This is a genomic window from bacterium (assembly GCA_017744355.1).
GTDB lineage: Bacteria > Cyanobacteriota > Sericytochromatia > S15B-MN24 > UBA4093 > JAGIBK01.
On record JAGIBK010000004.1, the window covers coordinates 1 to 57,671 of the forward strand.

A 57,671-nucleotide genomic window follows, 5' to 3' on the forward strand; every position below is an offset into this window, starting at 1 on the left:
AAGACCGAGCTCGCACAGGACATGTGGCTCCTCGACCTCGACAGCCAGGCCGCGAACAACACCCCCAACACCGTCCGTCCCACCGACCACGTCACCGAGACGCCCACCGTCACCGCCCACGACCAGAACCCGACGGTGACCATCGAGAACAAGCCGCTGCCGATCGATCCCGAGCTCTTGGAGCAGATCTATCGCAAGCGCGATGCGGCGCTCAAGGGCGAGATCGACGTCTCACCCATCAAGGTCAAGTCCGTCAAGGAGCTGCTCAAGGCGGCGGGCATCCCGAATCCGACCGATCACAACGTGGAGGTCTTCAAGAACGCCATCGCGAAGGGCGAGAGCCCCGACCAGGCCGTCGCCAAGGTCAAGAGCGATCCGTTGGTCTTCGACCTCAACGGCGACGGCGACACCAACGCCACGGTCGATCAGCACGGCATCGAGGTCGACGGCGCCACCTCAACCAAGTGGGCCGAGAAGGGCGACGGTGTGCTCGCCATGGGCAACAGCCCGATCGACACCGTCGACTCCAAGGGCGTCAAGCACAAGGACGCTTTCGAGACCCTCAAGGCCGAGGCCCAGTACGCCGGCATCGACACCAGCAAGGGCTACCTCGACGCCAGCGACATCAAGACCCTCGAAGCCAAGGGCATGACCATGATGGTTTCCAACGGCGACGGTTCCAACCAGATGGTCAAACCTTCCGATCTGGGGATCACCAAGATGCCCCTCGGCGGCAAGGCCGTCGACAAGACCGACACGGCGGGCAACAGCATCACCAGCGAGGCTTCCTTCGTCCGTAACGGTCAGGAGCAACTCGTCAACGACATGTGGTTCAACCAGATCTAGGCACGACGACAAGCACAAAGAGGGCGCACCGCCGTTGGCGGTGCGCCCTCTTCGTTGCAGGGCTAGCGGATTTCGCTAGGCGACCAGAAGCATTCGGGACACTGGATGTCCTTGAGCTTCAGGGTGAAGTCCTGCGACTGGTGCTGAAACTCATGGCCGCATGACCGGCACGTGAATGTTACGAGAAGCGCCTCGGCCATCGTTGTATTCTCCTTCGGATCTAGGCGGTGCGAGCAGGTGCCCGCCGTATTATACCCAGCCATCCAAGCCTCCAAGCCGAAACTCCGACAGATTGAGTTATTGACCTTAAAACGATTAATAGAATATAATTCAATAAACACTGTCAGGAGGTGCTTGCCATGTCGAACGCCATCCGCAAAGGCGAACAAGGGATTGCACTTCCTGCACGCCGCAAGGCGCCCGCTGCGGCGGCTGAAGGCCCCCAGGCACAACCCCCGCGCCTCGCCCGCGATCTCCTGCGGCTCAGCAGCCAGGCTTCTAGCCAGCCGCAGCATCGCTTCATCCAGGAGATGCACGCGGCGGCCCTGAAGATCGAGCGTCAAACCGGGTTGCCCGCCCCGGTGATCTTGGCGCAGGCCGCCCTCGAATCCAACTGGGGCCGCGCCGCCATCGGCAGGTACAACGTCTTCGGGATCAAGGGCGAGGGATCCAAGGGCAGCATCAAGGTCGCCACCCGGGAATACGTCAACGGCAAGGCCATCAGGACCTTCGCCGAGTTCGCCCACTTCGCGAGCTTCGAAGAGGCCTTCGCGGCGTACGCCAAGCTCATCCACAACGGCAAGCATCCTCGCGCCGTCGCCGCGAAATCCGACCCTCAGCGCTACGCAAAGGCCCTGCAAGGCACCTACGCCACCGATCCCGGCTACGGTCGCAAGCTCATCCAGATCATGCGCAGCCAGGGCCTGCTCTGAGGCCTTGGCCGATCATCCAAACTTAACCTCTTTCCCGCGAAGCTTAAGCTTCCCTTCAGAATCTTTGGGGCGGATCTTGGCGATGACATGAGTGCTAGTTAACAGTCCAATGACACGCAGCAGAGGCCAAGACTATGTCGTACACCATCCGCACCGGCGATAACCTCGATACCATTGCCAAGCGCTTCGGCACGACGGTCAAGGCGATCGCGCGCCTCAACGGCATCCGCGACCCCCACAAGATCCAGGCCGGCGACAGCCTGAAGCTGCCGGGCGATCAGATCGCCCTCTCGTCCGCCAAGGCCGAACGGCCCGCCGAAGGCCTTCGGGGCCATCGGGTGCATCAGCCGGCGCGCCCCGAGGGCCAGGGCGATCGCCTCCTGCTGAGCAACACCCGGCCCGCAGCCGCCGCCGCGAGCGTCGAGGAGACGCCCCAACCCTCCAACGAATTCTTGAAGGAAATGCTGCCGGCCGCGCTCAAGATCGAGGACCAGTACGGCATTCCCGCCGCGACCATCCTCGCCCAGGCCGCCCTCGAATCCAATTGGGGCCGCTCGGCCATCGGCAAGTACAACGTCTTCGGGATCAAGGGCGAAGGCTCGCTCGGTAGCGTCTCCGTCTCGACCAAGGAGCATGTCCGGGGACACTGGCGCCGGATGCGCGACGGCTTCGCCAAGTTCGGAAGCTTCGAAGAGGCCTTCAGGGCATACGCCAAGGTCATCCACAACGGCATGCACCCCCGCGCCGTCGCCGCGAAATCCGATCCCGTCGCCTTCGCGCGCGCCCTGCAGGGCAGCTACGCCACCGACCCCAAGTACGCAAGCAAGCTCATCAGCATCATGCGCAACCAGGACCTGATCTAGCGCGCCTCACAAAAATATCCTGCCACGATAGCCGCAGACGCTCAGGCCGCCCAAGGCGGCCTGAAGTCGTCACATGCCTGGTTTTGCTTGGTGCGCTTAGAGCGTATAGGGCTCCGTCAAGGCCGGCGTGGAGAAGACACGCCCCACCTGATCTTCTGAAAGCAGGCTCCGGGCCTTGACCACCGCCGGGATGGGCAGGCCCTTCGCGACCGCCTCCTTGACCACCTCGGCCGCCGCCGCATAGCCGATCACCGGGTTGAGGACCGTCGCCAGGCCCACCGACGTATCGGCGTAGGCCTTGCAGCGCGCCACGTCGGCCTCGATCCCCTCCACGCAGCGATCGGTGAAGACATCCACCGCGTTCGCCAGGATGCGCTCGGCCAAGAGCAAGTTGTAGGCGATGACGGGCATCATGACGTTCAGCTCGAGCTGGCCCGCCTGGGCTGCCGCCGCGACGGTGGCGTCGCACCCAATGACCTGGAAGCAGACCTGATTGAGCATCTCGGGAACCGAGGGGTTGATCTTGCCCGGCATGATCGAGGACCCCGGCTGCACCGAAGGCAGGACCAGCTCGTGCAGGCCGGTCCGGGGGCCCGAGCTCATCAGGCGCAGGTCGTTGGCGATGCGCCCCAGCTCGATGGCGAGGTTGCGCAGCGCTCCCGACAAGGCGGTGAAGACCGCCATGCTCTGCATGGCCTCGAAGTAGTCGTCGGTCGCGCGAAGGTCGTCGTGACCCGTCAGTTGGCGCAGCTCGCCGAGAATCTTCTGGCGGTACTCGCTCGGCGTGTTGAGGCCCGTCCCCACGGCGCTGCCCCCGATGCCGAGCACCTTGAGGTCCTCGGCCGCGGCCCAGAGGTTCTTTCGCGCGCGGGCCACGGCGCTCGCGTAGGCGTCGAACTCTTGCCCCAGCCGGATCGGGACCGCGTCCTGGAGGTGGGTGCGCCCCGCCTTGACGACCCGGTCGAACTGGACGGCCTTGCCGCACAGCACGCTCTGCAGCTCTTCGAGCGACGCGTCCAGCACCTCGGCAAGCTCCAGGGCCGCAAGGCGCATGGCCGTCGGGATCACGTCGTTGGTGGACTGCCCCTTGTTGACATGGTCGTTGGGGTGGATCGCGGCGTAAGAGCCGAGCTCCTCTCCCATCAAGAGGTTGGCGCGATTGGCGATCACCTCGTTCACGTTCATGTGGAGCGAGGTGCCTGCCCCCGCCTGGAAGGCATCCACCACGATCTGGTCGTCCCACTCGCCGTCGCGCACCTCTTGGGCGGCGCGGTCGATGGCGTCCGCCTTCTCGGGCGAGAGCATGCCAAGCGAGCCGAAGACGCGGGCCGCCGCCTGCTTGATGACGGCCAGCGCGTCGATCAGGGCCGGATCCGTGCGCAGGCCGCTGATCGGGTAGTTCTCGATCGCACGCTGGGTCTGAACGCCCCAATAGGCGTTCTTCGGCACGGCGATCGCCCCCAACGAGTCCCGCTCGATGCGGCTTTCCTGGGACATGGCCATGGCAGCACCCTCCGCTCGTCGTCCCCGTTCGCTCTCGCGCCGCAGTATAGCAACATGCGCGCCCACCGAGATGCGACAAGCGATGAAATCCGCTATCATGGGCAGAGGAAGTCGCTTTGCGATAACGCCCTGTCATCTTTGAGAAAGAGGCTCTCCATTGAACGAAACCCTGACCGCCAACCGTATCGAAGAACTGCTCGGCAAAGACGCCAAGAGCCTGCTTGAGCACAAGAGCACCCACATCCCCAAGGAGATGCTGCACCTGCCCGGCCCCGACTTCGTGGACCGGATCTTCATCCCCTCGGATCGTCCCCTGCCCGTGCTCAACAACCTGCAGCGCATCTTCAACACCGGGCGCCTCGGCGGGACCGGTTACGTCTCCATCCTGCCGGTTGACCAGGGCATCGAGCACAGCGCCGGCGCCTCGTTCGCGCCCAACCCCATCTACTTCGACCCCGAGAACATCGTGAAGCTCGCCGTCGAGGGCGGTTGCAACGCGGTCGCTTCGACCTACGGCGTGCTCGCCTCGGTCGCCCGCAAGTACGCCCACAAGATCCCGTTCGTGGTCAAGATCAACCACAACGAGTTCCTGAGCTACCCCAACACCTACGACCAGGTCATGTTCGGCACCATCCGTGACGCCTACGAGATGGGCGCTGCGGCCGTCGGCGCGACCATCTACTTCGGCTCGCCCGAGTCCCGCCGCCAGATCGTCGAGGTCGCCAAGGCCTTCGACATGGCCCACGAGCTCGGCATGGCCACGATCCTCTGGTGCTACACCCGCAGCTCCGGCTTCAAGAAGGACGGCACCGACTTCCACACGGCCATGGACCTCACGGCGCAGGCCAACCACCTGGGCGTCACCATCAAGGCCGACATCATCAAGCAGAAGCTCCCCGAGGTCTTCGAGTCGGGCTTCCAGGCGCTCAACTTCGGCAAGATCGACAAGCGCGTCTTCTCGGACCTCAGCACCGCGAACCCGATCGACATGACCCGCTACCAGGTGGCCAACTGCTACATGGGCCGCGCGGGCCTCATCAACTCGGGCGGCGCCTCGTCGGGTGAGAGCGACCTGGCCGAGGCCGTCCGCACCGCCGTCATCAACAAGCGCGCCGGCGGCATGGGCCTCATCTCGGGCCGCAAGGCCTTCCAGCGCCCCATGATCGAGGGCGTCCAGATCCTCAACGCCATCCAGGACGTCTACCTCAGCAAGGACGTCACGATCGCCTAAAACCGATCGCACGAAGGGCCGCCCCTCGGGGCGGCCCTTTTCGCTGCGGTGGAGCAAACTCGAATTTTTACCTAATACTAAATTCAAGATAAGAAGATCTCCCTAGCGGCTGGCGATAACTCTCTAACGCATCGATGCAGAGGGGTTGCCATGCTCGAAAACTTGCTTTCCGGCGTCCAAGCCAATACCACCTCGCACGTCTTCCGCCCTGCGGTGATGCAGCCAGCGGTGGTGCCCCCCGCCAGCCTGCCGAGCGCCCCTGTCGGCCTGGGACAGGACGTCTACATCGGTGGCACGCCTCCTGCTTTGCCGAGCGCTCCGTTGAGCAAGCAGCAGTACGAGCAGCTCGTCGACAACATGCAGGATCTTCTCGGCCGCCTGCGCGCCTTCCGGCCCTCTGCCCCCCAGCAGCCTGCCGCACCGGCAAAGCCCCCTGAAGCTGCCAAGCCGAATCCGGCTCCGGCCAAGCCTCAGGAGCCGCCCAAAGCCGAAAGCCCCAAAAAGCCCGCCGCCCCTGCGCCGGCCAAGCCTCCTGCTCCTGCGCCCAGCGCGGGCCCGACCTTCACCGTGGGCGATGGCGACACCATGTGGGGCATCGCCCAGAAGCACCTCGGCGACGGTGCTCGGTGGCCCGAGCTCTACGCCCTCAACAAGGACGTCATCGGGCCAAACCCCAACGTCATTCACGCCGGTCAGGTCCTCAAGCTGCCCGGTGGCGCCGCCAAGCCCGCCGAGCCGACGCCAGCCCCCAAGCCTGCGGCCCCGCCCGCGCCGAAGCCCGCGACCGGCGGCACCCACACCGTCTCGGGCAGCGACTCGCTCTGGAGCATCGCCCAGCGCTACCTCGGCGACGGCAACCGCTGGGGCGAGATCTACCAGCTCAACAAGGACGTGATCGGCCCCAACCCCAACGTCATCCAGGGCGGCATGACCCTCAAGCTGCCTTCGGGCGCTGCCGCGAAGCCGGCCCCGGCCGCGGTCGCCCCTTCGAGCGGCCGCAACACGAACCGAGGCGCCATCTACATCCAGCAGCCCAACGGCTGGAGCTGCGCGCCGACCAGCCTCACCATGGCCATGGCCGCGTTCGGCGTGCGCCCTGCGAACCAGAACACCGTCCAGGAGGCGATCCGCCTGACGGGCGCCAACGCCAATGTCGGCCTTCCCGGCAATGCCTCGCTCGTCGCGAGCGCAGCGCGCAAGGTCGGCCTTCAGGCCCAGTTCGTCGGGGACTCCTCGGCCGGCAGCGTGCGTGCCGCTCTCAACCGCGGCCACGGTGTGGTCCTCAACGGGTCGATCTCGGGCCAGGGCGGTCACTTCGTCTACATCGCCGGCATCCAGAACGACGGTCGGTTCATCGTCTGCGATCCTTGGCGGCCCAACATCACCAGCTGGAGCGACGCCGAGCTCAATCACTTCGCCACCGGCTACTCGGTCAACCCGCGCGGCTTCGCCGAGATCTGGAAGTAAATCCCCCCTCGACGTCCGACGCCCCGACCTCTCGGTCGGGGCGTCGGAGCGTTATTAGTAGCGCTGGCTCGAAAGTCTCAGGTGAAGACCGGGGTTCTTTTTGAGGAAGTCGGCAAGCTCCCGGCGCCCGAGACGGTACACTACCCCCGGCGTGCGCAGGCGATAGGAATAGGTCTGCTTGCCCGAGCCGTAGAGCAGGGGGATCTCGCCCAGGAAGGCGCCCCGGCCGACGGTCGCCTGCAAGCGGCCTTCGCTCAGCACCTCCACCTCGCCTTCGCCCACCAGGAAGCAATCCCGCTGCGGCTCGCCTTCGTGCGAGAGGAAGCTGCCCGCAGGCGGAGCTTCGTTGCGCATGAAGGTCTGGAGCTGGGTAATCTGAGTGGCGGTGAGGCTGCCGAAGGCCTTGCTGCCATCCAGGAGTTCCCAGGAGTCGAGCTTGCGCATCTGGGCCAGGTGGCGCAGGGCGTTGGCGATCGCCGACCCGCGCAAGAAGTACAGGAAGTCGTGCCGCTCCAGGGCGAGCGCCTTCAGGTCGCTAGCAGCGTCCACGTCGGCGGTGCGCGGCGCATCGAGGATGATCGCCGTCTCGCCGAAGTAGTCGTAGGGCCCGTAGACCTTGGGCTCCTTGCGGCCATCCCGGACCACGGCCTGGCCCGACTGGATCATGTAGAAGCGATCGCCTGGTGTCCCCTTGGTGATGATGCGCTCGCCGGCCTTGAACTCCAGGGTCTTGACCATGCCAAGAAACTCGCCGGCCTTCTCGATGCAGAAGCCCTTGAAGAGGTCCACCCGCGCGAGCACGTCCAACTGGCGGATGGCCTCGGTGGTGCGCGGCGGCTCGGCTTCTAGGGTCACGGTCTCGGAGAGGCCCGTCGGGGCCACCTGGAGCATGGAGCCTGCGGGCAGGTCCTTCTTCTGGGTGTGGACCAGGAGCATGCGGCGCTTGACGTCCTCGGGCAAGGTTTCGAGGTAGCTCGCCTGGGTGTGGATGGGGGGAATCCCCGCCTCGTGGATGACCAGGTCGTGGTGCCACGGGAAGTTGAGCAGCTCGTCGCGCCGGGCATCGCTGAGGCGGCCTTCGGCGTGCATGCGGGTGATGGTCACGGGGTCGTGAAGGGTGTCCGAGGTGTAGACGAGGCTCTTGCCGCCGCAGTAGAGCTCGAAGCCCACGGCCGGGACCGAATGCAGGGTGTAATGGAACCAAAACTCGCCGGCGCCGATGCGGATCGGCTCACCCACTGTCAGGGGCACGAAGTCGAACAGGTCCTCGAAACGCCGCTTGTCCAGGCCGATGAGGGCCCGATACTTGCGCGCGAACGAGCCCATAATGGTGCGGGTGGTGTAGACCGTGACCCGGCCCTCGGCCAGGATTTTCTGGAGGGTGCCGCTGTCGTGATCCGCATGGCAATGGGTGAGGATGAGGCTGTCGATCAGCTTGGGGTTGACCCCGCGCTCCTTGAGCCACTCGGTCGAGTCCACCGGCGGATCCACCAGGATGCCGCGGCCATTGAGCCAGAGGATGCAGCCCGAGGTCTTGGTGGTGGGGTCGAAGCCGTGCCCCGTCCCGATGAAGGTGATCCCGAAGTGGGGTGGGGTGAAGGGGGCTGGCTCGTCCGTCAACTCGCTTGCTGCCGGCGGCACGTCCAGCTCGGCGCCGATGGTCGCCACGCAGGCCCCGTGGTCATCCACCTCGAAGGTTCCACACGGCTTGCGCCGCACCGTCACCCCCTCGACCCGGGCCTCGCCCGCCGCATCGAAGGTCACGAACGAGACCATGTCGTCGAGGGCCATCTCGGTCCCGGGGCGGTACGGGTGCTGGCGGAAGAAGGCGAGCTCGGCCGCGAGATCGGGCACGGAGACCGCTGGGCGGGTCGCGGGCAGATCGGGTGCCAGGTCGATCTTGGAGGGGCCGAAGATGGCCTCCTTGAGGATGCCTGCGAGGAGGCGGCGCTGGGCGGCGTCGCAGACGACGACGATCTTGCGGCGCTTGGCGAAGAAGTTGAAGTAGATGGGGAACTCGAGGTCGGCGAAGCTGATGCCGCGCTCGATGGAGAACATGCGGGTGGGAATGACGAAGATCCGCGGCACCCCGCCCTCGTGGCGCATGGTGTCCTTGATGGTCTCAGGCACCGCGCCGAACTGGATCCCGCCTGCCGACGTCTCGACGAGCGCGCCGCCTCGCGGCAGCAGTTCCAAACGGTTTGCGGTCCCCATCCAGGCGGCTCCTTTTACCCGTGCGCGTCGAAACAGTGGCTTCTGATCACTACAATACCCGGATTGAAAGCGGGCTAGTTGGAAAAAAAACCGGGCCCCCAAAGGAGGCCCGGCGCCAGTGGCGTCTGAGTTAGATCTGGACGGTCTGGCGAGCCTTGGCGATCGCCTCACCGCTCACGAGGCGGGACTCGACCTTGGCCCAGTTGATGTTCTGGAAGACGGCATCCAGGTACTTGGCACGCTCGGTCGGCTTGTAGTCGACGGTGAAGGCGTGCTCCCAGATGTCGATGACGAGGATGGGGTTGAAGCCGGCGAAGTTGCCGTCCTCGTGCAGGGTGACCCAGTTGTCGGCGAGCTTGCCGGTGTGGGGATCCTGGCAGAGGATGGCCCAGCCCACACCGCGCATCTTGCAGACGGCCATGAAGTCCTTCTTCCAGTTCTCGACGGAACCGAAGCTAGCCTCGATGGCCTTGGCAAGGGCGGAGCCGGCGGGCAGCTCACCACCGTTCGGCTTCAGGTTGCTGAAGTAGAACTCGTGGAGGCGCATGCCGTTGTACTCGAAGCCGAGACGGCGCTTGAGCTCGGCGAAGTGGGGGTCCATCCCATCAGCCTTGCCTTCGGCGACCATCTTGGAGAGCTCGTCGTTCAACTTGTTGGTGTTGTTGACGTAGCCGGCGTAGAGGGTCTTGTGCTGGGCGATCTGCTCGTCCGAGAGGCCGACCAGACCGGTCAGGTCGTAGTTGATAACTTCGTATTTAGTGGCGGTGGCGGTCGTCATGGATGACGTCTCCTTACTAGGTAAAAAGTACGGATAGAAATCATTATCAACCCCTGCTCGGGGGGCGTCAAGCAAGCGTTCCGATTGCCCGCAAAGCAGGCGTTTGCTAGCATGGCAGGCATGTCGCTGCAAACTCCTTCGCTCGAAGCTTGGTTCAACCGATACGAGGCCGGTGCCGCCCACTCTCTGGGCAGCACCATGGTCCAGACCTGGAAGGGCGCGGATCTCGCCCCGTACTTCCCCGAGGGCTGGGGCCCCGGGGCCTTCGAGTACGGCTACGTGCCGACGCCCGGCTCCTACTCCCTGCGCGCCCTCATCGCCGCCGAGCTGGGCCTTGAAGCCGAGCAGATTTTCCTCACCGCCGGTGCGACCGAGGCCAACCACACGGTGCTGCGCGGCATGATCCGCCCGGGCGACAGCGTGGTGCTGCAGGACCCGCTCTACTACCAGTTCGCGGACCTCGCCGCCGAGCTGGGCGCCGAGGTGCGGCGCTGGACCCTGAGCCCCGATCCCTACGAGCCGGTCGATATCGCGGCGCTCGAAGCCCTCATCGACGACTCCACCCGCCTGGTAGTGCTCAACACCCCCCACAACCCCACCGGCCGCTGCCTGGACGAGAAGTCCCTGCGGGAGATCGCGCGCCTCGTCGAGGCTCGCCCTCGGACGCATCTCCTGGTCGATGAGATCTACCGGGGCGTGGGGGTGGATCTCGCCCCGAGTGCCGTCGCGCTCAGCGATCGCGCCATCGTGACCAACGCCGTCTCCAAGCGCTGGTGCCTGCCGGGCCTGCGGCTCGGCTGGGTTGCCACCCGCTCCCAGGCGCTACAGGCCTGCCTGCCCTATCACGAGTACGCCACCTGCTGCGTCAGCCGCCTCAGCGAACAGGTCATCGAGGCCCTGTGGCCCCGACGCGAGGAGCTGTTCGAAGCAAACCAGGCGATCGCCGAGCGCAACCGCCGCCGCTTCGGCGCGTGGCTGGAACAGATGAAAGGCTTGCTCGAAGGCGTCGTGCCGCCGGTGGGTGTCGTCACCCTGATCTGGCCCCAGGCGTCGAACGATCGGCAACTCGCCGCTCAGCTGCGCGAGGAGTTCGACCTGTTCTGCCTACCGGGCAGCACCCTGGGCTATCCGGGCGCCCTGCGGGTCGGCTTCGGACATCGGGACCCGGCCACCCTCGACGCCGCGCTCACTCGGCTGGAGGAAGGCCTCCGACAGTTGGCGCCAGCTCCCTCACCCATGGCGGGCGCGCGGCCATGAGCATCCTCGGAATTGGGATCGATCTGGTAGACATCGAGCGCGTGCGCGGCGTGGTGGAACGCCGGGGCGCGCCCTTCCTCGCGCGGGTCTTCACCCCTGACGAGATCGCCTACTGCGAACGTCACAAGGATCCCGCCCCTTCGCTCTCGGCCCGCTTCGGCGCCAAGGAAGCGCTCATCAAGGCGCTAGGGGTCGGCTGGAAACCCGGCATGAAATGGACCGACATCGAGGTCCAGCGCGAGAAGGGGGGGCGCCCCGTGCTCGTCCTGCACGGCAGCACAGGGGCGATCGCCGCCGAACGCGGCGTGCGCACCGCGCACCTGAGCCTCACGCACGGCGAGCGCGAGGCCGTTGCCTACGTCATCCTGGAAGACTAAGGGAGCGTCGCGCTGCCACGCTCGACCGCATCGGCGAGCGGCATGCTCTGGTACAGCTCGCGCTGCAGATTCTCGTCCTCGGGGTGTCCCCCGTCGCGCAGGGTCTGCTTCATGTACTCGGTGAAGGCGTCCACCTGCAACTCGCACCCGAAGGCCCGGGCCATGGGCAGGCCCCGCTCCTGGAGCATGACGGGGGTGCTCTCGCTCTCGTAGAGGATGGTGCCGTGCACCGTCACATGGGTGTCGGTCGCCGTGACCAGGCGCGCGAACTCGGCCTGCTGGGTCATGCGCTTGGCGTGATCCGTTTCGGCCAAGCTGTTGGCGAGGTGGTAGATCAGCTTGGAATGCCACTCCCGCTTGGAGAGGAGCTGCTCCCAGATGGCGCGGGGATAGCGAGCGAAGTTGATGGGGAACTTCTGGCGGTCCAGCTGAACGCAGTCGATGTCGCAGTAGGGCAACACTTCGCGCATCGCCATCAGGGTGAGCTCGATGGCCTCAGGGCCTGTCAGGGTGCGCTGGGAAAGCCGGAAGGTGGTCTTCGTGATCGCCATGTGCATCGTCCTCGTTGCCTTCACCGGCTTTGCAGCCAGTGACCAGGAACCCCTTTGTTCCTTAGCAACCTTATACCCAAGCGAGCGCTGTTGCTCTACTTCAGGCATTTCGGACGCGAAAAAAGGGGCAGGCCTCGCGGCCTGCCCGAAACGATGATGAAGACTAGTCTGCGCGGAATGCCTGCCAGAGCATCAAGCCCACCAGGCCGAGCGACAGGACGGGGCTCACGAAGGCCGCCGCCACGGTGGCCGCGCCGAGGCCCGCGATCGCGAGCTTGTTGGGACGGGCGAGCTGACGCGTCGCGGCGATCGCCACGGGCTGGCGGAAACGGTTCGAACGAATGGTACGACGCGCCATGAGAGCCCTCCCTTCCAATACGACAGATACTTTGTACCCGGGCGGTTGCGAAATTGTGACAAACGCCCATCAAAGACTTGTTAAATTTGGATTAGGAGCCCCAGCAAAACCTGATCGCTACTCGACCTTGGCCGAATAGACCGTATTCACCTCGCTGCTGCCGTTCGCCGATCCGCCTACCACGAACAAGCGATCACCCGCAAGCACGCTCGACGCCCACATCCGCGGCGCGGGCAGGGCCAAGGCCTGCAGCGAGAAAGCGCCAAGCGAGCCGTCCGAGGCGATCGGCGCGCGCTCGATGCTGGACACGCTCGCCTCGCTGCTGGTTCCGTTCTTGCCGCCCAGCACGTAGAGGTACTGACCGATCACCCGGCTCGTATGGTAACTGCGGGGCAACGTCAACGCGGCCTGGCCGACGTAGTCGAAGGCGCCGATCGTCCCATCCGCAGCGATCGCCGCGCGCTCGTACCGGGCGTTCCCGCCACCGAGGACGTACAGGTAGTTCCCGATCGCGTGGGCCGTGTGGAAGAGGCGCGCCTCCTTCAAGGTGACGCCCGGAACGTAAGAGAACGTCCCCAGATTCCCCGAGGAGATGAGGGAGCGTTCGACGCTCTGAGGCGCCGACGAGACGTTCCCCTCACCGCCGAATACGTACAGGTAATCCTTGACCACGGCGACCGTGTGCGCCCGTCGCGAGGCCTTCATCTTGAGGGCGAGCTGCGTGAAAGGCCCCAGCGTACCGTCAGCCTTGATCTCGGCGCGTTCGATCGTATCGAGGATCCCGACGCCATTTCGGCCGCCGAACAGGTAGAGATAGTTGCCGATGACGGCCGAGGCGGCGTTTCGCCTGGAACTCGCCAGCTTCTGGGCGTTGAGCGATTCGAAGGAGCCAAGCGTCCCATCTGGCTTGATGGCTGCCCGCTCGATGGTATCTCGGACCACGTTGCTCGAAACGCCCCCGAGGACGTAAAGGTACTTATCGGTCGCAAACGTGACGTGCCCATGCCGTCCGGTCGAAGCCAGCGCGACCGGCAGCGTCGAGAAGGCGGAAAGGTTGGAGGGCGGTGGCGTGGGCGACGCCGTGGGCGACGCCGTGGGCGACGCCGTTGGCTCCACCGTCGGCTCTGCGCTCGGCGACTCTCCGGGGCTCGGATCCGTGCTCGGCGTCGGCTCCGCGGTGGGATCCGCACTCGGCGTGGCACTGGGGGTAGGGGTCGGCGTGGGTTCAGGCTGCTGGAGCAGGTCTTCGATCTTCTTCTCCAGCTCGCTCAGCTTGGTCTCGGCCCCGGCCATGCGCTCTGCGAGCAATTCGACCCGCTGGGAGATCGACTCGGGCTTGGTCAGGTCGGGCGTATCGTTCGTGTCCAGGCGTGCGATGATCTCGGAGCGGACCTGCTCCACCTCCGCCTGGCCGAAAGCCTCGAGGAGGCTGGGGCGCTCGGCAATGCGATCGAGCAGCATGTGGGCCGCGAGCGTGCTCGGCACGTCCAGCTTCAGGCTCGAGATCCCGCCCTCCCCCACCTTCACGAAGGCCAAGAGAGAGATCTGCTGCGCCTCGCCGAACTCCAGGCGCAGGATGAAGGAGCGCCCCTCGGGCAGCTTCAGGGCGAACTGGCCCTGGGCGTCGGTTCGGGTTCCCTCGATCCCAGTGACCGGCTGCAAGGCTCCGTCGAGCACGGTGATCCGGGCGTTCGGGACCAGCCCCTGCTGTCCCAGCGCCTCGTACCCCGCCACCCGGTAAGGCGCCACCGTGGTCAGGGGCGCGACCGTCGTGAGCGGGGCGACCGTCGTCAGCTGAGCGTAAGGCGCCACCGCGACCCCTTTGACGTTCATAAGGGCTTGGACAGGCGCCTTGGTCGGCAACAAATCGCCCGGCTGACCTGTGGTCGGCCGGGGCGAGACGGGGGCGGGACACGCCGCGAGCGCCAAGGGGGAAAGGCACAGCATGGTCATGATGAGCGATCGCATGCCGTTGCTACGCTTCATAGGGTCCCCCTTGGGTTGAGTGCTGACGAGACTAGGGCGAAACGGGCTGAACGGGGCGGATGAGGTCGAAGGTATCCCCGGTCCGCACCCAGGCGGCTCCTGCCATGCGGCCTACCGCCTGGAGCTTTTCCGGGTCGATGCGTCCCTGCTGGTAGAGCGAATCCCAGATGTGGAAGCGAACCACCTCGCTGATGACCAACGTCGCAGAGCCCGGGCGATCGCCGAGGTCCACCAGCTGGAGGACCTTGCACTCCATGTTGATCGGCGACTCCGCCACTCGCGGCGCTGCGACGATCTCGCTCGGGACGGGCGTGAAACCCGCCTCCACGAACTCATCCACCCCGCGCGCGAAGAAATCGGCCGACGTCTGGTTCGTCTGCTCCGCGATGGCCTGGGTCACCACGTTGACGACGAACTCGCCCGTCTCCTCAATGTTGAGGATCGTATCCTTCTTATTCCCAGTTGTGCCCCGACGCATTACCGAGAAGCTGATCGCCATGGGATCCGAGGCGACCACGTTGAAGAAGCTGAAGGGCGCCACGTTGCGCTCGCCATTGGCCGAGACGGTCGAGACCAGGGCGATGGGGCGCGGCACGACCGAGCCGTTCAGAAGCTTGTAGGCCTCCTGGTGGTTGAGGGTCGAAGGGTCGATGATCATCGGGTAGCCGCCTCCGGGGTGACGCGCCAGCTGAGGTGGTACTCGGCCCACTCGGTCGCAAGCGCCGAGTCCGTCAGCTTGAGCGGGTTCTTGGTATCGACCATGACGGCGATCTCGTCGGTGGCTTCCTTGCCCGCGGCCTTCTGGGCGGCCTTGGGGTGGGGCCCGTGGTGGATGCCCGCCGGGTGGAAGGTCACCATCGCCGGCCCGATGTTCTGGCGGCTGAAGAAGTCACCGTCGTGGTAGAAGATGACCTCATCGTAGTCGATGTTGCGGTGGTAGAAGGGCACCCGCATGGCCTCGGGATCACTCTCGAAGGGCCGGGGCACGAAGGTGCAGATGACGAAGTTGCCGCCGAGGAAGGTCGTGTGCACGCTCGGGGGCAGGTGGTAGCGGTGGCTCATGACCGGACGGATGTCCCGGACGTTGAGCTTCCAGACCGACAGATCACCCTTCCAGCCCACCACGTCCATCGGGTGGTAGGGATAGAAGACCGAGGTGAAGACGCCTTCGCGCTTGATGCGCACCTCGTACTCGCCCGCGGGCGCATCCAGCACCGGAGCGGGCTCAGGGCTCTTGAGGACGCTCCAGTCGAAGACGGCGTTGGGCCCCAGAGGACCACGATCGGGCAGGGTGATCTCGCCCTTCGACTCGATGAAGAGGAAGAAGTTGTCCGTGGTGCGAGGCAAGAGGCGATAGGTGGTGCCCTTGGGGATCACCAGGTAATCACCGCGCTCGAAGTCGAGCACGCCGAAGTCGCACTCCAGCGTCCCTTCGCCGCGGTGCACGAAAATCACGTCGTCCCCGTCCGCGTTGCGGAGCCAGTAGGGCATCGGCTCGTTCAGGCGCGAGATCTTGAGGGCCACGTCGTCGTTGTACATGAAGGTCTCGGGCAGGCCGCGCAGCGCGTCGGTCGCATCCGAGGGCGTGAGCTTGGCCGTGTCGAGGGCGCGGGGCTTGAGGGGCCCTTCGATGCGGATCCAGTCGGTGGGCTGGTGGGTGTGGTACAGGTGCGACACCCGGCCGAAGAAGCCCTTGCGGCCGTGCTCGTCCTCGTAGGTGCCTTCGGGCAGCCCTACGTGGGCCTGGGTGGTCGCCTTCCCCTTTGACTGCGGATACACGGTCTTCCTCCCTTACGATTGACGGACGACGCGGTTGCGGAGCGTGCCGAGCTTCTCGATTTCAAGCTCGATCACGTCGCCGGGCTGCACCCAGCGATCCAGCTCGTAGCCGCAGCCGCCGCCGACGGTGCCCGAGCCGAAGATGTCGCCGGGGTAGATCGTCTCCTCGCGGGAGACGTGGGCAATCATCTGCTCGAAAGTCCAGTGCGAGGTGCCGGAGTTGCCGTCCGACCAGGTCTCGCCGTTGATGCGCGCGGTCATGCGCAGGTTGCGCGGATCGCCCACCTCGTCGGGAGTGACGAGGTACGGCCCGATGCCAGTGGCGAAGTCCTTGCCCTTGGCGGGCCCGAGGCGCAATTGCACCTCCTGCATCTGGGCGTCGCGCGCGCTGAAGTCGTTGAGGATGCAGTAGCCTGCGATGTACTCGTGCGCCTTCTCGACCGGGATGTTGCGGCCCTCCTTGCCGATGACGCAGGCGATCTCGAGCTCGTAGTCGAACTTCTCGGTGTAGGAGGGCCACTGGATGTCCACGTCGGGGCCCACCAGCGAGCGATTGTTGCCCTTGTAGTAGACGGGCAGCTCGTACCAGAGCTGGGGCATCTCCTGGCCGCGCCGCTCGTAGCCGCGCTTGGTGTGGGCCTCGAAGGCCAAAAAGTCGCGCAGCATGTTCGCCCGGGTCAAGGGGCTCAAGAGCCGCACCTCGTCCACCGAGTAGAACAGGGCGCCGGCATCCGCGCGCGGCGCGAGCGTGCCCGCCACGAAGCGCGAGAGCAGGGCCCGGGCAGCCTCCATCCCGAGGGCGCCGCTCTCGAGGAAGCGAAGCATGTCGGACGGGAAGTAGACGTCGGCAAAGCGGCCGGCGGCCTCGCGCGAGAGCTCGGGCAGGGCGGCGATGTAGGCGGCGTTGAGATCGAGGATGCGATCGCCGACCACCGCTCCGAGCCGATTGATCAGGCCGAGGGGGGTGGCGACCTCAAAAGTGACGAGCTTCAAACAGGACCTCCGGTGAGGGGAAACGCGCCTGACACCGAGGCCTGGCGCCCATTTCCATGCTACCACGCTGGTTTCCCACTCCGCCAGTCAACATAACCCCCGAACATAAAGTGTGCAAGGAACACGGAAACGCCCTCCCACGGGCTGTTACGATACCCTCACGACTTTCACGAGAGGTGAATCCATGCGCCATCGACCGAATGCGGCCATCCTGGGTGGCCTCGTCCTCGCCGCCGCCCTGACCCTCGCCCTTCCCGCCCGCGCCGAAGCGCCGCAAGAAGCCGTCCTGGTGGGCGGAAAGAGCGTCTTCTCGCTCGGCGACGGCAACGGCCTCTCGGGCAGAGAGCGCGCCATGCGCGTCACCGAAAAGCTCAACCAGTGGCTCGCCGACCCCACCGCCATCACCGCGCTGCGCGTCGAGCGCCTGCGCCGGGGCCCCGCCGTCATGCTCGGCGACGAAGCCCTCTTGACCGTGACCGAGTCGGACGCCGTGAGCGCCGGCACCAGCCGCGAGGAGCTGGCCCAGACCTGGGAAGAGCGCCTCGAAGCGGCGGCCTCCGAGGCCCGCGCGGCCAAGGAGGGCAATCCCTTCGGCTCGGGGCTCGCCATCGCCAAGAACCTGCTGGCGGCGCTGGGGGTGCTCTTGGGCGGCACGATCGCCGCCTGGCTCATCACCTGGGGCGCTTCGCGCTTCGCCGAGCTGCTCGGGCAACAGAACTCGCGTCTCAACCCCAATCTGATCGCTGTGGCGGGCGGCGTCGCCTCGGTGGCGGTCGCCATCGGCTCGGTCGCCAGCGCCCTCTCGTACCTGCCGGGAGCCTATTCGCTGCCCGTCACCATCACCTTGGTCGCCCTCGGGGCCATGGCCCTCATCGCCTCGGCCGAGTCCCTCGGCAACGTCGCGGGCGGCCTCGTGGTCAAGTGGAACGCGCTCTACACGGTGGGCGACCACGTGCGGGTCGGCGGCTTCGCCGGGCGGGTCAAGGCCGTCGGCCACCTCTTCACCCGGCTCGAGACCGAACACCACGGCGAGCGCCTGATCCCCAACAGCAGCATCCTGCGCCGCGGCGCGGCCCTGCTTGCCGCCCCCAGCCTCGCCGAGCTCAAGGTGAGCATCCGCCTCGCCTACACCGTCTCGCGCGACCTGGCCCAGGCCATCGTCGTCGAGGCCGCCCTGCGCACCCAGGGCCTGAGCGACGAGCCCATGCCCGAATGCCTCGTCTCGGAGCTCGAGGACGAAGTCATCCGCTACGAGTTGCACGGCCGGGTCCTCAAAGGCCAGACCCCCGAGGTGGTCGCCTCGCGCTTCCACGTCAACCTCCTGGACGTGCTGGGCGAGAACGCCCTCGCGCCTGGCGGCCAGCCCATGCCCCGCCCCAAGACCCGGCTCGGCGTGACCACCCTCGAGCAAACCCGCCACCACAGCGCCTGAGCAGCCGCCCCGCAGCGGAGCTAGCCCCTGATGCACGAAGGCCCTCGCGGATCTTCGTGCGATCGGCGTGCTCCTTGAAAGGAGCCGGGGCGTCAGCATGGGGTGCGCGCATCTGGTGAGCGAGGGGAGGTCCCCATGTTCGACGAGAGCTACCCCACCTCCACACCGGTCCTCGCCGTGCGGGACATGGTCGTCTTCCCCGGGGTGGTCGTGCCCATCACCGTCGGGCGCGAGATGTCGTTGCGCCTGATCCAGGACGCGGTCGAGAGCGGCGAGGCCATCACCATCGCCACCCAGCGCGACATGGAGCGCGAAGAGGTCACCCCGGCCGACCTGTACGAGATCGGGACCCTCTGCAAAATCCACCACATGCTCCAGTTGCCGAGCAACACCCTCAAAGTCATGGTCCAGGGCCTGGAGCGGGTGAAGATCGGTCCCTACACCCAAGAAGAACCCTACTTCGTCGCCGACGTCACCCCCATGCCCGATGTCGAAGCGCGCGATCGGGTGGTCGAGGCCATGATGCACAACGCCACCCAGCTCTTGCAGCGCTACGGCGAGAACCTCCAGGGCTTCCCCGAGGAGCTCGTCACCATCGCCCTCAACATCGAGGACCCCAACAAGCTCACCTACCTCCTGGCCTTCAACCTCCACTTCAAGCTCGCCGAGCGCCAGGCGCTCCTCGAGGCCGAGGGCCCCAAGGCCAAGCTCGACAAGCTCTGCGAGATCCTCACGGCCGAGGTCGAGCTGCACCAGCTGGGCGCCTCCATCCAGAACCAGGTCCAGAGCACCCTCGGCAAGACCCAGAAGGAGTACTTCCTGCGCGAGCAGCTGCGCGCCATCCAGAAGGAGCTGGGCGAGTCGGACGAGCGCATCGCCGAGGTCAGCGAGCTGCGCGAGAAGATCGACCAGGCAGGGCTTCCCCCCGAGGTCCTCAAGGAGGCCGAACGCGAGCTGGGCCGCCTCGAGAAGCTGCCGCCGGGGGCCGCCGAGCACACGGTGATCCGCACCTACCTGGACTGGATCGTCGCCCTGCCCTGGAACCAGGCCACCCCGGACCAGCTGGACATCCAGCGCGCCCGCGAGATCCTCGATGCGGACCACTACGACCTGGACCTCATCAAGAAGCGGATCCTCGAATACCTGGCGGTCTACAAGCTCAAGCACGACCGCCTGGGCGAGACCAGCCTGCGCGGCCCCATCCTTTGCCTGGTGGGCCCGCCCGGGGTGGGCAAGACCTCGCTCGGGCAATCCATCGCCCGCTCTCTGGGCCGCAAGTTCGTGCGCATGAGCCTGGGGGGGATGCGGGACGAGGCCGAGATCCGCGGCCACCGCCGCACCTACATCGGGGCGATGCCCGGACGGCTCATCCAGGCCATCTCTCGCTGCGGGTCCAACAACCCGGTCTTCATGCTCGACGAGATCGACAAGCTCGGGGCGGACTTCCGCGGGGACCCGGCCTCGGCCCTGCTGGAGGTGCTCGACCCCGAGCAGAACCGCGACTTTCGCGACCACTACCTGGACGTGCCCTTCGACCTGTCGCGGGTGCTGTTCATCGCCACCGCCAACCTCCTCGACCCGGTGCCGCCGGCACTGCGCGACCGGATGGAGGTCCTGCAGCTCTCGGGCTACACCGCCGAGGAGAAGGTCGCGATCGCCGAGCAGTACCTGGTCCCCAAGCAGCTCAAGGAGCACGCGCTGAGCCCCCGAGAGCTGAAGTTCACCCCCGAGGGGATCCGCACCCTCATCGGCGAGTACACCCGCGAAGCGGGCGTGCGCAGCCTGGAGCGCGAGATCGCCTCGATCTGCCGGAAGGTGACCGTCGAGCTGACGACGGGCACCTTGCCCAAGCGCGGGATCGTCATCACCCCGGCCAAGGCCCGGCAGTACCTGGGCAAGCGCCGCTTCTTCCCCGAAGAGGCCGAGCGGCCCGACCTGCCCGGCATCGCCACGGGGCTCGCCTGGACCGAGGCGGGGGGCGACATCCTCTTCATCGAGGCGACCGCCAACCCCGGCACCGGCCAGCTCCGGCTGACGGGCAAGCTCGGCGACGTCATGAAGGAATCGGCCCAGGCCGCGCTCTCCTACGTCTGGAGCAAGGTCGGCGCCCTCGGGATCCCCGGGGACTACTTCCGCACCAACGACGTGCACCTGCACGTGCCCGCGGGCGCCATCCCCAAGGACGGCCCCAGCGCGGGCATCGCCATCGCCACCGCCATCGCGAGCCTCGCCACCGGCCGCCTGGTCCTGCCCGAGGTCGCCATGACCGGCGAGATCACCCTGCGCGGCCGGGTGCTGCCGGTGGGCGGCATCAAGGAGAAGGTGCTCGCCGCCCGCCGCGCCGGGATCCGGACCGTCATCCTGCCGCGTCACAACGAGTCGGACCTCGCGGACATCCCAGCCGAGTTGCTGCGCGAGATGAAGCTCGTTTTGGTCGAGACGGTGGACGAGGTGCTCGCAAGCGCCCTGTGCCCGGCGCCGCGCAAGGTCGAGAAGCCCGCGGGCGTGCCCCCTCGCTCAAGTCAGCGCCTTGGCGCCTCAAAAACGCCCGCATCTTGAACGGCTTTGAACAAAGCAACCCCTCTTTCTTCTCGGGGTAGACTCCAGGAGCACAGCGGCCCACGGCACAGGCCTGGGCCTTGCATGCTTAGGAGGATGTCGGTGGTGAAACATTCGAATCGTGCGCTCGTCCTCGGGGCCATGAGCCTGCTACTGGCGGCCTGCGGCACGGGCATCCAAGAGCCGGTCTCGCGCGCTCAGCTCGGCGTCCTCGAGGCGCGCACCGAAGCCATGGACGCGATGTTCGCGAACAAGGTCGCCGTGGTCAACATGGCGGAGGTCGCTCTGGGCAAGCTCGCGCAGGCGAACGGCGGCTCCCAGGCCGTCAAGGACTATGGCCGCAAGATGGAGCAGGACCACTCCATGGCCAACGAGAAGCTCACGGCGATCGCCACGAAGAAAGGGATGACGCTGCCCAAGGACCTCGACGCCGAGCACAAGGCCCTCTACGAGCGCCTGTCCAAACTCACGGGCAAAGCCTTCGACACCGCCTATCGGGAAGCGATGGTGAAGGGGCACGAAAAGGCCATCAAGCTCTTCGAGGAAGAAATCGCCAAGGGCCAGGATGCCGACCTCAAGGACTTTGCCACCAAGACGCTGCCAACGCTCAAGGAGCACCTCAAGCTCGCCGAGCAGCTCCCCGGCTAGATGCCCGCCCCCGCCTCGAACGAGGCGGGGGCCTTTCTCACTGGACGAGGCCCAGGAAGTCCTTCTTGACCCACTCGGGACTCTGCTGCACGTCCCAGACCTGGAGCCCATCGAGGGTGCCCAGGGCGCAGGCCGTGAAGTTGCTAGACGTGCCCGAGAAGAGCAGGCGCCCGAGTGGGCTGTTGAAGATAGGGCCTGCGTAAGGGTGAGTCGCCACCTTCTCCCCATCCAGGTACAGCTCCATGCCGCGCGGCCCCCAGCTCGTCGCCAGGTGGTGCCATGTATCCGCGCGCCAGGGCGTCGTCGTGGTCGGCCGATAGGTCGCAACATTCCAGGCGGTGCCGCTGTGGAGCTGGAGCCGCAGCTGGGGGGTACCGTCCGCGGCCCGATAGGTATCCAGGTTGAAGACGTCGTCGCCGTTGTCCGCCCGCGTCACGCCGAAGACCATGGTCGGGCGCTCGCCCCAGTGGTAGGCGGGCCGGTACCAGAAGGCCGCGGTCCCTTGCGAGCGGTTGAGGTAGCGATTGGCGTCGAAGGCGAGGGTGTCGGGCCCGGTGCCGTCGCCCCCGTAGGGGGTGGGGTAGTCCGCCTCCTCGACCTGGAAGCCGTCGAACCAGGCGGTGCCGGTGCGGCGGCGCAGGATCGGGATGACCTTGGCCGTTGTACAGGTGTTGACGAAGGTCTTGGTGACGCTGATCCGCGTCCAGCCGAAGGTCCCCACCGGCGCCGGGCAGGAGTTGATGATGTCCGGGACCGAGAGCGGACCGCTCGCCAGGTAGGGATCCAGGTAGATGCCGAAGTCGATCCCGTCCGGGCTGCCGGTGATCCCCTGGCCCTTCACCCAGACCGAGAAGGTATAGGTACGGCCCGCGCGGAAGGTCTGATTCAGCATGTAGTGGACGTAATCCTCGTTGGCGCTCGCCTTGGTGACCCGCAGCGATCGCGCCCCGAAGCGGTACACGTTGGGATCGAGCGCGAACTGGCCTCCGTTGCTCCCGCTCAAGAGCATCCCGTCTGGCACCCCGTCGGCATCGCCGTCCAGCTCGAAGCTGGAGTTGGGGGCGAGGTTGGTCCCCAAATCCACGACCACCCCGGTTCCCACGCGGCCCGAGGCCAGGGTGGTCCCGACGCGCTCGTCCGCGTTCGAGAAGCCCTGGATCACGCGCTGGCCTTGCGGCGCGTAGTCGGTGGCCCCGCCTCCCTCCTCGAGTTGGAGGGCATCCACGTAGACCGTCGCGGGGAAGGTGACCTCGCCTGCGACGCTGCCCGGCCGGAACAGGGCGATCGCCCGCGGGGTCGAACCCGTCGCGGTGAAGCTGAAGGAGTAGCGCCGCCACTGCTGGGTGAGCACGAAGTTCGGGCTGTTGAAGCGCGTCAAGGCATCCGTCTGCGGGTTCACCTGGAACTGCAGACGCTCCCCGCCGCTGGCCCCGCGGGCGTAGAGCGAGTAGGTGTAGGTCTTGCCGGCCTCCAGGCCAAGCCCCTTGCTGAGCAGGAACCCGCCCGCGTAGCCCTGGCCGAGCCACATGTCCCCCGCGGCGTTGGCGGTGAAGCGTAGCGCCTGCTTCCCCTCATGGACGACGCCCGTCTCGATCGAATAGGTGGCCGCGGCGACCGGGTTGTGGAAGAACCACTCACGCAGCGCAGCGTCCTCGAAGCCCGGATTCACGAGCAAGTTGCGGCTGCGATCGCCCATCCCAAGGCGCCAGACCCCGCCCGGACCGGGTCTCACGAACTGGACCGGGTCCATGTCGCCAAGCAGGGCCTCTTGGACCAGGGCCTCGACCTGACGCACCAGGGCCTCGGAGGCCCCTGCGCCGAGGGCCGAGGCACGAGGGGTCCCGGTGGTGGTCTCGTAGCTCACCTTGCCGATCACGTCGCTCGCCGCCAGGCCCAGGTGGTCCCAGAGGAGGCCGACCGCCGTGGTCATGCTCGAGAGCTGGATGGCCGTCCCGCTGACGCTGGTCCAGCCACTCGCGGTGAACTGCACCAGGGTCCTCAAGCGGAAGACCGGGCTACCGGCTCCGGCGAGGGTCTTGGAGGATTCGAGCAGGTAAAGCCCGCCCACGGCCGGGGTGAAGGCGCCGAGGGCCTGAACGGTGAAGGTCCCGTCCGGCGCGGTGATCCCGGTGCCCTTGGCCTGAAGGGTCGCCGGATCGAGGAGGGTGACGGTGGCGTTGACCCGCACCTGGCTGACGTTGGCCTGGGCGGCGTACGAGTCGTCGAGCACCAGCCGCCCCGTGAAGAGGGAAGCCCCCACGAGCGCGCGTGCTGTATTCGAGGGGCCTGGCGCCGCGGCCGGTGGCAGCTGGCAGCCGAGCAAGCTCAGGGCAGCCATCAGAAAGGCGATCGTCACGCGCAAGCAACGGGCCATGGCGCTACTCCTGGCTGAGCCCGCGCGCGTCGCGGGCGATTTCGTCGGCGGCCTTGGCGTAGTCGTAGGTGCGGAGCTGGTCGATGGTCCCCTCCAGGTTGGTGACGCCCCCGCCGAAGTTCCGGCCGACGTAGAGATCGAGCGGGTCCTCGTTCATCAGGGCGTTCGGGACCACGCTCGTCGCAAGCGCCCCATCCAGGTAGAGGGCCACCTTGGACGCGCTCCAGGTGAAGGCCACGTGGTGCCACTCGTTGGCCTTCCAGTGGGAAACCGACACGCTCGGCGCCTGCTGGGGCTGCCCACCGACCCGGTACCAGAGGATCAGGGTGCCGTTCTCCTTGAAGAGGCTCACGACCTCGTTCTGGACGGCGACTGCCGGATCGTCGAACTCGACCAGGTAGTTGCGCTGGGTCGAGTTGCCCGGCCAGGTGGGCTTCACCCAGAACGAGACGGTTCCCGCGCCCTTCTTGAGCATGCCCTCGCGGCGGAAGGCCAGGGAGTTGGCAGGCAACAGCCGCTGCACCCGGTTGTTGTTGTCGTCACCCACCAGGATGGCGCCGTCCGGCGCGTAGGCGAGCCCCCGCGCGTTGGCGAACTGGCCGTTGCCCGGGCCGGGCCCACCGAAGGCCCCGATCAGGTTGCCGAAGCGATCGAACTTCTGGATGCGGGAAGCCGAGCTCTCGGCGACCCAGACGTAGCCCGCATGGTCGATCAAGACGTCCTCGGGGTCCTGGAACTGACCGGGGGCCGGGCCATTGACGCCCCACTTGCGCAAGAAGACGCCGTTCGCGTCGAAGACCTGGATGCGGTGGTTGGCCCGATCGGCTACGAAAATGTCGCCGTTGGGGGCAATCGCCACCCCCATGACGGCGGCGAAGGCGCCGTCGGCGGCCGAGGTGGCGACGGTATTACCCGCGCTCGTCGTCCAGGTGACACCCCCGCCGATGCCTCGCAGGAAGTTGCCGTTGGGGTCGTACTTGAGGATACGGTGGTTGCTAGAATCCGAGATCCAGACGTTGCCTGCCGCGTCGAAGCGCGCGTGGTGTGGGTAATTCAGGCCGTTGTGGGCTGCGCTGCTCGCCGTTCCCGTCGGCGAGGTCCAGCGCGAACCCTGGCCGATCCCCCACAAGAGGTTGCCGCTCGGGTCGAACTTCTTGACCTGGTGGCTGGCGAAGTCGGTCACCAGCAGGTTGAAATTCCCGTCCACCGAGACGCTGACCGGGTGCCAGAACTGCATGGCGCCGTCGCCCTTGGTGCCGAAGCTCCAGAGCAGGGCGCCGTCGGGGGTGAACTTCCGGATGCGATAGTTGCCGAGGTCCGGGGCGTAGACGTTGCCCAACCGGTCCGCGGTGGGCCCGAGGGTCCGCTGGAGCACGTCACGGCCGCCGATCTGGCCGTCGAAGAGCGCGATCCCATTGGCGCTGACGACGGCGCGACCGCCGTCCTTACCCCGCACCGTCGTGATCCGCTGCCCTTCGAGGGTTCCGGTCTGGTAGGCCTCTTCAAGGTCGAAGAGGACCCGGCCGGCCGAGGGACCGTAGGCCAGGCGATAGGTGGCATCGGCGGCCGTGTAGGCGATCCAGCGCACCGGGTCGAGGTTGACGGCGAGGGCCTGGCTCACCAGAGCGCTCACCGCGTCGAGCTCGGCGTTCGTCACGCCGGCTCCTTCGGCGAAGGAGCCGGTGGCCGGATCGAGACGACCCAGCAGGGCGCTGCCGTCGCGGGCGCGCAGGTCCCGAATGACGGCAAGGGCCGTGGTCCGTGCGCTCAGGACGATCCCTGCGCCGCCTGCTGCGGCCTCGGTCGAACCCGAGAGCGCACGCCAGCGGTTCCCGTCCCAGCTGACCAGGGTGCGGAAGCGCAGGGCGGCGCGATCGCCCGCTGACCCGAAGCTCTTGAGGGCATCGAGGGCGTAAACGGCGTTGGTCGTCGGAGCGAAGGAAACGAAGGGGTTGAGCGAAAAGGCCCCCGAAGCATCGGTCAGGCCGGTGGCGACCACCTGGTTGGAGGCATTCAGCAAGGTGACGGTGGCGTTGGCCACCAGATCCGAAGCACTCGCCTGAGCCGAATAGCCGGCCACGATCCGGCCCCAGAGGGGTGCTGCTTGGGCCTCAAGCTCGGTTGGCGGCACTGTGACGACGGGCCGGCCGGGTGCGAGGCACCCGCCCAGCGCGATCGCAACCGCCACTCCCATCCAAAGCCGCCGCATGGTCCCTCCGGCTCAAATCCCCTGCTAGAGGGAACATACCCGGGATGAGAAGCGGCTAAGCGAGTGTTTACCGGAGCTGGCGGCGCAGCGCGTGGATGATGTCCGGGGCGACGCGTTGCGTGCCCCAGTCGATGGCCCATGCGGGGATCAGGGGAATACCGGGATCGAGACGCACCTTGTAGATCACCAGGGTTTCGTCCCCGTCCGGCACCAGGTGCCACGAGCCGACGACCTCCTTGACCGTGCCCTCGACCCGGTGCCAGGTGATGGAGCGCTTATCCGCCGCGTGGGTGATGCGGTTGACCACCCAGCGATCGGTCATGGGCCAGGGGTAATCGAGCAGCGAGTAGTGATCCTCGACGGGCCCCTCCTTGGAGCGGGTGTCGGTCTTGAGGATGCCCTTGAAGATCTTGTCGTAGCGATCGTAGTCGATCAGCACGTTCCAGACGCGGTCGGCCGAAGCCTTGACCAGCCCGACGCACAGCACGTCCTTGAGGGTCGACTCGTGGGTGTTGCGCAGGCGCACGACCACCTCGCCCTGCTCGACGGCCTTGACCTCTCGGGCCGAGAGGTCGAGCCCCGCCTCGGGAAGGGCGGCGGCAGGACGCATGAGCGTTAGGGCCAAGCAAAGCGGGACCAGGCAGGCAAGAAGTCGCGATCGCATGGAAGGTTTATACCGATTCTCAAGCGCCCTTGCAACCACCCCTCACGAAGATGCCCCCCGGCTTTGCCGGGGGGCATCGTGAAGAAGCTAGCTACTGTGCGAGGGCGGCCGCCGGGGCCTGGGTCTTGGCGTACCAGACGAGGAAGCCGCGCAGGCCGAGCAGGTAGGTGTGGAACTTGTAGGCCTTCATCTCTTCGTAGGCCTTGTCGTAGCTCCAGCCATCGTGGCTGATGCGGTAGGCGAAGGCGGCGGTGCCGGTGCGATCGCGGCCCTGCATGCAGTGGAAGTAGAGGGGACGCGCCGACGGATCGTTGGCGAGGGTCAGGAACTTGTTGATGTTCTCGAGCTTGGGCGGGGTGATGATGCTCAAGGGGATCGAGACGAACTTGATGCCGCGCGCCTCGGCCCAGGCCTTCTCCTGCGCGACGACCTTCTTGTCGTTCTCGAAGTTGACGATGGTCTTGCAGCCCATCGCGAGCAGCATGTCCATGCCCTTCTCGGTGGGACGGGCGCCGCGCCACAGGTTGGGCTCGAGCTTGCCCAGGTTGCCAAGATCCTCGGCGGGAGGCTTGGGCCAGATGCCTTCGGCGCCGGGCTCCAGGGGGGCGTTGTCGATGAGGCGATCGGGGGACGCCGCCGCCAGGCGCTCAAGCGCGGCGGCAGAGGGAACGGACTCGGCGACCACGCGGTTGCTCGACGCGCCGCTCAGAGCCCCACCCTGCTGGGGCGAGGCCATGCCGCACCCAACGAGCGAAACGGCCATCGCCGCCGTGAGCAGCCCTTGCGTCCAGTGACGAAGCTTCATGGTCCCTCCTCGAAACACACCTTACGATGGATTGGTTATCGGAACGACGACGGATCTCTGACGAGAGTTAACCAAACCTTAAACGGATCTTCGTCAGGTGTCAAACTCTCAGGGGGCCGGTGGCCGCCGCGACGGGCAGGTGGATCCGGAAGGTCGCCCCTTGGCCGAAGGCGCTCTCGAGGGTGATCCGGCCCCCGTGCATGGCGACGAGCTCACGGGCGATGGCCAGACCCAGGCCCACCCCGCCGCGGCGGCGGGTCAGCGAGCGATCGGACTGGTAGAAGCGGTCGAAGACGAAGGCATGCTCCTGGGGATCGATCCCGATCCCTTGATCGCTCACCGAGATGACCACGCCGCCGGGCTCCTTCTCGGCCCGCAGGCTCACGTCGCTCCCCTCGGGCGAAAACTTGGAGGCGTTGGAGAGCAGGTTCAGCACCACCTGGATCAGGCGCTGCGGGTCCCCGTGGATGAGGGGCAGATCGGCGGCGATGGTCACGTTCAGGCGCTGGCGCTTGCGGTCGCAGAGGGGGGTGGCGATCGCGAGCGCCTGGGCCAAGAGGTCGCTCAGCGACGTCAGGCGCGGCTCCAGGCGCAGGGTGCCCCCCGCGATGCGGGCCACGTCCAGGAGGTCATCGACCAAGCGTGCGAGCTGACGAGTGGCCGAGAGAATCCCGGCCACGAACTCCTCTTGGCCGGGGCTCAAATCACCGGCGAGCCGATCCTCCAGGAACTCCCCGAAGCCCAGGATCGCCGCCACCGGCGTGCGCAGCTCGTGGCTCACCACGCTGAAGAACTCGTCCTTGTGGCGATCGAGGCGGCGCAGATCCGCGAGGGTCGCTTCCAGGTAAGCGTTGGCCTCGGCCAGCTCGGTGGTTCGCTCCTCGACCAGGCGGCTGACGCGCTGACGCTCCTCGGCCACCTGCCGGTTCTGCTCCTTCAGCTCATCGGCAACACTCTCGAAGAGCAGCGAAAAGCAGCCGATGGGCTGCAGAATCAGGGCAACCAACAGCAAGACGGTGCTCAAGAGCGTCAAGGCCGGCCACCATACCGAGAGGGCAAAGCAAGTGTAGGAGAGGAAGATGAACGTCGTCGAGACCAGGAGGATGGTCCGCGCCAGGGTACGGGAACGCTGCCAGAAGCGCCAGTAGAGCCCCTGCTGGAAGACGCTGCTCGCGCCCGCGATCCCAACCCAGGTCAGCTGTGCCGGCAGGGCGTAAGGGGCCGGATAAATGACCAAAAGCGAGAGGGCCAGAATCCCGAGACCAATCCAGCCCACGTAGGGGCGCAGCGTCAGGCGGTTTTCCGTCAACCTCAGGTTGAACTCGGTGGCCGTCGCCACCAGCACCCAGTAGGAGGCGGCCCAGAAGGTGGCAAGCCACGCGGGCGCCTCGCCCCGCGCGAAAAAGGAGGCCCCCAAGAAGAGGCCAGCCGCTCCGCACATCCACGCGTACGGCCACGCGTAGGCCCGGTGGTACCGCCGGGCCATGTGGAAGAAGAGCAGACCCTCCAGCAAGCAGACGGCAAAGCTGACGAGGATCAGGGCCTCGGAGAAAAGGTGCATCGCTAATAAAATTCCACAACAAAGTATGAAGAAAGCTATCGTAGCACAAAAAAACGAAGGAGCCGTTTTGCGGCTCCTTCGTCATCGCTCTTCGAGTCCTCGTCCGCTAAGCCGGCGCGAGCACCCCCACGATCCGCGTCAGGCGGTCTTCGGGGGCCAGGTCGACCTCCACCTTGGCGACCTCGCCGCCCCGGAAGCGATCGAAGTCCGCCTCCCGGAAAACGCCCGGGCGCACCGTCACCACCTGAGGCTTGCGCTCGGCGATGACCGCCACCGTCAGGATCTTCTCGGCGAAGGTCTGGCGGGTGACGCGCAGGAGGCGCTCGGCGTCGTCGAGTTCGAGGTCGGTCGCATCGGCCAAAAAGCCCGTGCCCAGACGGGCGGCGAGGCGCGGGGCGAGATCCTCGCCCGCGCGGCTCGCCGAGAAGAGGAAGATCTCGGGCTTGTAGGCGGCGACCAGCTGGCCCAGGGCCTTGGCGTAGGCCTCGAGCTGGAAGGTCTCGAGCACGGGGTGCTCGGCAAGCATCACCGTGTCAGCCCCGTAGCCGATGAGGTCCTTGGCGAGCGCCTCGCCGCCCGCAAGCACCACCGCCTGCACCCGCGCCCCCAACAGGTCCCCGAGCTCGCGGGCCTTGCCCATGAGCTTGCGGGTCTCGGGGGCGACGTAGCCGCCCTCGGTCTCGACGTAGACCCAGATGTTGCGGTACTCGTTGCCGGTGTTGAGGGTGCCGCTCGCGCTCGCCGCCTCAGCCAGGGCCGCCTCCTGGGACTGGGCCCAGGCGAGCCAGGGGTTGTCCATGTCGTTGCTCATCGCTGCTCTCCTACTTGCCTACCTTGGCCACGCGCACGACCTTGGTCAGCGCGCCCGCGAGCCCCACCGTCTGCGGCGCCACCCCGAGATCCGCGAGGGTCCAGGTGGTGAGGGGCTTCTTGGCCGCCTTCATGATGCCCATGGCGGTCGCCAGGCGCGGGGTCTTGGCCTCGCGGGTCACCGAGGCGACCGCGGGCAGCGGGCACTCGATCTGCTGGTGGGCATCACCCCACGCTTGCTCGGCGACGAGCTTGCCGTCCGAGAGGGTGGCCGCGCGGATCGCCGAGACCAGCGGCCGCTCGGCGAGCTCGGCGACCATGGGGGCGATCGCCCCGGTCCAGCCGTCGATCGAACGGCGCCCGGTCAAGAGCAGATCCACCGGCCCGAGCTTGTCGAGCGCCGCCTTGAGGACCCGGGCGGTCGCGAGCGCGTCCGAGCCCGCCGCCAGCGGGTCGGTGACGAGGACGGCCTCGTCGGCGCCCATGGCGAGGGCCTCCTTGAGGGCGTCGCGGGCCGTCTCGGGGCCCATGGAAAGGACCGTGATCTTGTCGGCGGGGCCCTTGAGGCCAAGCGCCAGCTCCAGGGCGTACTTGTCCTCGGGGTTGATGATGCCCTTGGTCAGATCCCGCGCCACGACCCCGGTCTTGGGATCGAGCTTGACGTCGGTCGTGTCGGGGACCTGCTTGATGGCGACGACGATGTGATGGCTAGCCATGCCCGAAAGCCTCTCCGTTTCTCGTGATGTCTCGCAGTCGAACGAAGTTAGTGAACACTCACTAATGTACCCCAAAAAATCGCTTCCGTCCCGCCGAAAAGTATCGGCGATCGCAAGCGAGGGTATAAGGAAGTGCCCGCCGCCTTCGACGCTCCAGAGAGATGGACTTGATGCCGAGACGCTCGCCCCTACGCCACGGCGCCCTGCTTTTGCTCCTGGTCGGCCAGGTCGGCTGCGCCCCCCATGTCGCAGGCGTCGGGACCGACGGTCTTGAAGGCTTCTCGGGCCAGGTCATCGGCCTCGACGGCAAGCCCGCGGCGGGCGTGACGGTGAGGGGCTACCTGGTTTCCAACAACGCGGCGAACCTCGTCTCCAACAACGCCGCCACCTACCGGATCGCCGCGAGCAACGGCCTCGAAGCCCGCAGCGACGCCCAGGGCCACTTCAAACTCGAAGCCTCCAAGGGCGCGGCCCTCAACGTGGAGGCCATCCTCTCGGACAACGTCAAGGCCCTGAGGCTCAACGTGGGCGCAGGGGCGAGCGACCTGCGCCTGATGCTCGCGCGGACCGGCCAGATCACAGGCCGGGTCACCGCCCCCTCGCGGCCCGAGGTCACGAACCTCGAAGGCGCCGAGGTCTTCATCCCGGGGCTGCCCTACCAGGTCCGCACCACCCAGGCCGGCAGCTACGCCCTGCTCAACGTACCGGTCGGCACCTTCGAGCTGGTCGCCAAGAAGGACGGCCTCGGCTCCGCCCGGCGCTCGGGGGTCCAGGTCCAGTCCGAAGCGACCACCCAGGCCGACGATCTCGCCCTCTCGACCGAGATGCCGACCATCTCGGCGGTCCAGCCCGCCCACGCCGCGCCGGGCGAGGTCGTCACCCTCACGGGCGAGCACTTCGGCACCTCCTCGGGTGCTCCGCTGCGGGTCGACTTCAGCGCCGCCCCCGCCACGGCCATCGAGCGCGTGGACGACCGGACCCTCAAGGTGACCGTCCCCGCCGGGGCCGTCACCGGCGACCTCTCGATCACCGTCGGGGGCGTCCAGAGCGCCGGGGTGCCCTTCACGGTGCTCGCCTCGCTCACCCTGGGCTTCGGCAACACCTTCCTGGCCGTCGGCGAGGAGCGTGCGCTCGGGCTCAGCGTCCGGGACACGGGCAACAAGGTCGTCGCCAACCCGCAGGTGCGCTGGACGGTGCAAGGAGAGGCGATCGCCCTCGAAAACGGGAAGCTGAAGGCCCTCAAGACCGGTACTGCGACCCTGCGCGCCGAGTCCGGGCGGCTTGCGATCGCTCGCACCGTCCGGGTGCTTGCGCGCCACCCCGAGGTCAGCACCCTCGCGGGCGGCTTCAACGACCCCTGGGATCCGCTGGACGACTACCTCGACGGCCTCGGCACCGCGGCGCGCTTCTACCGGCCGATCGGTCTTGCCTTCGACGCGCTCGGCAACCTCCTGGTGGCCGACCTCAAGAACCAGCGGATCCGCCAGATCGCCTCAGGCGGGATGGTGAGCACCCTCGCGGGCGACGGCACCCGTGCGCGCCTGGACGGCAAGGGCCTCCTGGCTCAGTTCCACGACCCCTCGCGCTTCGCGGTGGCGGGCAGCGACACCTACGTCTCGGAGAACGGCCACGCCATTCGCAAGATCGACGCCGACGGGAACGTGACGACCATCGCCGGGAACGGTGAGGCGGGCTACCTGGACGGCAAGGGCACCGCCGCGCGGTTCAACTTCCCCGTCGGCATCGCCCGCGATGCGAACGGCAATCTGTTCGTGGCCGACGCCTTGAACCACGCCATCCGCAAGATCGACGCCAGCGGGAACGTCACGACCTACGCCGGGATGGGGACCGCCTCGGGCAGCGTCGACGGGACGCTGAGCACCGCACGCTTCTACGAACCGGCAGGCCTTGCCTTCGACCCCCAGGGCAACCTGTACGTGGCGGATGCGGGCAACCACAAGATCCGCAAGATCACCCCGAACGGCACCGTGAGCACCCTCGCGGGCAGCGGCGAAGCGGGCTACTCCGACGAGACGGGGCCTGCGGCCAAGTTCAACGGGCCGATGGACCTGGTGATGGATACCCAGGGGTGGCTCTTGGTCGCCGACCAGTCGAACCACCTCATCCGCGCGATCGCCCCGAATGGGGCGGTGGCCACCTACGCGGGCATGGGGGCGGGCTACTTCGACGCCGAAGCGCCAAGCGCACGGTTCTACGGCCCCAACTCCCTGGCCCTGGACGGTGCGGGCAACCTCTACGTCTCGGACTCCGGGAACGATCGCATCCGCAAGATCCGGCCCTAGACGTACAAACGAGGGTATAGGGATAGAAGGCCCCCTTCCTTGAGGTACGACCCGTCATGCCCCAACCCGCCGCCCTCGTCCGTGCCACCGTGCTCCTGGCCTTCCTCGGGAGTTTCGGCTGCACCCAGTACCCGCCGCTACCCGCCGCCTCAAGCGGCGACGGCGCGAGCTTCTCGGGGGTGGTGCTCGGTCTGGACGGCAAGCCCGCCGCCAACGTGGCGGTGCACGGCTACCTGATCTCCAACAACGCGGGGGGCCTGGTGTCCAACAACACCGCGGGCTACCGGGTCCAGGCCACGGGGCTCGAGGCCAAGACCGACGCGCTCGGCCGCTTCAGCCTGACGGCGGCCGCAGGCTCCGCCCTGAACATCGAGGCGGTGCTCGCCGACAACGTCAAGGCCCTCCAGCTCAACGTGGACGCCGCCGCCCCGGACCTGCGCCTCATGCTCGCGCGGACCGGCAACCTGGCGGGCAAGGTCACCGTCCCCGACCGCAGCGAAGTCACGAACCTGCTCGGCGCCGAGGTCTTCATCCCGGGCCTGCCCTACCAGGTCCGCACGACCGAGACCGGGGCCTACACCCTTCTCAATGTGCCGGTCGGTGTCTTCACCCTGGTGGGCAAGAAGGAGAGCCTCGGCACGGCCACCGTGAGCGGGGTCGCGGTGAAATCCGACGTGACCACCCAGGTCCCCGACCTGGCCCTCTCCCAGAACATACCGACCATCGAGCGCCTGAGCCCGGAAAACGCCGCTCCCGGCGACGTGGTCACCCTTTCGGGGCGCCACTTCGGGACCTCCTCGGGCGAGGCGCTGCGGGTCGACTTCAACTCGGCGCCCGCCACCTCGATCACGCGGATCGACGACTCCACCCTCAAGGTGGTCGTGCCCGCCGGGGCCAAGAGCGGGGACCTCTCGATCACCGTCGGGACGGTCCAGAGCGCCGAAGTCCCCTTCACCGTCCTCAAGTCCCTCCAGCTGCGCCCCGGCAACGCGAGCGTCATCAAGGGGGGAACCCTACCCTTCACGCTCACCGGCCGGGACACCTCGGATCGCTTCGTCGAGACCCCGACGGCGACCTGGTCGGTCGAAGGCTCCGCCGTGCGCCTCGATGGCGACACCCTCCACGGCGTCTCCCTGGGGAGCGCCACCCTGCGCGTCAAGGCGGGCTCCATGCGCCTCGCTCGCACCCTGCAAGTGGTGGAGCGCTACCCGACGGTCACGACCTTCAGCGGGATCGGCACGGGCTTCGCCGACGGCAGCAGCCAGCAGGCGCGCTTCAACTCCACCCTCGGGATGACCTTCGACGCCGCGGGCAACCTGTACGCGGCGGACTCCGAGAACCACCGGATCCGGCAGATCGCCCCGAACGGAACCGTCTCCACCTGGGCCGGAGACGGCACGGCCGAGCAACGCGACGGCGCCCGGCAGCAAGCCCGCTTCAGATCACCGAACGGCGTCTACTTCGACCGCAAGACCAACGCCCTTTACGTCAGCGAGGCCTACGACAAGATCCGCAAGATCGACGCCAACGGCAACGTGACGACCTTTGCGGGCAACGGCACCCCGGGCTTCGTCGACGGCCAAGTCGCCGCGAAGGGGCAGCTCAACACCCCTTGGGGCATGGCCATGGACGCGTCGGGCAACCTCTTCGTGGTCGACTCCCGCAACTACGCGATCCGCAAGATCACGCCAGGCGGGGTGCTGAGCACCCTCGCGGGCAGCGGCCAGCCGGGCGCGCTCGACGGCAAGGGGGGCACGGCGCGCTTCAACCGGCCCCGCGGCCTCGCAATGGACGCTGCGGGCAACCTCTTCGTGGCCGACACCGACAACCACCTGATCCGCAAGGTGAGTCCTACTGGCACCGTCACGACCTTCGTGGGCGCGGGCCGTCCCGGCTACGAGGACGCCACGGGCACCGAGGCCGAGTTCAACGAGCCCTATGACCTGGCCTTCGACAGCCAGGGGCGGCTCTACGTGGCCGACTTCATGAACCGGGTGGTGCGGGTCGTCACGCCCCAGGGCGTGGTGAGCACCTACGCGGGCTCCGGGCGCCGGGGCAACGTCAACGGCGACGCCCCCGACGCCCAGTTCGACAACCTGAGCGGGCTAGCGATCGATGGCGCGGGTAACATCTACGTCACCGACCAGGTCGCCGACGTCATCCGCAAGATCACCCCGTAACCAAGACGACGAAGGGGGCCGCGACGCAAGCGTCGCGGCCCCCTTCTGGTTGGGTGCGCTCAGGCGTTAGACCCGCGCGGCCTCGCGGGAGTACTGCTTGAGGATGTCCTTGGCGATGACGACCTTCTGGATCTCGTTGGTGCCCTCGAAGATCTCGCAGATGCGCGCATCGCGGAACAGGCGCTCGATGGGGTACTCGCCCGAGTAACCCATGCCGCCGTGGATCTGGACGGCCTTGTTGATGATCCAGGTCGAGTTCTCGGTGCAGAACAGCTTGACCATCGAGCCGGGCAGGGTGATCTTGTTGCCCTGCTCCGACTGCCAGGCGGTGTAGTACACCATCTGCTCCATCGCGAAGATGCGGGTGGCCATCTCGGCGAGGTAGAACTGGATGGCCTGGTTCTCGGCGATGGGCTTGCCGAACTGGATACGGGTGGTCGCGTGCTTCATGGACAGGTCGAAGGCTTCCTTGGCAGCGCCCAGGCAGGCGGCGCCGAGGCTCAGGCGACCCTTGTCCAGGATCTTCATGGCGGTCACGAAGCCGAGGCCCACCTGACCGAGCACGTTCTCGTTGGGGACGCGGACGTCCTTGAAGAAGACCTCGCGGGTATCCGAGCCGCGGATGCCCATCTTCTTCTCCTTGGGGCCGTTCTCGATGCCGCCGAAGGCGCGCTCGACGAGGAACGCCGTCACGCCGCCGCGGGCGCCGAGGGCCGGATCCGTCACGGCGAAGACCGTGAGCAGGTCGGCGGTGCCGCCATTGGTGATCCACATCTTCTGGCCGTTGATGATCCAGTCGTTGCCGTCACGCACGGCGCGGGTCTTGATGGCCGCGGCGTCCGAGCCGGCGCCCGGCTCGGTCAGGGCGAAGGCCGCGAGCATCTCGCCCGAGGCGAGCTTGGGCAGGTACTTCTGCTTCTGCTCTTCGGTGCCGTCGATGACCAGGCCGTAGGTGCCGATGCCGCCGTGGGCGCCCATGGTGACGCCGAGGCTCGAGTCGACGCGGCCGATCTCCTCGGCGAGGATGGCGTTGCCCACGTCGCCCAGGCTGGATCCACCGTACTCCTCGGGGATGTTGGAGCCGAGGAAGCCCTGCTCCGCCATCTTCATGAGGATGTCACGGCCGATGTGCTCCTCCTTGTCGTGCTTGTCGGCAAGGGGCCGAAGCTCGCGGTCCGCGAACTCCTTGGCCATCTGGCGGAGCATCTGCTGTTCTTCGGTGAAATTGAAATCCATGGTTTTCTCCTCAAAAGCGCGCTGCTCGCGCCGTTACCGATCCACGAACTTGGGCTGAGTCTTGGTGATGAAGGCCTTCACGCCGATCTGCTTGTCCTCGGTCTCGCAAACCGCGCCGAACTTCTCGTTCTCGAGCTTGACGGCCTCCTTGATGGGCTTGTTCTGGCCGCCGTGGAGGGCCTCCATCATGTACTGGATGGCGAGGCGGCCCTTGGTGGCGATCTTCTTGGCCAGCGCCACGGCCTGAGCGACCTCGTCGCCCGCCGGCACGACCTTCTGGACCAGGCCGACGCGCAGGGCCTGCTGGGCCGTGTACATGTCGCCGGTCAAGAGCCACTCGGTGGCGTTGCCGTAGCCGATGATGCGGGGCAGGCGCTGGGAGCCGCCGAAGCCCGGGATGATGCCCAGGTTGATCTCGGGCTGGCCGAAGCGGGCCTTGTCCGAGGCGATGCGGATGTGGCAGGCCATGGCGAGCTCGCAGCCGCCGCCCAGGCAGAAGCCGTTGACCGCGACGATGATGGGCTTCTTGAGGGCCTCGATCCGGTTGAAGACCTCGTTGGCCGCCGCCACCATCTGCTTGGCCTCGGGGCCGCTCTTGATCTCGGCGATCTCCTTGATGTCGGCGCCCGCGACGAAGGCCATCTGGCCGGCGCCGGTGAGCACGATCGCCTTGGTCGTGTTGTCGGCTTCGAGCTCGAGGAGGACCTCGTGCAGCTCGAAGATGACGGCCGAGTTGAGGGCGTTGGCGGGCGGGTTGTCGATGGTGACGACCGCCACGGCCTCGTCCTGCTGCACCTTGATGAAGGTGCGGGTCTTCTGACCCTCCTCTACGGCCTCGTGGGCGTGGAAGCCCTGGCCGGACTTGGCGCCGAGCTTGCCCTCGGCGACCATCTTCTCGAGCAAGGGGGCGGGCTTGAAGCGATCGCCCAGCTCGGTCTGGTAGAACTTGAGGCGCTCGACCACCGTGTCGAGGCCCATCATGTCGGCGAGCATCAGGGGGCCGCGGCCCATGCCGGTGCCCATCTGCATGGCGGGATCCACGTCCTCGGCGGCGGCCACGCCGTCCTCGATCAGGATCGCGGCCTCGTTGATCATCGGCAGGATGAAGCGATCGACTTCGAAGGGTACCTTGGCCTTGCCGTTCTTGGCGATGATCGCGTCGATCTTGCCGGGCACGGGGTTGGTGGCCTCGTCGTTGTACGAGTAGAAGCCGGCGCCCTTCTTCTGGCCCCAGCGGCCCTCGGCGACCATCCAGTCGAGCAGCTCGGTGGGCTGGAAGCGATTGCCGAAGGCGTCGTGCAGGGTGTGGACGACCTCGTTGCAGACCTCGACGCCCAGCATGTCGGCCAGGGTGAAGGGGCCCATGGGGAAGCCCTTGGTGGGCACCACCATGTCGATCTGCTCGGCGGTGGCGGCACCCTCCTGGAGGGCGGTCACGGCCTCGTTGAAGCTCGCGAGCAACAGGCGGTTGACCAGGAAGCCCGCGCCGTCCTTGACCAGGACGGGGTGCTTGCGGATGTCCTTGCAGAAGGCCAAGAGCGTCGCCATGGTCTCGTCGGTGCTCTCCTTGCCCGCGATGACCTCGACCAGCTTCATGACCGGGGCCGGGTTGAAGAAGTGCAGGCCCGCGACCTTGCCGGGACGCGAGGTGACGCTACCCAGCTCGCTCACCGAGAGGGCCGAGGTGTTGGAGGCGAGAATGGCGTGCTTGGGGGTGACCTTGTCCAACTCGGCGAAGACGGCCTTCTTGATGTCCATCTTCTCGGTGACCGCCTCGATGACGAGATCCACGTCATCGAAGCCGTCCCAGGTGGTCGTGCCCGAGACGAGGGCCATCTTCTGCTCCATCTCGGAGGCGGACATCTTGCCCTTCTTGACGCGGCCCTCGTAGACCTTGCGGGCGGCCGCGAGGCCCTTGTCCACCGCGTCCTGGTTGATGTCCTTGATGATCACCGGCAAGCCCGCGTTCGAGACGACCTGGGCGATGCCGCCGCCCATGGCCCCACCGCCGACGACCCCCACCTTGAAGATGGGAAGCGGCTTGGCGTTCAGGGCGGACTTGATCTGGGATTCGACTGCCATCTCTCTCTCCTTACTAAGCGTTGGGATTCTCGAGGACCATGGCGATGCCCTGGCCGCCGCCGATGCAGAGGCTCGCGACGCCGTACTTGGCGCCACGGCGCTGCAGCTCGCGGCTCAGGGTCAAGGCCAGACGCGCGCCCGAAGCACCGACCGGGTGGCCGAGGGCGATCGCGCCGCCGTTGGGGTTGAGCTTGTCCATGTCCAGCTCGAGCTTCTTGGCGACCGAGAGGACCTGGGCGGCGAAGGCCTCGTTGACCTCGATCACGTCCATCTGGTCGAGGGTGAGACCGGCCTTGGCGAGGGCCTTGGGGATGGCGTAGGCGGGCCCCATGCCCATGCGCTCGGGCTCGAGGCCGACGTTGACGTACGAGCGGATGATGGCCATGGGCTTGTAGCCGAGGGCCTGGGCCTTGTCTTCGGTCATCATCAGGAGGGCGACCGCGCCGTCGTTGGTGCCGCAGGCGTTACCCGGGGTGACCGAGCCGCCCTTCTTGAAGATGGTCGGATACATGGAGAGCATCTGGAGCGACAGGGCGGGGTTGGGCCCCTCGTCGGTCGAGACGGGCTCGGGGGCCACGTCCTTGCCGCCGGCCTTCTTGGGGACGTTGACCGTCATGATCTCCTCGGCGAAGTTGCCCGAACGCGCGGCGCGGAAGGCCTTCTTGTGGGAGTTGACGGCGTACTGGTCCTGCTCTTCGCGGGTGAGGCCGAACTCTTCGACCAGGTTCTCGGCGGTCTGACCCATCAGGAGGTTGCAGACCGGGTCGGTGAGGCCCTCCCACATGGAGTCGATGAACTCGGCGTGGCGGATGCGCTTGCCGAAGCGCATGTCGCGGCTGATGTAGGGGTACGAGCTCATGGACTCGATGCCGCCGACCGCGAGGACCTCGGCGTCCCCCGCCTGGATCTCCTGGAAGCCGTTGATGATCGCCTGCATGCCCGAGCCGCAGTTGCGGTGGACGGTGTAGGCGGGCTTGTCGAGGGGGATGCCGGCCTTGAGGGCCACGACGCGGGCGAGGTTGGGGGCTTCGGAGCCCTGGCCGCACGAGCCCATGATCACCTGATCGATGGCATCGGCCGCCTGCGGGTTGCGCGCGAGCAGCTCCGCCAGCACGATGCGCCCCAGCTCGGGCGCGTTGAGGTCCTTGAGGGCCCCGCCGAAGTTGCCGAAGGGCGTGCGGATCCCGTCCACCAAGACGACTTGTTTCATGACCTAGGAACCCTTTCTGTGCGTGCGGAAACCGGAAGCGCCGTCGCTCCCGGACTCGAGGGGCGCGGCGCCTTGGCCGCTTCCGAAGGTGAGGATCATCTGATCCCCCATCAATTGCATCCGCTCCCGGCTGAACTCCTCTTCGAAGCCCAACAGCGAGGCGAGGTTGAGGGTGAAGCCGACCGAGATGAGCTGCCAGGCGGCCGCCGTCACGTCCAGATCGGCCGCGAGCAGCCGTGCTGCGCGCCCCGCGTCCAGGACCTTCATCAGGAAGTCGGCGTACGAGGCGAAGTGACGACGCAGGGCCGCGCGGATCTCGTCGTCCTCGACCTCGGAGAGGGCCTGGAACTGGATCTTGAGGGTGTCGGGGCGCTTGAGGACGATCTCGTACTGGCTGGTGCCGATCCGGCGCAAGAGGGTGAGGGGATCGGGGGCGTCCGAGGCGAGCTCCTGCCAGTGGCGCAGGGTGCTGTCGCCGACCCGGTCCAGGATGGTGAGGAAGAGCTGCTTCTTGCTGGTGAAGTGCTTGTAGACCGTCGGCTCGGAGATGCCCGCCTCTTTGGCGATCTCGGCCATCCCGGCGACCCGATAGTTGGATCGGGCGAAGACCGCGGTGGCGCAGCGCAGGATCTGCGCCCGGCGCTCCTCGGCCGTCAAGCGTTCGCGGGTGTCAGCGGCCATGGTCCTCCCCATTCGTTAGTGAGTAATCACTAACCATTATAGAAGGGGGGTGGGAGCTGTCAAGACGGTGTTCAGTCAGCCCCCGGGAGAGGTTTTCGCGCGAAGGGCGCAAGTGGCCTCCAATCCTTCACGATAGCTTCACATGAGGCACGATTGTTTGTTATGATTTATGATGAAGAGGTTGTTACGCGCCCTCCTAATCCGTCCTCGCCCGCAACGCCGCACAAGAGTGCCCAACAAAACCAGGCATTCGTCGTGTTTGGCCGCCACAGGTGGCCTGATGGAACCGTTTTGTTAGACACTCAAAGGAGCCCCGCATGACCGCTGAAGTCTACTTCGCCCAGCGCCGAGCGACCGGCGGAGGCGGCCTCATGGACAAGATCGAGCAGCTTCTCGACGCGGCGGGCCTCGCCCAGATCGTCGCCAGCGGCGATCGCGTCGCGGTCAAGACCCACTTCGGCGAGCCGGGCAACACCACCCACATCCGCCCCGAGATCCTGCGGCGCCTGATCAAGAAAGTGCGCCAGGCTGGCGCCAACCCCTTCGTCACCGACACCAACGCGCGCCGCTCGCCCCGGCGTACCGAGGCGGTGGGCCACCTGGAGGTGGCGAGCGCACACGGCTTCAACTGCCAGACCCTGGGGGCGCCGGTGCTGATCGCCGATGGGGTGGACGGCCTCCACGGCACCACGTACCCGACCGGGGGAACGCAGCCGGGGACGGTGGCGATCGCGGGCGCCATCGACGACGCCGAGGCCATCGTCGTCGCCAACCACGTCACCTTCCACCCCGAGGTCGGCTTCTGCGGCGCCCTCTACCACCTGGGCCTGGGGGCCCTGACCCGCGAGAGCAAGCTCGCCCTCAGCACGGTGGCGACCGAAGCCCTGGTGCTGGCAGGTGGCGCCCCGGCGGCTGCCGAGACCGCCTCCGAGCCGACCGCGCTGCCTCCGGATCTGCTGGCGGCAAGGGTCGCCGAGGCCTTCGGTGTCGTCCACCGTTCAAAGGGTGGCAAGATCCTCTACTGCAACATCCTGATGGACCTCACCCCCGACCCGGACGGGGCGAGCTGGAGCGACGCGGCGGTCATTCCGGACGTGGGGATCCTCGTCTCGCGCGACCCGGTGGGCCTCGACCAGGCCACGGCCGACTTCCTCAACATGCAGACAGGCATACCGGGCACCCGCCTGATGGACCCCGCCACCCCAGACAAGATCCGCAGCCTCGCCCCTGCCGCCGACTGGGACTACCTCCTGGAGTTGGTCGCCCGCGACGGGCTCGGCTCGCGCGATTACGAGCTGCTGATCATCTGAGGGTTAGCCCCCTTGCGGCCATGCGCGACGGGGTATAGAACCAAGGTACCCATATTTCTATATCTGGAGAGACATCATGCCCCGTCCCGACGGCCGCAAGCCCGACCAGCTCCGCCCCCTCACCATCCAGCGCGGCTTCACCAAGCACGCCGAAGGATCGGTGCTCATCAGCTTCGGTGACACCAAGGTCCTCTGCAACGCCAGCGTCGAAGAGCGGGTGCCTCCCTTCCTGAAGGGAACGGGCAAGGGCTGGGTGACCGCCGAGTACTCCATGCTCCCCCGGGCGACCCACACCCGCTCGTCGCGCGAGTCGAGCATCGGCAAGGTCGGCGGCCGCACCCACGAGATCCAGCGCCTCATCGGCCGCTCCCTGCGCGGGGTGTGCGACCTGTACGGCTTCGGCGAGCGTCAGATCACCCTCGACTGCGACGTGATCCAGGCGGACGGCGGGACCCGCACCGCCGCCATCACCGGCGCCTGGATCGCCCTCCACGACGCCTTCACGACCCTGGTCACCCAGGGCAAGCTCGATCGCATGCCCCGCCTGGATCCGCTCGCGGCCATCAGCGTCGGCGTGGTGGACGGCGAGGCCGTCCTCGATCTGTGCTACGACGAGGACTCGCGCGCCGAGACCGACATGAACGTGGTCGCCACCGGCTCGGGCCACTACGTCGAGGTCCAGGGCACCGCCGAGGGCGAGCCCTTCGACCGGCAGATGGTCAACCGCATGCTCGATCTGGCGGATGCGGGGATCCAGGAGCTGATCGCCGCCCAGCGCCAGGCGATCCGCCAGCCGGTCGAGGCCTAGTCCCTCGCACCGCTGGAGCGATCGTTGACCCTGGACGGCTCGACCTTCGAACCTCACGAGGCGCTGCTGCCCAGGCCGCAGATCGCGGCCTGGGCAGCAGCGCCCGGCGTCTCTACCTGGATCTTGGCGGCTGGACCCGGATGGGGCAAGACGTGCGCGGCGCGCCTGATCGCGGACGCCCTGGGCCTGCCCCAGTACTGGCTACAGTGCGCCCCGAGCACCCTTGCGCGACTCGCCCATGCGCTCGATCTCGGCGACTCCGTCGAGCCCGAAGCGCTCGCCGAGGCCCTGCGGAGCCACCTGCTCGCGCGCTACCCCGACGGGGCCACCCTGGTACTCGACGAGGGCGAGCATTCGCTCAACGATCCGAACCTCACCCGCTTCATGCAAGCTTGGTTCGCCCATGCGACGCCCGCTTTCCGCAACCTCCTCACCACCCGGAGCCGCCCGCCCATCCGCTTCGCCCGCAAGCTCGCCGAAGGAACGGCGGTCCTGCTCGACGCCCAGGCCTTACGGCTCTCGGAAGACGAGATCGCAGCGTGGCTCCAGGACAGGCCTCACTACCACGCGCTCGCCGATGCGCTTGCCGGCTGGCCGCTCGGGATCAAGGCCCTCTCGCGGCTCGAGAACCCGAACCATGCCGCCACCTTCATCGAGCTCCTGGTCTACGAGGAGCTCCTGGCCCCGCTACCGGCCGCACTGCGCCGAGCGGCCCGCACCCTCTCGCTCCTCGTAGCGCCGAGCATCGAGACCGTCCCGCTCGTCGAGATCGCCTCGCCCGAAGCCGAGGCCCTCTTCTTCTGGGGGCTCGTACAGGGCAACGCCTTCACCTGGCATCCTCTCGCACGGAAGCTCCTGCGCGACGAGTGGCGCACGCACGAGCTTGCCAGCCGCCAGGCCGAGCTGCTGCAGCGCGTCGCGAGCGTGCTCGCGCCGCGCGCCCCGGGCCAGGCCATCTCGCTCTTGCACGAGGCGGGGGATGAGGAAGCAGCGGTCACCGTGCTGCGCCAACAGGCCATCGCGCTGCGGCTCTCGGGACAGTTCGAACAACTCGCCCACCTGGTCGCGCTCTTCGGCGAGCGCCGCGGCACAGACCCCCGTCTGATGCTCATCGACGGCCTCCTGCAAGAGGCCAAGGGCTTCGTCGCCGAGGCCCGAGCGCGCTACCAAGCAGCCGCCGACGTCTTCGACCGGCAAGGCGATCGCCCCCGACTGCTGGAAGCCTACAACTACCTCATGCGCCTGGCCTTCGACCAGGACGATTTCGAGACCTTCGCCCGCATCCAAGCAGCGGCTTCCCCGCTCGTGGCGGACGGCGAGCTGACCGACCGGATCGAGCACCTCAACTTGCTGGGTTGCTATCACTACGCCCTGGGCGACGAGGAGAGGGCCAGCCATCACTTCCTGCGGGTGCTGGACTTCCCCCACTTCGACCAGCTGGCGATCGCGACCAACCATCAGATCGCCGCGACCAACCTGGGCATCACCAAGATGAACCGGGGCGCGTTCGCCGAGGCGACCCGCCACTTCCAGCATGCGGTCGCACTCTCGGACGCCTTCCGGTTCCGGCGCCCCCTGCGGCGGCGCGTGCTCCTCTACATGGCATTGATCGCCTTCCACCTCGGCGATCGGGCGCAGGGCGAGCGCCTCTACCAAGAACAAGCGAGTGATCCGGAGCCGCCTGAGAACAGCCACACGCGCTGCCACCTGCTGATGCAGGAGGCGGACTGCCTCCTCTTGCAGAACGAGCACACGCAGGCCGAGGCGAAGTACCTGGAGGTCCTCGCCCTCCTGAGCGCGGGGGGCAACGAGGAGCGCATCGACCTGGCCAACACCCTCAGCCGCCTTGCGATCATTCGCCGGCGCCGCGAAGAGTGGGGCCCGGCCCTCCAGCTGCACGCGCAAAGCATGCAGGGCGTCGAGCGGTGGGTCCTCCACAAGGCCCTCTTCCTGATGCACTGGGGGCTGACCCTGCTGGTCGCAGGCGCGGACGCCGAGGCCCTCGAGAAGCTCGAAGCCGCGCACGCCAACCTCCAGGGGAGCACGGCCCTGACCCTCGAGCTCGACATTTTCTTGATCCTGGCGGTGGCGCAGGAGCGATGCGGCCAGCACGAGGCGGCACGCCGAACGCTCGATGCGGCCGTCGCGCAGATCCAGCAGCTCGGCATCTTTTACGCCCCGGTCGCCCTGAGCGAGATCAACGACACGCTGTGGCGCCTGCTCGCGCAGCACGGCCACCATGCCCTGCTCGCCAAGATCGAGTCGCTCTTCCCGGAGGAGGCCGCCGCGGTCCGCCAGTCGCTCGCACGCAAGGGGCCGGACGCCGCCCCCCTGCTGCCTCCGCTCGCGCCGGCCGCCCTCCAGATTCGCTGCTTCGGCAGCCTCGAGGTCTCGCGCGGCTCGCAGCCCCCCGCTCACTGGCCGCGCAAGAAGGCCAAGGCGCTGCTGGGTCTCCTGCTCTTCTCGCCCCAGGGGCTCAGCCGCGAGGCGCTCTGCGACGCGCTCTTCGCCGAGTCGGACGAGGCCCAGCCCGAGCGCCACCTGCACGACCTCACGAGCGCGCTGCGCAAGCTCCTGGAACCATCGCTCGCACCCCGGCAGCCCTCGCGCTACCTGACGATCAAGGACGGCTGGTACCACCTCTCGCTCGAAGGCGCCAGGTGGGACGTGGCGGAATTCGAGCGGGCCTACGCGGACGGCAAGCGCGCCTGGGAGGCAGGGGATCGTGAAACGGCGATCGCCGCATACGAGGCCGCCGTCGGTCTCTACCGTGCCGACCTGCTGAGCGAACCCTTGCTTGCGGGCTGGTTCGAGACCGAGCGGCAACGCTACCGGGTGCTCCTGCTCGAGATGCTCTTCCGGCTCTCGGATCACCACCTCGAAAACGACCACGTGGAGCGGGGCCGAAGCTTCACCGAGCGGATCTTGCAGCTCGATCCAGCCAACGAAGAGGCGCATCGCCGCCTCATGCAGCTCTACAGCCGCTTCGGCCAGCGCGAGCTGGTACGCAAGCAATACGAACAGTGCGTCAGGGCGCTGCGCCAGGCCTTCGACGCCGCTCCTGCCGCCGAGACGCTCGTCTTGCTCGATCGCCTCACCCAATCGTGAAGGCCTCCCCGAGTGGGGAGGCCTTCACGATTGATGGGGCCGCGAACGCTACCGGATCGCATGCTCCGCGAGCTGCTGGCGCCGCCCCTCGTCCCTCAGGAAGATCTCGAAGACGTTGAGCGGGATCCCGTGCCCATAACTCAGGGCCTTGCTCAAGGCCTCGAGCTGGTAATCGGGCATGGCGGCCATCTGCTCGGGCGTGATCTTCTTGCCGTTGTCCGCCCAGACCAGGTCGCCCTTGACCTCGAACAGCTTGCCGTCGACCTCGTGGTGGCCGAAGTTGAGCATGCGCTTCTCGGCGATGGCCGCCTCGCGCCCCTTGGCGTCGGTCTTGGCCTGGTCGTGGATCCCGTCGTCAGGGGTGGGGTCGGGGACCATGACCGTCTTGGCGAGCGCTTCGAGCTCCTTGGCGCCAGCCTGGTGGGCCTTGAGATCGAAAGGCTGGCCCTGTATGTCGGCGACGATCTTGAGCTGGTAATCCGGCATGGCCGCGAGTTGCTCGCGCGAGACCTTGGTCCCCGTGTCGGCCCACACGAGCTCCTTGTCCTTCAGGGCGAAGAGTTTGCCATCAACCTTCTCGTGGCCGAAGTCGAGCAACTCTCGGTTGCTGATCTTCTGCTGACGGAGGTTCTCCCAAGTCTTGCCCTTGTCGAAGTCCCCCTTGACCGCCGTATGGTCCTCGACCTTGGCGGTGGCAGCGGGTCCCTCGGTCTTGGCGGGGGCTTCGTCCTCGCCGAAGGTGAACCAATCATCCAACGCGGCGTCGAGGTTCTGCTTCTGGACCTCGAGGGTGCTACCGAAGCTGCTGAGGTCGATACCCGCCGAGAGAGCGCCCTTGACGTAGGTCTTGAGCTCGTCCCGGCTGATGTCCTTGTCGTGGTTGGTGTCCGCCTGCTTGAAGTGGTCCTCGTATTTGGCGTTCTTGGTGTCCGCGACGTTCAAATCCGGTTGCTGCTTGAAGAGGTCGTTAACCTTGGCGATATTCGACTGGATTTGGGCGCGCTGCGCGTTATTCGAGTCGTACTTGATGGACATGAAGCAATCTCCTTCCGAGACTAATCGCCCCTCTATCTCCTCCAATTACCACGACCCTCGACAAACCAAACGAAATACTCCAAGCTTATGTGATTAAAATCATATTATCCAAATAACAAGACAGGAATGAAGGCAAGCCATTCCCCTCTTTTGCGATAAGGATGCGAGTGAGGCCGCCTAGGATGGAGCTGGCGCACGTGCCGCCCTCGACCGTTCTTTCCGCTCTCATGAGGACCAACACCAGATGTTATCCTTTCAGCACCTTTACCAACTCAGAGAACGAGGCCTCAGCTTTTCCGGGATTCTCGTCTACGCCTACCTCAAGGAGCACGGTGTCCAGCCTGTCCAGCGGGTCATGAAAGCCTGCGACCTCTCGCGCAGCTCCGCCTACGCCATGATGAAGAAAATCGAAGAGCTTTCGTTGATTGAGGGCCTTCAGCTTTCTCACTCGTCGTAAGGCGACCTTATAAGCGATCCATTCTCAAAAAATCAAAGAAATCTTGAGAATAAGACGCAAGTTTTCACAAGTTCTGGCCCAAGAACCTTACAGGATTAGAATCAACCCACCAGTCATCGCCCACGGAAGGCCTGCCTATTTGAGACACGCTGTCGCGCGAAAGGCCGCTTATGCCTTGCCTCTTCTCGCCCTGCTGATGGTCGCCGGCTGCCCGAGCGACGACATCGAAGGCAGCGGCGTGCTCGTGCACCCCAGCACGGGAGCCCCCCCGGGCAACGGGCCGATCGGCGGCGGCGTCGCCACGGGGTCGGGAAACCCGACGCCCGTCCCCACCGCCACCCCCAGCGTCGAACCCACCACCCCTCCGGCAACCCCCAAGCCCACGGCGCCGCCCAAGGTGGTGATCTCCTCGGTGCAGGTCTCGGACACCTACCTGCTGCTGTATCCGCCCCCCCAGGATCCCACCAAGAGCCTCGGCTACCCGAGTTCGCTCTCCTTGAGCGGTATTGCCCTGCGCGACGATGGCTTCCAGGCGCCCGTCCGCTGGGTGGTCGGCGAGCACCTGACGTACGGGGGCGGCAAAATCGCCACCAAGACCAGCACGCCGCCCGGCATCCACTACGTCCGCTGCGAGGCGGTCGACGACCCCAACGTCTTCCAGGACGTGGCCATCGAGGTTCGCACGACCAGCGAGCTCGGCGTGATCGTGCAATAAGGGGCAAGCCTTCATGAAGCATCTCGGCACCCTCCTCATCGCCTGCGGCCTGCTCATCGGCTGCTCGTCCGTCACGCCCCCCGCCGCGCGCGCGCCCCAGGGCGCCGGCGCTCCCGAGGGCGCGGCTGGCACCCTCCAGGTGGCCGTCCGCTGGCCCCATCGCCAAACCCAGGTGATCCCCCTCAGTACCCAGACCATCTGGATCCAGGTCAAGAAGGCCAATCAGCTCCTCTACTTCGCCCCGCTCCCGCGGCCCGAGGCGACCGACAGCCTCATGGTCACCGAAGCAACCATCCACCTGGAGGCCATGACCGGGCTGAGCGTCCAGGCGGATGCGTTCCGCTCGGGCCAGGCCTCGACCGACATCCCGATCGCAAGCCGGCGGGCCAACGACGTGACCCTCGTCGCCAACCAGCGCACCTCGGTGCTGCTCGACCTCGATCCGGTCTTCCGCCCCAGCGTGACGAGCCTCACCCCGGACAACGGCGGCCCCGGCGTCGACGTCAGCATCGGCGGCACCTTCGGCCCCAGCGGCTCCTACCAGCTCGCCCTGGGCGGAGCGCGGATCTTCGGCGTGCTGAGCGGCGGCCAGGTGAAGGCGACGGTGCCCTACGGCGCCCAGTCCGGCCCCATCGAAATCCTCGACGACGGGGTGCCCTCGGCCCCGGGACCGACCTTCCGCGTCCTCTCGCGCCTCGACGTCGAACCCGCCGAGCAGCGGGTGGGCATCCATCATCCGGTCGCTTTCCAGGTCCCGACCGGCGAGGACACCCAGGGCCTCGTCATCGAGAATCCGACCGTGACCCGCTGGAGCCTGATCGATCCGGCCAAGCTCGGCCTTCCGGGCTCGGCCGCAAGCACCATCGGGACCATCAGCCCCACGGGCGTCTTCAACGCCACGGCCCCGGGCAGCGCCTGGGTCTACGCCTGGTCTGGCTACCTGTCCGCCACGACCTCGATCACCGTCGAGTAGTCTCCGAACAAGGAGGTGCCATGCGCCGCGTCTTGCTTATCCTGCTGAGCCTCCTGCTCGTGGCAAGCTGCCGCACCCTCCCCTTCGGACCGACGGAAACGGCGATCGCCCCGGACCTTGCGACGGACGGGCGCTCGGAAGAGCGCTCCATGGTGCTGAGCGGCAGGGCGCTCTTCGCCGAGCGCGCGGGCCAGGCCACCATGGACGAAGTCGCAGCCGCCGCCACCGTCTCCTTGATCAACACCGGCACCAATCAGACCGAGGCGAGCACCGTCACCCGCCCGAACGGCCGCTTCGACCTCAGCCTGCCCAGGGGCTTCAGGCCCGAATCGACCGCCACCTACTACCTCGAAGCCAGCAAGGGCCTGGGCGGCAACAAGCCCGGCAACGACGTGGCCCGGATCCGCACCATCGCCCGCTACGCCGAAGGCTGGATCTCCCTTAGCAACACCGTCCCCAACGAAGGCATCGTCATCAGCCCCACCAGCACCGCGATCGCCGTCGGGGCCGCCCTGCGCGCCGGCACCGCCAAGCCCGTGGCCTTCGCCGATCTGCTCGGAACCCTTTCGGAGGCCACCTACACCCCGGTGACCAACCTCTCCGGCGCGGATGTCACCGCCATCCTCGCCATCGTCAACGCCTGCCTTGCGGCCAATCGCGACCCCATCGACGCCGTGGGCCTCGACACCGCGACCGACACCTGGAAGAAGGTCAACCAGGGCGACATCGTCCTCGCCGCCACCAGCCTCGCCCCCACCTCGGGCAACATCGGCAGCACCGTCACCGTCACCGGCAAGGGCTTCAGCCAGACCCCTTCCAACAACGTCGTGCGCTTCAACGGCGAGCCCTCCGCCGCCAGCGCCCGCACCGAGACCACCCTCACCGTCACCGTCCCGGCGGGCGCCACCTCCGGCCAGACCTCGGTCCAGGTCGGCAACCTCATCGCCCTCGGCCCCAACTTCACCGTGCCCCTCAACCTTGCGAGCTACGCCCCCACCTCGGGCGACCCGGGCACCAGCGTGACGATCACCGGCTCGGGCTTCGACCCCGAGGTGCTCGCCAACAACGCCGTCACCTTCAACGGCACGACCGCCACCGTCACCGCGGTCACCGCGAGCACCCTGACCGCCACCGTGCCCAACGGCGCCATCAGCGGCAACCTCGTCGTCAAGGTCGCGGGCCTCAGCAAGACGGCGGGCACCTTCACCGTTCCGGTCAAGATCACGGGCCTCAGCGCGAGCGCGGGCAAGCCCGGCGACACCGTGACCATCACGGGCTCGGGCTTCGGCACCGCCGTCCAGAACACCATCAAGTTCAACGGCACCACCGTCAGCGCCCTCAGCACCAGCCCCACCAGCCTCTCGGTCAAGCTTCCCTCCAGCCTTCCCACCGGCGCGGGGCCCGTCACCGTCACCACCGCCGGCCAGACCGGCAGCAGCGCCGGCGACTTCACCGTCTTCAACGGCCTGCCCGCCAACGCCACCATCCAGTCCATCGCCGGCGCCAGCCTGCCGGAGGCGGGCCGGCTCGCCACCAACTGGTCGCTCGACACCCTCGCAGGCGGCTTGGCCCGGGACTCCCTGGGCAACCTCTACGTCGCGAGCAGCAACCATAATGCCGTCTACAAGGTGACCCCGGGGGGCGTCATCTCCGTCCTGGCCGGCACGCGCGTCGGGGGCCTCTCGGGGGACGGCGGGCAGGCCGCCAGCGCCCAGGTCTCCGGCCCCCAGGGCCTCGCCGTGGACGCGGCCGACAACCTATACATCGCCGACTTCCAGAACCGCCGCATCCGCATGGTCGCGCTCTCGACGGGGAACATCTCGACGGTGGCGGGCCCGACAGGGCTCGGCAACGTGACCAACGTGGCCGTGGGCCCGGGCGGCATCCTCTACGTCACCGACGGCACCCACACCGTCAAGAAGATCGAGGGCGGCATCATCACCGTCGTCGCGGGCACCGGCACGTCGGGCAACGGCGGCGAGAACGTCCCGGCGGCAAGCACGGCGCTCAGCAGCCCCACGGGCGTTGCGGTGGACGCGGCGGGCAACCTCTACATCGCCGAGTACATGGGCCACCGCGTGCGCAAGGTGGACGCCGCGACCGGCAACATGGTCACGATCGCAGGCAACGGCACCGGGGGCAACGCGGACGGGACCATCGCCAACAGCCGGCTCTGGAACCCCAGGGACGTGTCGGTGAACGGCAGCGGAGACGTCTACATCGCCGACAGCTTCAACAACCGGATCCGCAAGGTCAGCGGCGGTACGGTCTCGACGGTGGCGGGCAGCGGCGCCTCGCTCGGCGACGGCGGCAGCGCGACCAGCGCGAAGCTGCAGAGCCCGAACGTGATCCTGGCGACCGGGGCTTCGGATTTCTACCTCATCGACAGCAGCCAGTACCGCGTACGCAGGGTGACGAGCGGCACCATCAGCACAGTGGCGAGCAACGGTTCGAGCAACTTCTCCGGCGACGGCGGCTCCGCGCTGAGCGCCCAGTTCGATACGTCGAGCGGGATCGCGGTCGACGCCTCGGGCGACGTGTACTTCACCGACACGGGTAACCACCGCATCCGAAAGGTCAGTGGCGGCCTCATCACCACGGTGGTCGGGAACGGTACGAGCGGCAGCGGCACGGGCGCTCCGCTCGGCGCGACCCTCAGTCAGCCTAGCGGCATCGCCGTGGACGCGGCCGGCACCTTGTACATCGCCGATACCAACAACCACCGCGTCCTCAAGCTCAGCGGCGGCACCCTGAGCGTCGTGGCAGGCACAGGCAGTTCGGGAACGGGCGCGGATACCCTGGCGCTCAATACCCCCCGAGCCGTCGCCGTCGATAGCGCAGGGACCGTCTACATTGCCGACACCTACAACCATCGCATCGTCCAGGTCTCCGGCGGCACGCTCACCCGGATCGCGGGAACAGGCAGCTCCACCGGAGCGGGCGCGAACGGCCCCGCACTCACCTCGGCGCTCTACGCCCCGTCGGGCGTTGCCGTCGATGGCCTGGGCAACGTCTACATCACCGAGTACGACGGGCAGCGCCTGCGCAAGCTGAGTGGCGGCACCCTCAGCACGCTTGTCGGCTCCGGGCTGAGCTGGCCTTACGGGCTGACGGTGGACAACAACGGCTTCATCTACGTGGTCGAAGGCGATCGCGTCCGCAAGGTGGACCAGACCAACACCGTCACCACCGTGGCAGGCTCCGGGAGCGGAGGCTTCTCCGGCGACGGCGGCCTCGCCACGAGCGCCAAGCTGTACGGTCCGCGCGACGTGGCCATCAACGCAGCAGGAACCGTCCTCTACATCATGGACACCTCGAACAAGCGCATCCGGAAGGTGCAGTGAATCGCCGGTCCGTAAGGCCCGCGAGCCTTGTCACTGCTTGGTGGATCCTCTAAACTGACCTCCATGTCTGCAGAAATTCCGAACCCGACGCTGCTTCAGACCTATCGCAAGCGCCTGTGGGCCGGCCTTGGTGCCGCTCTGCTCCTTCGCCTGGTTCTGATCCTCTTCCCGATGGCCTTCTGGGTGGACATGGACACCTTCATGGCCTGGAGCCGGCGCCTGGCCGAAGTCGGGATCGCGAACTTCTACGCCCCCGGCTACTTCTGCGACTACCCGCCGGGCTACCTCTACGCGCTGTCGGGGCTGGGCCACCTCTACCACCTCTTCGACCCCACCTGGGCCCACTACGGGCGGGGGTTCGGCCTCGCCACCCTGCTCAAGGTGCCGGCGATCCTCGCCGACGTGGCCTCGGCCTACATGATCTTCCTCATCCTGCGCGGCCGGGTCACCATCCGCAGCGCCTACCACGGCGCTTTGATCTACGCCTTCAACCCCCTGGTCCTGTTGGTCTCAGGAGTCTGGGGCCAGATCGACAGCGTGCTGACCTTGTGCATGCTCGTGACCGTCTGGCTGCTCTTGCGCAACCGGTTCATGACGGCGGCGGCGACCGCGGTATTGGGGGTCATGCTCAAGCCCCAGGGCCTCTTCCTCGCGCCGTTCTTCGTCCTCTCCCAGTGGTTCCGCCGGGCCTGGTGGGTCTGGCCCACCGCGGCCCTTTCGGGCCTCGCCCTGGTCTGGGCGCTGACCTTCCCCTTCCACGCAGGTGGGCCCATCGTCGTCGGCCCCTTCGCCTTCCTCTTCGAGAAGATGATGGCGACCGCCGGGACCTACACCAGCAGCACCATCAACGCCTTCAACATCTGGGCGCCGACCAGCCTCGACAACGGGGTGATGATGTGGGGCGATCGCTACACCGACGCCCGGACCATCTTCGGGATCACCCACCGGGCCCTGGGCCTCGCCTTCGTGGGCATCCTCTCGGCCTGGATGGGGGTCTTCCTCTACCGCAAGCGCCACGCGGGGCTCGCCCCGCTCATGCTCGCAGCCGCCGTCCTGCTCTTGGGCTTCTTCCTCTTCCCCACCCGGATGCACGAGCGCTACATGTTCCCGGCGATCGCCTTCTTGACCCTCGCCGCCAGCGCCAACCGCCACCTGATCCCCAACCTGTGGGCCTTCACGGCGACGGCGACCCTCAACGTCCTGTACGTCTACGTCTACTACACCAACCAGGCGCTCTTCTTCGCCGTCCCGGCCCCCCTGCGCACCGTCGTGATCGTCGGCTGCGTGCTGGTGAACATGTGGTACTTCGGGGACCTGATCGGCTACACCTTCGGCCGCCGTCCCGAGACCACCCTGCGTCCCACCCTCTCGCTGCGCCAGGCGCTGTTGGGCAAGAACGCCGCCGAGGCGGAGACCGCCCCCGGCCCCGAGCCCTGGGGCAAGCGCGACTGGCAGTGGATGCTCGGCCTGATGGGCGCCTTCTTCGCCCTGGGCCTCTACCGCCTGGGATTGCCCGCCGAGCAGATCTTCGACGAGGTCTACCACGCCCGCACCGCCGAGGAGTACCTCAAGGGCATCAGTCCCTACGAGTGGACCCACCCGCCCCTGGCCAAGCTCATGATCGCGGTGGGGGTGGCCGTCTTCGGCATGAACGCCTTCGGCTGGCGGATCGTGAGCCTCCTGGTCGGCGCGCTGACCCTCGGGGTCTTCTACGTGCTCGCGCGCCGCATGTTCGACCAGCGCCGCCCGGCCTGGATCGCGACCGCGCTCCTCGCCTGCGACGGGGTCTTCTTCGTCCAGTCGCGCGTGGCGATGACCAACATCTACGTGGTCTTCTTCCTGCTGCTCGCGACGCTGGCCACCTGGGAGTTCATGCGCACCCGCAAGGAGCGCATGCTGCCGCTCGCAGCCCTCGCCCTGGGTGCCGCACTCGCCACCCGCTGGTCCACCATGTACGCCTGGGGCCTCCTGGGGTTGCTCATCGGGGTCTACGTCCTGTTCTGGGAATCGCCCCGCCGCTCCCCCAAGGAGATCGGGCTTCTGGCCCTGCGCTGCGTCGGGTACTTCGTCGGCATCCCCATGGTGGTCTACGCCTTGAGCTACATCCCCTACATGCTCCAGGGGCACGGGTTCGGCGAAGTGCTGACGATGCAGCAGAACATGTGGGGCTACCACGCGCACCTGAACGCCACCCACGGCTACGCGTCCCCCTGGTGGCAGTGGCCCCTGATGGTTCGCCCGACCTGGTACTATTACCATGACTGGAAGAACGGGCTGATCTCGGGCATCATCGCCATCGGCAACCCCGCCATCTGGTGGGCGAGCATCCCGGCGCTCTTCGCCATGACCTACGTGGCCTGGCGTCGGAAGCTCTGGATGGGCTGGTTCATCGTCACGATGGGCCTCGGCATGTACCTGATGTGGGCCGTCCAGCCGCGCCCCCTGGTCTTCATGCACTACATGTTCGAGACCATCCCCTTCGCCATCCTGGCCCTCGCCTACTTCATGGAGCGGCTGTGGCGGCAAGAGGACTGGGAGCCCGTCGCCTCGACCTACCTCATCCTGGTGGTCGGCCTGTTCGCCTTCTTCTACCCGCTCCTCTCGGGCCTGCCCATCCCGGAGCCGTTCTACCGGATGCACATCTGGTTCCGGACCTGGATCTAGCGCCCGCGGCTATTTCGTCTTCTAGCGCCTGCGGCTGTTTTACTAAGGATTGATCTTTGAGCGCCATTCAGTTCACGGTTGAAGCCACCCACGGCCGCGCCCGCGCCGGCACCCTCACGACCCCGCACGGCCAGGTGCAGACCCCGGTGTTCATGCCGGTGGGCACCCAGGCCACGGTCAAGGCCCTGACCCCGCACCAGGTGGCCGAGACCGGCGCGAGCATCATCCTGGCGAACGCCTACCACCTGTACCTGCGCCCGGGCCACAAGCTCATCGAGCGCGCCGGCGGGGTGCACCGCTTCGAGCGCTGGCAGGGCAGCATGCTCACCGACAGCGGCGGCTTCCAGGTCTTCTCCCTGTCGGATCTGCGCAAGATCACCGAAGAGGGCGTCCACTTCCGCAACCCGGTGGACGGCTCCAAGCACTTCATCGCGCCCGAGACCTCCATGGAGATCCAGAACTCGCTCGGCGCCGACATCATGATGGCCTTCGACGAGTGCGTGCCCGGCATGAGCTCGCACGCCGACGCCCTCAAGGCGGTCGATCGCACCACCCGCTGGGCCGAGCGCTGCCTTGCAGCCCACCAGCGCCCCAAGGACCAGGCCCTCTTCGGCATCATCCAGGGCAACGTCTACGACGACCTGCGCACCCGCAGCGCCGAGGCCCTGGTGCCCATGGACTTCCCCGGCTACGCCATCGGCGGCCTCTCGGTGGGCGAGCCCAAGGACAAGATGTACCCGGCCCTCGCCCACAGCACGACCCTCTTGCCCGCCCACAAGCCCCGCTACCTGATGGGGGTGGGCATGCCCGAGGATCTGGTGGTGGGGGCCGCGCTCGGCGTCGACATGTTCGACTGCGTGCTGCCGACGCGACTGGCGCGCCATGCGAGCTTCTTCACCGACCAGGGGCGCCTGACCATCAAGAACGCCGTCTTCCGGGAGGACCCCGAGGTCCTGATGCCCGGTTGCGACTGCTACACCTGCTCCTACGGCTTCGAGCGCCGCTACCTGCACCACCTGGTCCGCGCCCAGGAGTACCTGGCGCACACCCTCTTGAGCATCCACAACATCCGCTACCTGATCCGGCTGATGGAGGGCATCCGCGCCTCGATCTTCGCGGGCACCTTCCCCCACAGCCACAAGCACTTCGTCTCGCCCGCCTTCTGGCCGCTCTTGGGCCTCGAGGCCACGGACGCCCCCCCCATCCTGGCGGAATAGCGAGTCTTCTGAGGCTCTCCTTTCGGGTTTAAAATAGACGCCGGCTGCGATCGCAAAGGGTCACAGCGGTAGGGGGCACGATGGGCACCACATCCCCGCCACGCTGGCTCCAATGTCTCTTGCTCGCCGTTCTGTACTTCGGCGCGGCACGGCTGGCCTTCTCCCTTGGGGCCGTCCACGAGGGGGCCTCGGCGGTCTACGTTTCCACCGCCCTCGCCCTCGCGGCCCTCCTGCGGCTGGGAATGGGGGTCCTGCCCGGCGTGGCGCTCGGGGCCCTCTGCTTCGAGCTCTCCGTCAACCCTGCCGCCCCCCTCGCGGCCTTGGGCTTCGCCGCGATCGACCTGTTCACGCCCTGGGTCGGCGCCTGGCTCGTCATGCGCTTCGCTCCGCGCGCGCCGCGCCTGGCGCACACCCAGGATATCCTCGCGCTCGTCCTGCTCACGGCCCTGCTCGCTCCGGCGTTGAGCGCCACCCTCGGTTTGCCCCTACTCGTCGCCTTCGGCGGCACGAGTTGGCCGAACGCCTTCTCGCTTTGGCCGGTCCTCGCCCTCAGCGACGCGGTCAGCATCATCGTGCTCACGCCGGCGCTGCTCAGCTGGCTCGCCCCGTGGCCGAACCACTGGAGCACGCGGCGGAGCCTCGAGTTGCTCGCGCTGCTGACAGGCATCGCGCTCATCTGCCGCGTGGTCTTCGGCGGCTTCTTCCTGCCGGAAAGCCAGCAATTCTCGCTCGCGCACCTGGTCATTCCCTTCCTGGTGCTCGCGGCCGTTCGCTTCGAGCAGCGGGGAGCCACGAGCGCCAACCTCGTCTTCTGGGGCGGGGTGGTCTGGGGCACGCTCCGAGGGGTGGCCCCCTCGGCTGGGCTCGCCCCGAGCGAGGCGGTGCTGCTCTCGCAGTCCCTGGTCGCCATCGTGGCGGCGACGATGCTCTTGCTGGCGACCATCGTCTCAGAGCGCCGGCAGGCCCTCGCCTCGCTCTCACACAGCGAGACCCGGCTGCGCGCCATCGTCGACAACGCGACCGACGGCATCTTCATCAAGGACCTGGAGGGGCGCTACGTCTTCATCAACGCCGCACGGGCCGCCCAGCTCGATCAGCCGGTCTCGGCCCTGCTGGGGCACCGGGACGAGGAGCTCTTCGAGCCGGAGTCGGCCGAACGCATCCACCAGAGCGGCCGCATCGTGCTGGATACGGGGCAGGCGAGCTACCGCGAGGACACGGTCCGGAGCCTCGACGGCACCGAGCGGACCTTGCTCACCAACCTCTTTCCCTATCGTTCGGCACAGGGCCAACTGCTCGGGCTCATCGGCATCTCGCGGGACATCACGGCCCGCAAACGCGCGGAGGCCGACCTGGCGTCAGCCTACAGCCGTCTCAAGGAGCTCGACCTGCTCAAGAGCAACCTCATCAACGCCGTTTCCCACGAGCTGCGCAC

At 67.1% G+C, this 57,671-nt stretch carries 43 protein-coding genes (1 of these 43 running past the window's edge); 22 read left to right on the top strand and 21 right to left on the bottom strand.

Going from position 1 to position 57,671, the window contains the following annotated elements:
* From J7643_11015 to J7643_11025, 3 genes are all read left to right on the top strand, one after another.
* A partial coding sequence (locus J7643_11015) for a hypothetical protein (protein MBO9541108.1) occupies positions 1 to 846 on the top strand: 846 nt, incomplete at its 5' end.
* A 359-nt stretch (positions 847 to 1,205) separates the two neighbouring features.
* Entirely contained in the window at positions 1,206 to 1,778 is a 573-nt protein-coding gene (locus J7643_11020) for a glucosaminidase domain-containing protein (protein MBO9541109.1), read from the top strand.
* Positions 1,779 to 1,912: 134 nt separating this feature from the next.
* Positions 1,913 to 2,641 carry a glucosaminidase domain-containing protein gene (locus J7643_11025; protein ID MBO9541110.1) on the top strand — a complete coding sequence of 243 codons (729 nt, stop codon included), beginning with the start codon at positions 1,913 to 1,915 and terminating at the stop codon, positions 2,639 to 2,641.
* Between the two features lie 96 nt (positions 2,642 to 2,737).
* Here J7643_11025 and J7643_11030 read toward each other — a convergent pair whose 3' ends face one another.
* The gene (locus J7643_11030) at positions 2,738 to 4,138 is read right to left on the bottom strand and encodes an aspartate ammonia-lyase (GenBank protein ID MBO9541111.1); all 1,401 of its coding nucleotides are present in this window, start codon (positions 4,136 to 4,138) and stop codon (positions 2,738 to 2,740) included.
* A 175-nt stretch (positions 4,139 to 4,313) separates the two neighbouring features.
* Between J7643_11030 and J7643_11035 the strand changes: the two genes are divergently transcribed.
* Both J7643_11035 and J7643_11040 read left to right on the top strand, forming a co-directional pair.
* Complete coding sequence (locus tag J7643_11035) at positions 4,314 to 5,375, top strand: class I fructose-bisphosphate aldolase (protein MBO9541112.1); 1,062 nt, start codon at positions 4,314 to 4,316, stop codon at positions 5,373 to 5,375.
* 150 nt (positions 5,376 to 5,525) lie between these two features.
* Positions 5,526 to 6,842 carry a LysM peptidoglycan-binding domain-containing protein gene (locus tag J7643_11040; protein ID MBO9541113.1) on the top strand — a complete coding sequence of 439 codons (1,317 nt, stop codon included), beginning with the start codon at positions 5,526 to 5,528 and terminating at the stop codon, positions 6,840 to 6,842.
* Positions 6,843 to 6,896: 54 nt separating this feature from the next.
* Here J7643_11040 and J7643_11045 read toward each other — a convergent pair whose 3' ends face one another.
* Positions 6,897 to 9,056, bottom strand: a complete 2,160-nt coding sequence (locus J7643_11045; protein ID MBO9541114.1) for a cAMP/cGMP-dependent 3',5'-cyclic-AMP/GMP phosphodiesterase — start codon at positions 9,054 to 9,056, stop codon at positions 6,897 to 6,899.
* A 130-nt stretch (positions 9,057 to 9,186) separates the two neighbouring features.
* Positions 9,187 to 9,834: a superoxide dismutase gene (locus tag J7643_11050; GenBank protein ID MBO9541115.1), complete on the bottom strand. Its 648-nt coding sequence runs from the start codon at positions 9,832 to 9,834 to the stop codon at positions 9,187 to 9,189.
* Between the two features lie 120 nt (positions 9,835 to 9,954).
* Here J7643_11050 and J7643_11055 point away from each other — a divergent pair, with 120 nt between their 5' ends.
* Entirely contained in the window at positions 9,955 to 11,091 is a 1,137-nt protein-coding gene (locus J7643_11055; protein ID MBO9541116.1) for a pyridoxal phosphate-dependent aminotransferase, read from the top strand.
* Positions 11,088 to 11,468, top strand: coding sequence for a holo-ACP synthase (locus tag J7643_11060; GenBank protein ID MBO9541117.1), 381 nt, complete (start codon positions 11,088 to 11,090; stop codon positions 11,466 to 11,468). Before J7643_11055 ends, J7643_11060 begins: the two co-directional genes overlap by 4 nt.
* Here J7643_11060 and J7643_11065 read toward each other — a convergent pair.
* From J7643_11065 to J7643_11090, 6 genes are all read right to left on the bottom strand, one after another.
* Positions 11,465 to 12,019, bottom strand: a complete 555-nt coding sequence (locus tag J7643_11065; GenBank protein MBO9541118.1) for a hypothetical protein — start codon at positions 12,017 to 12,019, stop codon at positions 11,465 to 11,467. The two genes, J7643_11060 and J7643_11065, sit on opposite strands and share 4 nt — an antisense overlap.
* A gap of 163 nt (positions 12,020 to 12,182) precedes the next feature.
* Positions 12,183 to 12,377: a hypothetical protein gene (locus J7643_11070; protein ID MBO9541119.1), complete on the bottom strand. Its 195-nt coding sequence runs from the start codon at positions 12,375 to 12,377 to the stop codon at positions 12,183 to 12,185.
* Between the two features lie 117 nt (positions 12,378 to 12,494).
* Positions 12,495 to 14,363, bottom strand: a complete 1,869-nt coding sequence (locus tag J7643_11075) for a hypothetical protein (GenBank protein MBO9541120.1) — start codon at positions 14,361 to 14,363, stop codon at positions 12,495 to 12,497.
* A 31-nt stretch (positions 14,364 to 14,394) separates the two neighbouring features.
* The gene (locus J7643_11080; protein MBO9541121.1) at positions 14,395 to 15,021 is read right to left on the bottom strand and encodes a flavin reductase family protein; all 627 of its coding nucleotides are present in this window, start codon (positions 15,019 to 15,021) and stop codon (positions 14,395 to 14,397) included.
* Positions 15,018 to 16,142, bottom strand: a complete 1,125-nt coding sequence (locus J7643_11085; protein MBO9541122.1) for a homogentisate 1,2-dioxygenase — start codon at positions 16,140 to 16,142, stop codon at positions 15,018 to 15,020. Before J7643_11085 ends, J7643_11080 begins: the two co-directional genes overlap by 4 nt.
* Before the next feature lie 12 nt (positions 16,143 to 16,154).
* Positions 16,155 to 17,135: a fumarylacetoacetate hydrolase family protein gene (locus J7643_11090; GenBank protein MBO9541123.1), complete on the bottom strand. Its 981-nt coding sequence runs from the start codon at positions 17,133 to 17,135 to the stop codon at positions 16,155 to 16,157.
* 184 nt (positions 17,136 to 17,319) lie between these two features.
* Here J7643_11090 and J7643_11095 point away from each other — a divergent pair, with 184 nt between their 5' ends.
* From J7643_11095 to J7643_11105, 3 genes are all read left to right on the top strand, one after another.
* Positions 17,320 to 18,567, top strand: coding sequence for a mechanosensitive ion channel (locus tag J7643_11095; protein ID MBO9541124.1), 1,248 nt, complete (start codon positions 17,320 to 17,322; stop codon positions 18,565 to 18,567).
* 135 nt (positions 18,568 to 18,702) lie between these two features.
* Entirely contained in the window at positions 18,703 to 21,126 is a 2,424-nt protein-coding gene (gene lon / locus J7643_11100; protein ID MBO9541125.1) for an endopeptidase La, read from the top strand.
* A 105-nt stretch (positions 21,127 to 21,231) separates the two neighbouring features.
* Positions 21,232 to 21,774, top strand: coding sequence for a DUF4142 domain-containing protein (locus J7643_11105; GenBank protein MBO9541126.1), 543 nt, complete (start codon positions 21,232 to 21,234; stop codon positions 21,772 to 21,774).
* 37 nt (positions 21,775 to 21,811) lie between these two features.
* On the opposite strand, the gene J7643_11110 is transcribed toward J7643_11105, so the two are convergent.
* The 7 genes from J7643_11110 to J7643_11140 all read right to left on the bottom strand — a co-directional run bounded on the left by J7643_11110 (position 21,812) and on the right by J7643_11140 (position 30,913).
* Positions 21,812 to 24,148 carry a carbohydrate binding domain-containing protein gene (locus tag J7643_11110; protein ID MBO9541127.1) on the bottom strand — a complete coding sequence of 779 codons (2,337 nt, stop codon included), beginning with the start codon at positions 24,146 to 24,148 and terminating at the stop codon, positions 21,812 to 21,814.
* Between the two features lie 4 nt (positions 24,149 to 24,152).
* Positions 24,153 to 26,357, bottom strand: coding sequence for a hypothetical protein (locus J7643_11115; protein ID MBO9541128.1), 2,205 nt, complete (start codon positions 26,355 to 26,357; stop codon positions 24,153 to 24,155).
* 67 nt (positions 26,358 to 26,424) lie between these two features.
* Complete coding sequence (locus J7643_11120) at positions 26,425 to 27,021, bottom strand: SRPBCC family protein (protein MBO9541129.1); 597 nt, start codon at positions 27,019 to 27,021, stop codon at positions 26,425 to 26,427.
* A 91-nt stretch (positions 27,022 to 27,112) separates the two neighbouring features.
* A complete protein-coding gene (locus J7643_11125; GenBank protein ID MBO9541130.1) occupies positions 27,113 to 27,826 on the bottom strand; it encodes a tyrosine-protein phosphatase in 714 nt (237 codons plus the stop codon).
* Between the two features lie 100 nt (positions 27,827 to 27,926).
* Positions 27,927 to 29,387, bottom strand: coding sequence for a HAMP domain-containing histidine kinase (locus J7643_11130; GenBank protein MBO9541131.1), 1,461 nt, complete (start codon positions 29,385 to 29,387; stop codon positions 27,927 to 27,929).
* A 106-nt stretch (positions 29,388 to 29,493) separates the two neighbouring features.
* Positions 29,494 to 30,198, bottom strand: a complete 705-nt coding sequence (locus J7643_11135; protein ID MBO9541132.1) for an electron transfer flavoprotein subunit alpha/FixB family protein — start codon at positions 30,196 to 30,198, stop codon at positions 29,494 to 29,496.
* 10 nt (positions 30,199 to 30,208) lie between these two features.
* Positions 30,209 to 30,913, bottom strand: a complete 705-nt coding sequence (locus tag J7643_11140; GenBank protein ID MBO9541133.1) for an electron transfer flavoprotein subunit beta/FixA family protein — start codon at positions 30,911 to 30,913, stop codon at positions 30,209 to 30,211.
* 170 nt (positions 30,914 to 31,083) lie between these two features.
* Here J7643_11140 and J7643_11145 point away from each other — a divergent pair, with 170 nt between their 5' ends.
* Positions 31,084 to 33,216: a carboxypeptidase regulatory-like domain-containing protein gene (locus tag J7643_11145; GenBank protein MBO9541134.1), complete on the top strand. Its 2,133-nt coding sequence runs from the start codon at positions 31,084 to 31,086 to the stop codon at positions 33,214 to 33,216.
* Between the two features lie 56 nt (positions 33,217 to 33,272).
* Entirely contained in the window at positions 33,273 to 35,396 is a 2,124-nt protein-coding gene (locus J7643_11150; protein ID MBO9541135.1) for an SMP-30/gluconolactonase/LRE family protein, read from the top strand.
* Positions 35,397 to 35,462: 66 nt separating this feature from the next.
* Here the strand turns inward: J7643_11150 and J7643_11155 are convergent, their stop codons facing one another.
* From J7643_11155 to J7643_11170, 4 genes are read right to left on the bottom strand one after another with little or no spacing between them, the layout of a single operon-like run.
* Entirely contained in the window at positions 35,463 to 36,632 is a 1,170-nt protein-coding gene (locus tag J7643_11155) for an acyl-CoA dehydrogenase family protein (GenBank protein MBO9541136.1), read from the bottom strand.
* A 33-nt stretch (positions 36,633 to 36,665) separates the two neighbouring features.
* Positions 36,666 to 38,714, bottom strand: coding sequence for an enoyl-CoA hydratase/isomerase family protein (locus J7643_11160; protein ID MBO9541137.1), 2,049 nt, complete (start codon positions 38,712 to 38,714; stop codon positions 36,666 to 36,668).
* Between the two features lie 13 nt (positions 38,715 to 38,727).
* On the bottom strand, positions 38,728 to 39,924 hold the full coding sequence (locus J7643_11165; protein MBO9541138.1) for a thiolase family protein: 1,197 nt from the start codon (positions 39,922 to 39,924) through the stop codon (positions 38,728 to 38,730).
* A gap of 3 nt (positions 39,925 to 39,927) precedes the next feature.
* Positions 39,928 to 40,605 carry a TetR/AcrR family transcriptional regulator gene (locus tag J7643_11170; GenBank protein MBO9541139.1) on the bottom strand — a complete coding sequence of 226 codons (678 nt, stop codon included), beginning with the start codon at positions 40,603 to 40,605 and terminating at the stop codon, positions 39,928 to 39,930.
* Between the two features lie 317 nt (positions 40,606 to 40,922).
* On the opposite strand from J7643_11170, the gene J7643_11175 reads away from it, so the two are divergent.
* From J7643_11175 to J7643_11185, 3 genes are all read left to right on the top strand, one after another.
* Complete coding sequence (locus tag J7643_11175; GenBank protein MBO9541140.1) at positions 40,923 to 41,915, top strand: DUF362 domain-containing protein; 993 nt, start codon at positions 40,923 to 40,925, stop codon at positions 41,913 to 41,915.
* 76 nt (positions 41,916 to 41,991) lie between these two features.
* A complete protein-coding gene (rph, locus tag J7643_11180) occupies positions 41,992 to 42,723 on the top strand; it encodes a ribonuclease PH (GenBank protein MBO9541141.1) in 732 nt (243 codons plus the stop codon).
* A gap of 24 nt (positions 42,724 to 42,747) precedes the next feature.
* Entirely contained in the window at positions 42,748 to 45,831 is a 3,084-nt protein-coding gene (locus J7643_11185) for a hypothetical protein (protein ID MBO9541142.1), read from the top strand.
* A 48-nt stretch (positions 45,832 to 45,879) separates the two neighbouring features.
* On the opposite strand, the gene J7643_11190 is transcribed toward J7643_11185, so the two are convergent.
* Positions 45,880 to 46,866 carry a hypothetical protein gene (locus J7643_11190; protein ID MBO9541143.1) on the bottom strand — a complete coding sequence of 329 codons (987 nt, stop codon included), beginning with the start codon at positions 46,864 to 46,866 and terminating at the stop codon, positions 45,880 to 45,882.
* Positions 46,867 to 47,110: 244 nt separating this feature from the next.
* Here J7643_11190 and J7643_11195 point away from each other — a divergent pair, with 244 nt between their 5' ends.
* The 7 genes from J7643_11195 to J7643_11225 all read left to right on the top strand — a co-directional run.
* On the top strand, positions 47,111 to 47,323 hold the full coding sequence (locus tag J7643_11195; GenBank protein ID MBO9541144.1) for a hypothetical protein: 213 nt from the start codon (positions 47,111 to 47,113) through the stop codon (positions 47,321 to 47,323).
* A 139-nt stretch (positions 47,324 to 47,462) separates the two neighbouring features.
* Entirely contained in the window at positions 47,463 to 48,038 is a 576-nt protein-coding gene (locus J7643_11200) for a hypothetical protein (GenBank protein MBO9541145.1), read from the top strand.
* A gap of 13 nt (positions 48,039 to 48,051) precedes the next feature.
* Positions 48,052 to 49,011, top strand: coding sequence for a hypothetical protein (locus J7643_11205; GenBank protein MBO9541146.1), 960 nt, complete (start codon positions 48,052 to 48,054; stop codon positions 49,009 to 49,011).
* 20 nt (positions 49,012 to 49,031) lie between these two features.
* Positions 49,032 to 52,355, top strand: coding sequence for an IPT/TIG domain-containing protein (locus J7643_11210; GenBank protein ID MBO9541147.1), 3,324 nt, complete (start codon positions 49,032 to 49,034; stop codon positions 52,353 to 52,355).
* 63 nt (positions 52,356 to 52,418) lie between these two features.
* The gene (locus tag J7643_11215) at positions 52,419 to 55,019 is read left to right on the top strand and encodes a glycosyltransferase family 39 protein (GenBank protein ID MBO9541148.1); all 2,601 of its coding nucleotides are present in this window, start codon (positions 52,419 to 52,421) and stop codon (positions 55,017 to 55,019) included.
* A gap of 56 nt (positions 55,020 to 55,075) precedes the next feature.
* Positions 55,076 to 56,236, top strand: a complete 1,161-nt coding sequence (tgt, locus tag J7643_11220) for a tRNA guanosine(34) transglycosylase Tgt (GenBank protein ID MBO9541149.1) — start codon at positions 55,076 to 55,078, stop codon at positions 56,234 to 56,236.
* 80 nt (positions 56,237 to 56,316) lie between these two features.
* Positions 56,317 to 57,671, top strand: the 5' portion of a protein-coding gene (locus J7643_11225; protein ID MBO9541150.1) for an MASE1 domain-containing protein. The gene runs 691 nt beyond the window's last position; only the first 1,355 of its 2,046 coding nucleotides appear in the window; the start codon lies at positions 56,317 to 56,319; the stop codon falls past the right edge of the window.

Coding starts and splice junctions, on each gene's coding strand:
- J7643_11160 (MBO9541137.1), bottom strand. CDS start 38,714: ATGGCAGTCGAATCCCAGATCAAGTCCGCCCTGAACGCCAAGCCGCTT.
- lon (MBO9541125.1), top strand. CDS start 18,703: ATGTTCGACGAGAGCTACCCCACCTCCACACCGGTCCTCGCCGTGCGG.
- J7643_11165 (MBO9541138.1), bottom strand. CDS start 39,924: ATGAAACAAGTCGTCTTGGTGGACGGGATCCGCACGCCCTTCGGCAAC.
- J7643_11110 (MBO9541127.1), bottom strand. CDS start 24,148: ATGGCCCGTTGCTTGCGCGTGACGATCGCCTTTCTGATGGCTGCCCTG.
- J7643_11130 (MBO9541131.1), bottom strand. CDS start 29,387: ATGCACCTTTTCTCCGAGGCCCTGATCCTCGTCAGCTTTGCCGTCTGC.
- J7643_11170 (MBO9541139.1), bottom strand. CDS start 40,605: ATGGCCGCTGACACCCGCGAACGCTTGACGGCCGAGGAGCGCCGGGCG.
- J7643_11155 (MBO9541136.1), bottom strand. CDS start 36,632: ATGGATTTCAATTTCACCGAAGAACAGCAGATGCTCCGCCAGATGGCC.
- J7643_11075 (MBO9541120.1), bottom strand. CDS start 14,363: ATGAAGCGTAGCAACGGCATGCGATCGCTCATCATGACCATGCTGTGC.
- J7643_11125 (MBO9541130.1), bottom strand. CDS start 27,826: ATGAAGCTTCGTCACTGGACGCAAGGGCTGCTCACGGCGGCGATGGCC.
- J7643_11145 (MBO9541134.1), top strand. CDS start 31,084: ATGCCGAGACGCTCGCCCCTACGCCACGGCGCCCTGCTTTTGCTCCTG.
- J7643_11065 (MBO9541118.1), bottom strand. CDS start 12,019: ATGGCGATCACGAAGACCACCTTCCGGCTTTCCCAGCGCACCCTGACA.
- J7643_11135 (MBO9541132.1), bottom strand. CDS start 30,198: ATGAGCAACGACATGGACAACCCCTGGCTCGCCTGGGCCCAGTCCCAG.
- rph (MBO9541141.1), top strand. CDS start 41,992: ATGCCCCGTCCCGACGGCCGCAAGCCCGACCAGCTCCGCCCCCTCACC.
- J7643_11030 (MBO9541111.1), bottom strand. CDS start 4,138: ATGTCCCAGGAAAGCCGCATCGAGCGGGACTCGTTGGGGGCGATCGCC.
- J7643_11215 (MBO9541148.1), top strand. CDS start 52,419: ATGTCTGCAGAAATTCCGAACCCGACGCTGCTTCAGACCTATCGCAAG.
- J7643_11055 (MBO9541116.1), top strand. CDS start 9,955: ATGTCGCTGCAAACTCCTTCGCTCGAAGCTTGGTTCAACCGATACGAG.
- J7643_11025 (MBO9541110.1), top strand. CDS start 1,913: ATGTCGTACACCATCCGCACCGGCGATAACCTCGATACCATTGCCAAG.
- J7643_11095 (MBO9541124.1), top strand. CDS start 17,320: ATGCGCCATCGACCGAATGCGGCCATCCTGGGTGGCCTCGTCCTCGCC.
- J7643_11120 (MBO9541129.1), bottom strand. CDS start 27,021: ATGCGATCGCGACTTCTTGCCTGCCTGGTCCCGCTTTGCTTGGCCCTA.
- J7643_11140 (MBO9541133.1), bottom strand. CDS start 30,913: ATGGCTAGCCATCACATCGTCGTCGCCATCAAGCAGGTCCCCGACACG.
- J7643_11210 (MBO9541147.1), top strand. CDS start 49,032: ATGCGCCGCGTCTTGCTTATCCTGCTGAGCCTCCTGCTCGTGGCAAGC.
- J7643_11020 (MBO9541109.1), top strand. CDS start 1,206: ATGTCGAACGCCATCCGCAAAGGCGAACAAGGGATTGCACTTCCTGCA.
- J7643_11070 (MBO9541119.1), bottom strand. CDS start 12,377: ATGGCGCGTCGTACCATTCGTTCGAACCGTTTCCGCCAGCCCGTGGCG.
- J7643_11040 (MBO9541113.1), top strand. CDS start 5,526: ATGCTCGAAAACTTGCTTTCCGGCGTCCAAGCCAATACCACCTCGCAC.
- J7643_11190 (MBO9541143.1), bottom strand. CDS start 46,866: ATGTCCATCAAGTACGACTCGAATAACGCGCAGCGCGCCCAAATCCAG.
- J7643_11045 (MBO9541114.1), bottom strand. CDS start 9,056: ATGGGGACCGCAAACCGTTTGGAACTGCTGCCGCGAGGCGGCGCGCTC.
- J7643_11150 (MBO9541135.1), top strand. CDS start 33,273: ATGCCCCAACCCGCCGCCCTCGTCCGTGCCACCGTGCTCCTGGCCTTC.
- J7643_11080 (MBO9541121.1), bottom strand. CDS start 15,021: ATGATCATCGACCCTTCGACCCTCAACCACCAGGAGGCCTACAAGCTT.
- J7643_11050 (MBO9541115.1), bottom strand. CDS start 9,834: ATGACGACCGCCACCGCCACTAAATACGAAGTTATCAACTACGACCTG.
- J7643_11205 (MBO9541146.1), top strand. CDS start 48,052: ATGAAGCATCTCGGCACCCTCCTCATCGCCTGCGGCCTGCTCATCGGC.
- J7643_11060 (MBO9541117.1), top strand. CDS start 11,088: ATGAGCATCCTCGGAATTGGGATCGATCTGGTAGACATCGAGCGCGTG.
- J7643_11115 (MBO9541128.1), bottom strand. CDS start 26,357: ATGCGGCGGCTTTGGATGGGAGTGGCGGTTGCGATCGCGCTGGGCGGG.
- J7643_11175 (MBO9541140.1), top strand. CDS start 40,923: ATGACCGCTGAAGTCTACTTCGCCCAGCGCCGAGCGACCGGCGGAGGC.
- J7643_11195 (MBO9541144.1), top strand. CDS start 47,111: ATGTTATCCTTTCAGCACCTTTACCAACTCAGAGAACGAGGCCTCAGC.